50 protein-coding genes and 2 tRNA genes (2 of these 52 running past the window's edge) are annotated in these 57,671 nt (G+C 38.1%); 29 read left to right on the top strand and 23 right to left on the bottom strand.

Annotated features, from left to right (window positions below; translation table 11 throughout):
• Both sucA and znuC read right to left on the bottom strand, forming a co-directional pair.
• A protein-coding gene (sucA, locus tag ICJ55_RS08520; protein WP_188156416.1) for a 2-oxoglutarate dehydrogenase E1 component crosses the window boundary here: on the bottom strand, nt 1-2,081 show its 5' portion. Its footprint begins 730 nt before the window's first position; the window shows 2,081 of its 2,811 coding nt (coding positions 1-2,081); it begins with the start codon at nt 2,079-2,081; its stop codon lies beyond the left edge, outside the window.
• Nucleotides 2,082-2,238: 157 nt separating this feature from the next.
• Nucleotides 2,239-3,054, bottom strand: a complete 816-nt coding sequence (gene znuC / locus ICJ55_RS08515; RefSeq protein WP_188156415.1) for a zinc ABC transporter ATP-binding protein ZnuC — start codon at nt 3,052-3,054, stop codon at nt 2,239-2,241.
• A gap of 151 nt (nt 3,055-3,205) precedes the next feature.
• Here znuC and mepM point away from each other — a divergent pair, with 151 nt between their 5' ends.
• A complete protein-coding gene (gene mepM, locus ICJ55_RS08510; RefSeq protein WP_425168882.1) occupies nt 3,206-4,738 on the top strand; it encodes a murein DD-endopeptidase MepM in 1,533 nt (510 codons plus the stop codon).
• 8 nt (nt 4,739-4,746) lie between these two features.
• Nucleotides 4,747-5,430 carry a bifunctional protein-disulfide isomerase/oxidoreductase DsbC gene (gene dsbC / locus ICJ55_RS08505; protein ID WP_188156414.1) on the top strand — a complete coding sequence of 228 codons (684 nt, stop codon included), beginning with the start codon at nt 4,747-4,749 and terminating at the stop codon, nt 5,428-5,430.
• 69 nt (nt 5,431-5,499) lie between these two features.
• On the opposite strand, the gene ICJ55_RS08500 is transcribed toward dsbC, so the two are convergent.
• The gene (locus ICJ55_RS08500; RefSeq protein WP_188156413.1) at nt 5,500-6,516 is read right to left on the bottom strand and encodes a hypothetical protein; all 1,017 of its coding nucleotides are present in this window, start codon (nt 6,514-6,516) and stop codon (nt 5,500-5,502) included.
• Between the two features lie 234 nt (nt 6,517-6,750).
• On the opposite strand from ICJ55_RS08500, the gene recJ reads away from it, so the two are divergent.
• The 8 genes from recJ to ICJ55_RS08460 all read left to right on the top strand — a co-directional run bounded on the left by recJ (nt 6,751) and on the right by ICJ55_RS08460 (nt 14,112).
• Nucleotides 6,751-8,472 carry a single-stranded-DNA-specific exonuclease RecJ gene (recJ, locus tag ICJ55_RS08495; RefSeq protein ID WP_188156412.1) on the top strand — a complete coding sequence of 574 codons (1,722 nt, stop codon included), beginning with the start codon at nt 6,751-6,753 and terminating at the stop codon, nt 8,470-8,472.
• Between the two features lie 118 nt (nt 8,473-8,590).
• Complete coding sequence (locus ICJ55_RS08490; RefSeq protein WP_425168881.1) at nt 8,591-9,451, top strand: OmpA family protein; 861 nt, start codon at nt 8,591-8,593, stop codon at nt 9,449-9,451.
• A 93-nt stretch (nt 9,452-9,544) separates the two neighbouring features.
• Nucleotides 9,545-10,363 carry a pyridoxal phosphatase gene (locus ICJ55_RS08485; protein WP_188156411.1) on the top strand — a complete coding sequence of 273 codons (819 nt, stop codon included), beginning with the start codon at nt 9,545-9,547 and terminating at the stop codon, nt 10,361-10,363.
• A 3-nt stretch (nt 10,364-10,366) separates the two neighbouring features.
• On the top strand, nt 10,367-12,058 hold the full coding sequence (gene narQ / locus ICJ55_RS08480; RefSeq protein ID WP_188156410.1) for a nitrate/nitrite two-component system sensor histidine kinase NarQ: 1,692 nt from the start codon (nt 10,367-10,369) through the stop codon (nt 12,056-12,058).
• Between the two features lie 41 nt (nt 12,059-12,099).
• Nucleotides 12,100-12,618, top strand: coding sequence for a GNAT family N-acetyltransferase (locus ICJ55_RS08475; protein ID WP_188156409.1), 519 nt, complete (start codon nt 12,100-12,102; stop codon nt 12,616-12,618).
• A gap of 119 nt (nt 12,619-12,737) precedes the next feature.
• Nucleotides 12,738-13,337 (top strand): RdgB/HAM1 family non-canonical purine NTP pyrophosphatase, encoded by a 600-nt coding sequence (rdgB, locus tag ICJ55_RS08470; RefSeq protein WP_188156408.1) that lies wholly within the window; start codon nt 12,738-12,740, stop codon nt 13,335-13,337.
• A complete protein-coding gene (locus ICJ55_RS08465; RefSeq protein WP_188156407.1) occupies nt 13,334-13,654 on the top strand; it encodes a YbjQ family protein in 321 nt (106 codons plus the stop codon). The genes rdgB and ICJ55_RS08465 overlap by 4 nt, the downstream gene beginning before the upstream one ends.
• A gap of 2 nt (nt 13,655-13,656) precedes the next feature.
• Nucleotides 13,657-14,112 carry a YcgN family cysteine cluster protein gene (locus ICJ55_RS08460; RefSeq protein ID WP_188156406.1) on the top strand — a complete coding sequence of 152 codons (456 nt, stop codon included), beginning with the start codon at nt 13,657-13,659 and terminating at the stop codon, nt 14,110-14,112.
• Between the two features lie 37 nt (nt 14,113-14,149).
• Here the strand turns inward: ICJ55_RS08460 and lpcA are convergent, their stop codons facing one another.
• Complete coding sequence (gene lpcA, locus ICJ55_RS08455) at nt 14,150-14,734, bottom strand: D-sedoheptulose 7-phosphate isomerase (RefSeq protein ID WP_188156405.1); 585 nt, start codon at nt 14,732-14,734, stop codon at nt 14,150-14,152.
• Nucleotides 14,735-14,933: 199 nt separating this feature from the next.
• Between lpcA and ICJ55_RS08450 the strand changes: the two genes are divergently transcribed.
• The 5 genes from ICJ55_RS08450 to ICJ55_RS08430 are packed head-to-tail and all read left to right on the top strand — an operon-like array spanning nt 14,934 to nt 20,533.
• Nucleotides 14,934-15,890, top strand: a complete 957-nt coding sequence (locus ICJ55_RS08450; RefSeq protein WP_188156404.1) for a sigma 54-interacting transcriptional regulator — start codon at nt 14,934-14,936, stop codon at nt 15,888-15,890.
• Nucleotides 15,883-17,589 carry an ABC transporter substrate-binding protein gene (locus ICJ55_RS08445; RefSeq protein WP_188156403.1) on the top strand — a complete coding sequence of 569 codons (1,707 nt, stop codon included), beginning with the start codon at nt 15,883-15,885 and terminating at the stop codon, nt 17,587-17,589. The genes ICJ55_RS08450 and ICJ55_RS08445 overlap by 8 nt, the downstream gene beginning before the upstream one ends.
• Nucleotide 17,590: 1 nt before the next feature.
• Nucleotides 17,591-18,556: an ABC transporter permease gene (locus tag ICJ55_RS08440; RefSeq protein WP_188156402.1), complete on the top strand. Its 966-nt coding sequence runs from the start codon at nt 17,591-17,593 to the stop codon at nt 18,554-18,556.
• Complete coding sequence (locus tag ICJ55_RS08435) at nt 18,543-19,436, top strand: ABC transporter permease subunit (RefSeq protein WP_188156401.1); 894 nt, start codon at nt 18,543-18,545, stop codon at nt 19,434-19,436. Before ICJ55_RS08440 ends, ICJ55_RS08435 begins: the two co-directional genes overlap by 14 nt.
• Before the next feature lie 50 nt (nt 19,437-19,486).
• On the top strand, nt 19,487-20,533 hold the full coding sequence (locus ICJ55_RS08430) for a peptide ABC transporter ATP-binding protein (RefSeq protein WP_188156400.1): 1,047 nt from the start codon (nt 19,487-19,489) through the stop codon (nt 20,531-20,533).
• 42 nt (nt 20,534-20,575) lie between these two features.
• Here the strand turns inward: ICJ55_RS08430 and ICJ55_RS08425 are convergent, their stop codons facing one another.
• The gene (locus tag ICJ55_RS08425) at nt 20,576-20,806 is read right to left on the bottom strand and encodes a YceK/YidQ family lipoprotein (RefSeq protein ID WP_188157716.1); all 231 of its coding nucleotides are present in this window, start codon (nt 20,804-20,806) and stop codon (nt 20,576-20,578) included.
• A gap of 119 nt (nt 20,807-20,925) precedes the next feature.
• Between ICJ55_RS08425 and leuB the strand changes: the two genes are divergently transcribed.
• A complete protein-coding gene (gene leuB / locus ICJ55_RS08420; protein WP_188156399.1) occupies nt 20,926-22,008 on the top strand; it encodes a 3-isopropylmalate dehydrogenase in 1,083 nt (360 codons plus the stop codon).
• 75 nt (nt 22,009-22,083) lie between these two features.
• Here the strand turns inward: leuB and cls are convergent, their stop codons facing one another.
• From cls to msrB, 3 genes are all read right to left on the bottom strand, one after another.
• Nucleotides 22,084-23,565, bottom strand: a complete 1,482-nt coding sequence (cls, locus tag ICJ55_RS08415) for a cardiolipin synthase (protein WP_188156398.1) — start codon at nt 23,563-23,565, stop codon at nt 22,084-22,086.
• Nucleotides 23,566-23,594: 29 nt separating this feature from the next.
• Complete coding sequence (locus ICJ55_RS08410; RefSeq protein WP_188156397.1) at nt 23,595-24,449, bottom strand: endonuclease/exonuclease/phosphatase family protein; 855 nt, start codon at nt 24,447-24,449, stop codon at nt 23,595-23,597.
• An 85-nt stretch (nt 24,450-24,534) separates the two neighbouring features.
• Complete coding sequence (gene msrB, locus ICJ55_RS08405) at nt 24,535-24,930, bottom strand: peptide-methionine (R)-S-oxide reductase MsrB (RefSeq protein ID WP_188156396.1); 396 nt, start codon at nt 24,928-24,930, stop codon at nt 24,535-24,537.
• Between the two features lie 218 nt (nt 24,931-25,148).
• On the opposite strand from msrB, the gene gap reads away from it, so the two are divergent.
• Complete coding sequence (gene gap, locus ICJ55_RS08400; RefSeq protein ID WP_025235879.1) at nt 25,149-26,153, top strand: type I glyceraldehyde-3-phosphate dehydrogenase; 1,005 nt, start codon at nt 25,149-25,151, stop codon at nt 26,151-26,153.
• Between the two features lie 262 nt (nt 26,154-26,415).
• Here the strand turns inward: gap and ICJ55_RS08395 are convergent.
• The 8 genes from ICJ55_RS08395 to seqA form a co-directional block, all read right to left on the bottom strand.
• Nucleotides 26,416-26,501, bottom strand: a tRNA-Leu gene (locus ICJ55_RS08395).
• An 18-nt stretch (nt 26,502-26,519) separates the two neighbouring features.
• Nucleotides 26,520-26,846: a preprotein translocase subunit SecG gene (gene secG / locus ICJ55_RS08390; RefSeq protein WP_188156395.1), complete on the bottom strand. Its 327-nt coding sequence runs from the start codon at nt 26,844-26,846 to the stop codon at nt 26,520-26,522.
• A 107-nt stretch (nt 26,847-26,953) separates the two neighbouring features.
• A complete protein-coding gene (locus ICJ55_RS08385) occupies nt 26,954-28,873 on the bottom strand; it encodes a DNA topoisomerase III (RefSeq protein ID WP_188156394.1) in 1,920 nt (639 codons plus the stop codon).
• Between the two features lie 73 nt (nt 28,874-28,946).
• Nucleotides 28,947-29,774, bottom strand: coding sequence for a penicillin-insensitive murein endopeptidase (gene mepA / locus ICJ55_RS08380; protein WP_188156393.1), 828 nt, complete (start codon nt 29,772-29,774; stop codon nt 28,947-28,949).
• Nucleotides 29,775-29,869: 95 nt separating this feature from the next.
• Complete coding sequence (aroC, locus tag ICJ55_RS08375; protein ID WP_188156392.1) at nt 29,870-30,952, bottom strand: chorismate synthase; 1,083 nt, start codon at nt 30,950-30,952, stop codon at nt 29,870-29,872.
• A 2-nt stretch (nt 30,953-30,954) separates the two neighbouring features.
• Nucleotides 30,955-34,338 (bottom strand): mechanosensitive channel MscK, encoded by a 3,384-nt coding sequence (gene mscK, locus ICJ55_RS08370; protein WP_188156391.1) that lies wholly within the window; start codon nt 34,336-34,338, stop codon nt 30,955-30,957.
• Nucleotides 34,331-35,746: an o-succinylbenzoate--CoA ligase gene (menE, locus tag ICJ55_RS08365; protein ID WP_425168897.1), complete on the bottom strand. Its 1,416-nt coding sequence runs from the start codon at nt 35,744-35,746 to the stop codon at nt 34,331-34,333. The genes mscK and menE overlap by 8 nt, the downstream gene beginning before the upstream one ends.
• 9 nt (nt 35,747-35,755) lie before the next feature.
• The gene (seqA, locus tag ICJ55_RS08360; RefSeq protein ID WP_188156389.1) at nt 35,756-36,325 is read right to left on the bottom strand and encodes a replication initiation negative regulator SeqA; all 570 of its coding nucleotides are present in this window, start codon (nt 36,323-36,325) and stop codon (nt 35,756-35,758) included.
• A gap of 117 nt (nt 36,326-36,442) precedes the next feature.
• Between seqA and ICJ55_RS08355 the strand changes: the two genes are divergently transcribed.
• The 4 genes from ICJ55_RS08355 to ICJ55_RS08340 all read left to right on the top strand — a co-directional run bounded on the left by ICJ55_RS08355 (nt 36,443) and on the right by ICJ55_RS08340 (nt 39,789).
• On the top strand, nt 36,443-37,225 hold the full coding sequence (locus ICJ55_RS08355; RefSeq protein WP_188156388.1) for an alpha/beta fold hydrolase: 783 nt from the start codon (nt 36,443-36,445) through the stop codon (nt 37,223-37,225).
• A gap of 3 nt (nt 37,226-37,228) precedes the next feature.
• Nucleotides 37,229-37,957 carry a carboxy-S-adenosyl-L-methionine synthase CmoA gene (gene cmoA / locus ICJ55_RS08350; protein ID WP_188156387.1) on the top strand — a complete coding sequence of 243 codons (729 nt, stop codon included), beginning with the start codon at nt 37,229-37,231 and terminating at the stop codon, nt 37,955-37,957.
• Between the two features lie 208 nt (nt 37,958-38,165).
• Entirely contained in the window at nt 38,166-39,182 is a 1,017-nt protein-coding gene (gene purR / locus ICJ55_RS08345) for an HTH-type transcriptional repressor PurR (RefSeq protein WP_188156386.1), read from the top strand.
• A 1-nt stretch (nt 39,183) separates the two neighbouring features.
• Nucleotides 39,184-39,789 (top strand): DedA family protein, encoded by a 606-nt coding sequence (locus ICJ55_RS08340; RefSeq protein WP_188156385.1) that lies wholly within the window; start codon nt 39,184-39,186, stop codon nt 39,787-39,789.
• A gap of 56 nt (nt 39,790-39,845) precedes the next feature.
• Here the strand turns inward: ICJ55_RS08340 and ICJ55_RS08335 are convergent.
• The 5 genes from ICJ55_RS08335 to ICJ55_RS08315 all read right to left on the bottom strand — a co-directional run bounded on the left by ICJ55_RS08335 (nt 39,846) and on the right by ICJ55_RS08315 (nt 44,638).
• Nucleotides 39,846-39,922: transfer RNA gene (locus tag ICJ55_RS08335), tRNA-Val, on the bottom strand.
• Between the two features lie 63 nt (nt 39,923-39,985).
• On the bottom strand, nt 39,986-40,798 hold the full coding sequence (apaH, locus tag ICJ55_RS08330; RefSeq protein WP_188156384.1) for a bis(5'-nucleosyl)-tetraphosphatase (symmetrical) ApaH: 813 nt from the start codon (nt 40,796-40,798) through the stop codon (nt 39,986-39,988).
• A gap of 53 nt (nt 40,799-40,851) precedes the next feature.
• Nucleotides 40,852-42,828, bottom strand: coding sequence for an exoribonuclease II (locus ICJ55_RS08325; RefSeq protein WP_188156383.1), 1,977 nt, complete (start codon nt 42,826-42,828; stop codon nt 40,852-40,854).
• 102 nt (nt 42,829-42,930) lie between these two features.
• Nucleotides 42,931-43,722, bottom strand: coding sequence for an enoyl-ACP reductase FabI (locus ICJ55_RS08320; protein WP_188156382.1), 792 nt, complete (start codon nt 43,720-43,722; stop codon nt 42,931-42,933).
• A 142-nt stretch (nt 43,723-43,864) separates the two neighbouring features.
• On the bottom strand, nt 43,865-44,638 hold the full coding sequence (locus tag ICJ55_RS08315) for an FNR family transcription factor (RefSeq protein WP_188156381.1): 774 nt from the start codon (nt 44,636-44,638) through the stop codon (nt 43,865-43,867).
• 211 nt (nt 44,639-44,849) lie between these two features.
• Here ICJ55_RS08315 and ICJ55_RS08310 point away from each other — a divergent pair, with 211 nt between their 5' ends.
• From ICJ55_RS08310 to galU, 5 genes are all read left to right on the top strand, one after another.
• A complete protein-coding gene (locus ICJ55_RS08310; protein WP_188156380.1) occupies nt 44,850-45,275 on the top strand; it encodes a universal stress protein in 426 nt (141 codons plus the stop codon).
• 194 nt (nt 45,276-45,469) lie between these two features.
• On the top strand, nt 45,470-48,094 hold the full coding sequence (gene alaS / locus ICJ55_RS08305) for an alanine--tRNA ligase (protein ID WP_188156379.1): 2,625 nt from the start codon (nt 45,470-45,472) through the stop codon (nt 48,092-48,094).
• A gap of 84 nt (nt 48,095-48,178) precedes the next feature.
• Complete coding sequence (gene csrA / locus ICJ55_RS08300) at nt 48,179-48,361, top strand: carbon storage regulator CsrA (RefSeq protein WP_025235917.1); 183 nt, start codon at nt 48,179-48,181, stop codon at nt 48,359-48,361.
• A 29-nt stretch (nt 48,362-48,390) separates the two neighbouring features.
• Nucleotides 48,391-49,749, top strand: coding sequence for a phosphohexomutase domain-containing protein (locus ICJ55_RS08295; protein WP_188156378.1), 1,359 nt, complete (start codon nt 48,391-48,393; stop codon nt 49,747-49,749).
• Between the two features lie 99 nt (nt 49,750-49,848).
• Nucleotides 49,849-50,736 carry a UTP--glucose-1-phosphate uridylyltransferase GalU gene (gene galU / locus ICJ55_RS08290; protein WP_188156377.1) on the top strand — a complete coding sequence of 296 codons (888 nt, stop codon included), beginning with the start codon at nt 49,849-49,851 and terminating at the stop codon, nt 50,734-50,736.
• Between the two features lie 39 nt (nt 50,737-50,775).
• On the opposite strand, the gene priC is transcribed toward galU, so the two are convergent.
• On the bottom strand, nt 50,776-51,294 hold the full coding sequence (priC, locus tag ICJ55_RS08285; protein ID WP_188156376.1) for a primosomal replication protein PriC: 519 nt from the start codon (nt 51,292-51,294) through the stop codon (nt 50,776-50,778).
• Nucleotides 51,295-51,787: 493 nt separating this feature from the next.
• On the opposite strand from priC, the gene ICJ55_RS08280 reads away from it, so the two are divergent.
• Together ICJ55_RS08280 and serC are read left to right on the top strand one after the other, a co-directional pair.
• On the top strand, nt 51,788-52,831 hold the full coding sequence (locus ICJ55_RS08280; RefSeq protein WP_188156375.1) for a porin: 1,044 nt from the start codon (nt 51,788-51,790) through the stop codon (nt 52,829-52,831).
• Nucleotides 52,832-53,005: 174 nt separating this feature from the next.
• Entirely contained in the window at nt 53,006-54,088 is a 1,083-nt protein-coding gene (gene serC / locus ICJ55_RS08275) for a 3-phosphoserine/phosphohydroxythreonine transaminase (RefSeq protein ID WP_188156374.1), read from the top strand.
• Between the two features lie 54 nt (nt 54,089-54,142).
• On the opposite strand, the gene ICJ55_RS08270 is transcribed toward serC, so the two are convergent.
• Nucleotides 54,143-55,117: a calcium/sodium antiporter gene (locus ICJ55_RS08270; RefSeq protein WP_188156373.1), complete on the bottom strand. Its 975-nt coding sequence runs from the start codon at nt 55,115-55,117 to the stop codon at nt 54,143-54,145.
• A gap of 110 nt (nt 55,118-55,227) precedes the next feature.
• On the opposite strand from ICJ55_RS08270, the gene glnD reads away from it, so the two are divergent.
• Nucleotides 55,228-57,671 carry the 5' portion of a bifunctional uridylyltransferase/uridylyl-removing protein GlnD gene (gene glnD / locus ICJ55_RS08265; protein WP_188156372.1) on the top strand. The gene runs 124 nt beyond the window's last position, so only the first 2,444 of its 2,568 coding nucleotides appear in the window; the start codon lies at nt 55,228-55,230; the stop codon falls past the right edge of the window.

Below are 57,671 nucleotides of genomic sequence, written 5' to 3'. Positions count from 1 at the left end.
TTCGCGAAATCACCAAATTGGGCTTCCCAAATGGTTAAGGTTTTCGGATCGGTTGTCGCAAAGCCATATTCAAAGGCGAGAACCGCTTCTTCTGAAAGTACGGAATCCCATACTTGGAAACGACCTTGATTTGCGTGTAACTGTGTTAATGGAACATAGCCTGTACCATCATTTTGGTTATGAATAACGGCGTGGCGATGGAAGAATGTACCACGACCGGCATCTTCACCTGATAAACGAACGTGTGTGCCTTCATCAAGCAAGGTCGCATACGCCATTGTTTCTGCCATTCCCCAGTCGAATAATTTTTTACCTTCGTACATCTCTTTACGATCAGCGTAGATTTTCTCAACACGAGAGTGAGCTTTCAATGATTCCGGATATTCACAAACACGCTTAGCAATAGTTAAGAAGCGATCTTCCGGGAATTTGCTCTCATAAGGTGCAGTCCAGTCATAATTGAGATATTGCAACCAATCCACTGCCGCCATATCTAATTCACGCCATTCCGGCACAACACGCTCGCCATTATCTAAGGCATCACGATAAAGATTGAGCATTTCAATTTCTTGATCGCTGGTTAATACCCCTTCTTCAATTAAGCGGTCAGCATACACTTTACGTGGTGTAGGGTGTTTTTTGATGATGCTATACATCATCGGCTGGGTTGCTAATGGTTCATCGGCTTCATTATGACCGTGTCGACGATAAGAGATTAAATCAATGAAAATATCACGTTTAAATTTAGTGCGATATTCCACTGCCATTCTTGCTGCAAAAGCAACCGCTTCCGGGTCATCACCGTTTACGTGAATAATCGGTGCTTGGATCATTTTTGCAATATCAGTACAGAACTCGGTTGAGCGAGTGTCGTTCGGATTTGACGTTGTAAAGCCGATTTGGTTATTAATCACAATACGGATAGTACCGCCTACTTTATAACCACGAGCATTTGCCATATTTAATGTTTCTTGCACCACACCTTGCCCTGCAACTGCAGAGTCGCCGTGAACGGTTACTGCAAGCACTTTTTCGTGTGAGGTATCACGCATACGTTCTTGTCTTGCACGAACAGAGCCAATAACTACCGGGCTGACAATTTCTAAGTGAGACGGGTTAAACGCAAGGGTTAAATGGACGTTTTTATCATCTACTGCAAAGTTAGATGAGAAACCTTGATGGTATTTCACATCGCCCGTACGGCTTTCATCAGCGTGTTTACCGGCAAACTCATCAAAGAGTTCTGCAGGGCGTTTACCGAAAACGTTCACCAACATATTTAAACGACCACGATGAGCCATACCAAGCACAACATCTGTCATACCCTGACGAGAAGCGTGGCGAATAATCTCTTTCATCATCGGAATGAAGGCGTCACTTCCTTCTAAAGAGAAACGTTTTGCACCCGGGAATTTCGCTCCTAGATAACGTTCTAAACCATCAGCAGCCGTTAATTCAGTGAGTAAATTGAGTTTTTCTTCTTTGGTGAAAAGTGGTTTATTTAATACACTCTCCATTTTAGCTTGTAACCAGTTACGCTGTTCAATGTCTTGAACGTGCATAAATTCTAAGCCGATAGGACCTAAATAAGTTTCTTTTAATGCCTCATTGAGCTCACTGAGCTTCATTGTTTCTTTATTATAAACATAACGACCAACGGCAAAGGTTTCATTTAGATCTTCATCGGTAAAGCCGTGATATTTGTAATCTAGCTCAGGCACGCTGGAGGTTTTCCATCGATAATAGTTGATAGGGTCAAGTTTTGCTTCTAAATAGCCTCTGATACGGTGTGCGTTAATCCATTGAAGTAAACGAACCTGTTTTGCTCCTGCTTCTGGGTCAATAACAGTTACAGATTGTGGTTGCTGTTCGCGTGCTAATTTACGGAAATAATCACGCACTTTTGAATGAGGTTGTTCAATATGAGAGGTTTTAGGGAATGAATCAAAAATACCTCTCCAGCTTTCATCAACGCTTGCCGGATTTTCTAAGTACTGTTCATAAATTTCTTCGACATAAGATTGGTTTGAGCCGCCGAAAGGAGAGGAGGAAATCCAATCATCAAAATGTTTATATTGCATAAAGACCTGACCTATTTATGGTGTTGAATCATAATCGCATTATACTTCAAATAAAGTAAATAAAATGTGATATAAGTCTGATTTTTACATAATTGTTTACTTACAAGCGGTTATTTTTAGCAATTTTTTTACAAATTCTAAACAAGACAAGGAAATTTTAGTGCTTACATTCACATTTTTCTAAACAAACATCACCATGCAAATTGTGGTGATGGTTATGACGGTGTGAATAGAATGCTACATTACGAGCAAACTGATCGCCAAAGAAGTGAATAAAGCTAGGATCATTCGTAATTACTTCCGGTGTGCCGGCACAACAGATATGCTTATTTACACACAATACCTCATCAGTATTTGCCATTACAATGTTTAAGTCGTGCGAAACCATTAAAATAGCACAGTTCAACCAAGAACGGGTTTGATTTAACAGTTGATAGAGTTCTGTTTGCCCTGTAATATCTACCCCCTGCATTGGTTCATCTAGTACTAATAGTTGTGGCTTATTTAAAATAGCACGAGCAAGTAAAACACGCTGGAGTTCTCCACCGGACAGCTTATGCATACTATTATGTGCCAGATGGCGAATAGCAAATAGAGATAATGCTTCCTCAATCATAGCTTTGTTGGTATGAGGTTTGAGACCAAGAAAATGCGTAACTGTTATTGGCATAGATGCATCTAAATGTAGTTTTTGCGGTACATAGCCAATTTTTAAATTTTTATGATGAATGACTTGTCCTTTAGTAGGTGTAATTAATTTTAATAATACTTTCAGTAATGTCGATTTGCCTCCGCCATTTGGACCTACTATGGTAGTAATAGAATTAGGGTAAATTGATAGATTAATGTCTTGTAACGCTTTTTGACCATTAAAGATCACTTCAATATCTTTTAGCGAGACCAAAGGTTGGTTTTTTTTCATCAACGTAAATTGCGTTGTAGTTGGATTAGGAGTTAGTTGATTAATTTTCATTACTACAAAAAATTTAAGAGTATTGAAATAAAATTAGCGGATTTTTTATCTTCTGACAATAGAATAAATGAATTTTTTCTTGATAAAATAGACTATCAAGAGATTATGTAAATTTTAGTAAATAAATTAAAGAAAAATAACGGGATATAATTTGCAACATGTAATTTTAGCAAGAGATCGTAAACGGCATAAGAAACACTTGAAAGTAGTGGTTTTTTTATTGGCTGTTTTTAGTTTACTTGTCGGTATTGTTCTCGCATTAAAAGAGCAATCTTCAATAGGTACAATGGCTACACGAGAAAACGTCGTTGTTTTAGATAAACAAGATGAAGAATATCAAAATACTTCAAGTAGTAGAGTTGAGTTACAAGCAGATAACATTGAGAAAAATAAGGGGTTCATTGAGTATATTACAGATTTAATTACTCAATCCTCTCTTTCTATAGAAGATGAACAAATTGTTTTTGAAGATCATACAGCTACCTCTTATGAAGATGATTTAACCAATGAAGATGATGAAGTTGAAGAACCTATTGATACGGCAGATAATGTCAATACAGAAGAGCAACTTCCTGCAGAAGCAGAAAAAGTTTTAGAAGATATTCTCGATGTAGCAGAGCAGGCATTACGAATTCAGGATCAATTTAGTTATACTGTTGCAAGAGGAGATAAGCTGAGAGATGTACTAGAGCAGTCAGGCTTAAGTGCTTCAGTTGCTACTAATTTAATTAAACAACATTCATCATTAGCACAATTAGAAGCCGGACAACAATTTTATTGGGTGCTAGATAATGAAGGTGAATTAGAATATTTAAACTGGCTAGTTTCAGAGAAAGAAGAACGTGTTTATGAACGCCAAGCCGATGGTAAATTTACCTATCAAAAATTTGAGAAAAAAGGTGAATGGAAACTCGACGTTGTGCGTGGTACGATTCAAAACAGCTTTGCTGCGAGTTTAAAAACGGTTGGATTGTCTGATCGCCAAATTAACCAACTAGCGGTAGGATTACAATCACAAATTGCAACGAATAAGCTGAAAAAAGGTGATAAATTTGCCATTTTAATTAAGCGTGAATATGTAAATGACAAAGTAACAGACTTAGGAAATGTAGAAGGTATTCACGTTATTAGCAGTAAAAAAAGTTATTATGCTATTCAAGCAGCAAATGGGCGATATTATAGCAAACACGGTGAAACATTAAGCGGTGGTTTTGCTCGACACCCATTATTATATGCTGCAAGAGTTACGTCTTCTTTCAATCCTAAACGTAGACACCCAATTACGGGTCGCATTAGCCCTCATAAAGGTGTGGATTATGGATTGCCGGTAGGTACACCGATTATTGCACCCGGAGATGGGGTAGTGGAACACGTTGCTTACCAAGCTGGGGGAGCAGGGCGTTATATCAAAGTAAAACATGGTCATATCACTACTGTTTATATGCACTTGAGTAAAAGTTTAGTAAAACCGGGACAAAGAGTGAGAAAGGGAGAGCGAATTGCTCTGTCCGGCAACACAGGTGGCTCAACTGGACCTCATTTACACTATGAATTCCATATCAATGGTCGCCCTGTTAATCCAATGACTGTAAAATTACCGGGCTCAAGTTCGGGTATGAATAATAAAGAACGCCAAGCATTCTTAAATAAAGCGAAGAGTGTAGAAGCAAAATTAAAAATGTAAGGAATCCAATGAAAACAAATATTATTGCGTTAAGTTTGATCGGTTTATCAACCTTTACCTTTGCATCTGATGCAAAACTGAAGAATCAGCTTGAAAAAATTGGGGCAACAGAGGTTAAAATTTCTGAATCGCCATTATCAGGTTTTAAAATGGCAGCCTCAAATGAAGGTATTGTCTATATTAGTGAAGATGGACGATATATCATTCAAGGCAAAATTTTTGAGCTAAAAAACGGCAAAGCAGTCGATATAACCAATCAAGGTTTAATGGCAGAGTTAAATTCTTATGCGAATGAAATGATTATTTATCCTGCCAAAAATGAAAAGCACGTTGTAACGGTTTTTATGGATATTACTTGCCATTATTGCCATCTTTTACATCAAAAGATTAAAGAATATAATGATTTAGGTATTACCATTCGTTATTTGGCGTTTCCTCGTGGTGGAATGAATACACAAACCGCAAAACAAATGGAAGCGATTTGGACTGCTCAAGATAAAATGAAAGCCTTAAATGATACGGAAAATGGCAAGTTACCAACCCAATTAAAAACACCTGAGATTGTGAAAAAACACTACCAACTAGGCATTAAGTTTGGCGTAACAGGTACTCCTAATATTGTTACCTCAGAAGGCGAATTAATCGGTGGTTATGTTGAGCCGAAAGAGCTTGCCCAAATGCTTTTGGAGTAACAGCATAAAAAGCACAAGCGGTCTGATTTGGTAATTTTTTACTAAATCAGACCGCTTGTTGTTCAAGTATTATTGGGCTTTTGCTTCCAATACACCTTTCCAACTACTTTTTTCTATTGTATGATCCTCATACTCTAGTGTTCCAGCCACAATTTCACCATTTTTACCGTAAATACCACCGTCAAAGGTTGCGTTTGGTTTCCTTTTATCATCATAAAGTTGCCCAAAGATTTCGCCATTTTCTTTCACTTCTACTCCTCTTTTGAGACCATTCTCTTTCAGCTCCCAAGATTCGTTATACTGTCCAAATAGATTCAAAAACAGGCGTTTTTCTTTAGCACTGTAATTCCCACTCACCCTACCTGTTAATGCAATAACTGCTTCGTTATCATAGACATAGTAGAATGAACCTACGTAATTAATGTTATTGAGTGGACGCATCATTTGTGCTTTATCCATTTCTAACATTGGTAGGCTGTAATGTGTTACACTCTCATCGCCTGGATTATTGATATTCGGCTCAATATGGCTGAATGATGTATAGCCGAAATAACCTAGTAATTGTCCTGAGTTATCTAATAGTGCTTTCACTTCTTGATCTTCGCTAAATGCTATTTTTTCGTATAAAGGAAGCACTTGAATGTTCTTGTTCTCATCATCAAATTTCAACGAAATCCATTTTTTTGATGATGTGAATTTGCCACCATCGCGGTTGAATGAATCGAAAATCTCCGCATTTGTTTTTGGTTGTTCAGTTTTTGGTGTTACATCAGTTTTTGGTGTTACATCAGTTTTTGGTGTTACATCAGTTTTTGGTGTTACATCAGTTTTTGGTGTTACATCAGTTTTTGGTGTTACATCAGTTTTTGGTGTTACATCAGTTTTTGGTGTTACATCAGTTTTTGGTGTTACATCAGTTTTTGGTGTTACATCAGTTTTTGGTGTTACGTCAGTTTTTGGTAGCGACTTAGCCAGACCATCATTTGGTGAGTGCTTCTCTTGTGGAGTGTTACTAGAACCACCACTGCTACCGCAGGCGGTTAAAACTATTGTAGATAAAAGTGTTAGGGTAAATTTATTTAACATCTTATAGTATCTATTTAAATGATTTGTATAAAAAACAATCGAAGTAAATCATATTGTTATATGATATAAAAAAATAAAATTAATCATTTTGGAATAAGATATATCTAAAAGTTATAAAAATCAATAAATAGTTTGCTTTTTATCAGGTTGAATAGACTTTTATCTTGAAAAGTTTGAGTTATCGCAAAATTTATGCAAAATTAGACCGCTTGTTATTATAAAAAGAAAATTATCGTGGAAAAACTAATTAAAAAACGTCCTTTATTAACAACGGCAACCTTATCTGAAAATCCTTTATTGAATCGAATTTATCAAAGTCGGGGCATAAAAACGACGAAAGAGCTAGAGCATAATCTCCAACATTTACATAGACCACAACAACTGGCTAATATTGAACAAGCAGTTGATTTATTAACCAACGCGTTTGATACACAAAGTCGTATTGTAATTGTGGGCGATTTTGATGCTGATGGAGCAACCAGCACGGCACTTGCCATAATTGCGTTAAAACAGTTGGGCTTCGAGCAAGTTGATTATTTGATTCCGGATCGTTTCTCACAGGGTTATGGTTTAAGTGTTGCAGTGGCAGAAATGGTATTAGCAAAAGGGGCTGATTTAGTTTTAACGGTAGATAATGGTATTTCTTCGTTTGAAGGTATTGAGCTACTTAAACAACACGGTATTCAAGTTTTGGTTACCGATCATCATTTACCACCTGAAACATTGCCTAATGCTGATGCAATGGTAAACCCTAATTTACCGTTTTGTACTTTTCCTTCCAAATCATTGGCGGGGGTTGGGGTCATTTTTTATGTGATGATGGCTCTCCGAACACGAATGCGTGAGCAACAATATTTCCAGAACAAAATAGAGCCAAATTTTGCCGAGCTTTTGGATTTAGTGGCATTAGGTACAGTAGCTGATGTTGTGCCACTCGATCAAAACAATCGCATTTTAGTTCATCAAGGATTACAGCGAATGCGTTCAGGGCATTGCCGTTTGGGGATAAAAGCCTTAGCGGAAGTAAGCAAAAGAGACCTCCTAACGCTGCAAGCTGCTGATTTAGGTTTTGCTGTTGCACCAAGATTGAACGCCGCAGGCAGGATGGAAAATATGTCGTTAGGGGTTGAGTTACTGATTTGTGAAAATATGGAACTTGCTCGTCAACTAGCTCTTGAACTAGATTCTTTGAACCAAACTCGAAAAGAATTTGAGCAGGAGATGAAAACAGAAGCTCTGGCGATTTGTGCAAAATTACCGTTACTTGCTCAATCAGAACAAGCTCACGGTATCGTGTTATACCAAGCGGATTGGCACCAAGGTGTAATTGGGATTTTAGCGTCTCGGATTAAAGATCAGTTTAATCGACCGGTAATAGCCTTTGCACAGGAAAGCGAAGAAAGCGAATATTTAAAAGGATCGGCTCGATCTATTTCAGGTGTGCATATGCGAGATTTACTTGAATATATTGATATGCAATATCCTGAATTAATTGAAAGATTTGGTGGGCACGCAATGGCTGCAGGTTTAACTATTCATCACTCTCAGTTAGACAACTTTAAACAAGTTTTCGACCAAACGATTAATGAAATATTAGAACCGGAACAATTACAAGGCATCATTTATACTGATGGTGAACTTGCAACAGATGAATTGAGCATTACTAGTGCAGAAATACTTCATCGTGCAGGACCTTGGGGGCAAAATTTCCCTGAGCCTAGTTTTGAGGGGGAGTTTAGCATTTTGCAACAAAAACTACTGGCAGGTAAACATTTAAAGCTAATACTACAATCGGATAGCGGGCAATTATTAGATGCAATTTATTTTAATGTTGATGTAAGAATGTTTCCAGACTTATCAGTTAAAAAAGTAAAAATGGTGTATAAATTAGATATCAATGAATTCAGAGATAACAAAACTTTACAATTGAAAGTCGAATATATGGATTATCTTTAAGATTACTTTACATAAATTTAATGAATTAATCATCTTTGTATTGTAGAATTATACTGAATTTTCTTCTAATCGGCGATTAGACAATTTTTAAACAGAGCAAATCAATAAGGAACTTAATATGAAAATGGAAAAAAGAGATCTTTTCCGTACATTTTTATTCTCTAGCGTAGCACTATCAGTTGTTGCGTGCGGTAACTTAAGTAAAGTGAGTGATGAGGGGACAACTGAAAATCCGGTATTCCCAAAAATTTCAGAGTCTGAATTCAACCACGATGGTTCACAATTTGGTTCTTGGCCAAACTGGGAAAACGTTCGTCAAATTGAAAAAGGAATGAACAAAGATCAATTATATAATCTAATTGGTCGTCCACATTTTGAAGAAGGTTTATATGGTGTTCGTGAATGGGATTATGCGTTCAACTACCGTGAAAACGGCGTTCACAAAATCTGTCAATATAAAATCTTATTTGATAAAAATATGAATGCACAAAGCTTCTTCTGGTATCCAAATGGCTGTAATGGCAACTCATCATTTACTTTAACAGGAGATTTCTTATTCGACTTCGATAAAGATACATTAACTACCAAAGGTAAAGAAGTAGTGAATAACGTAGCTGAGCAATTAAAATCAACTAAAGCACAGCAAGTTAAAGTAGCAGGTTACACGGACCGTTTAGGTTCTGTTGAATACAACCTAGATTTATCACAACGCCGTGCTAACGCAGTTAAAGCACGTTTAATCCAACAAGGTGTGAATGCTCAAATTGAAGCAGTTGGTTACGGTAAAGCGAACCAAGTTAAACCTTGTGAAGGTTATGCTCACGCAAGTCAAGCTGAGAAAGATTGTTTACGTCCTAACCGTCGTGTAGAAATTTCTTCAAACGGTGGGGTGATGAAACAGCAAGAGGGCGGTAATGTAGCAGGTCCTAACGGTCCGGCTCCACTTTACCAAACTCCTGCATACAACAGTGGTAAATAATTTCTGGTTTTAATTAACTTAGAGTAGAATAGCAAGGCAATCTTATTGATAAGATTGCCTTTTCTTTTATCTTTTATTTCTTAGGAGAATATTATGATTTACCAAGCGGTTGCTTTTGATTTAGATGGAACACTACTTTCATCAAATGCTACGATTTTAGAATCCAGTAAACAGGCAATTCAGAAGATAAGAGAAAAGGGGATAAAGGTTTATTTTGTTACTGGCAGACACCATACAGCGGTTCGCCCTTATTATAAAGAGCTAGATTTAGATACACCTGTTGTGTGCTGTAACGGTACTTATGTATATGATTTTAAAAATGAAAAAGCCCTTGTCGGCAATCCGCTATCGTCTCAAGTTGCGTCTCACTTAATTGCTGAAGCACAAGCTCAAGGCATTCACACCGCTGTTTATTTTGAAGATGCAATGACTTACGAAACTCTTAATATCCATTTTGAGAAATTCCAAAAATGGGTGCAATCTTGCCCTGAAGCGGTTCGCCCAAATGTTTATCAGGTGGAAAGTTTCCAACAAGAAATTGAAAAAGGCACGACTATTTGGAAGGTGCTGATCAGCGATCAAGATCTAGTGAAATTGCAAAGTTTTGTGGAAAAACTACCGCTTGATCAAGTAAGCCCTGAATGGTCTTGGGTCGATCGTGTTGATATTACCAGTGTCGGCAATAGTAAAGGAGCAAGGCTGGCGGAGTTATTAAAAACAGAAGGCATTGAATTAGAACAAGTTATCGCATTTGGTGATAATTTTAACGATATCTCTATGTTAGAAGCAGTTGGACTTGGTATTGCAATGGGGGGCTCGGAAGAAGAAGTACAGCAAAAAGCAAAGAAAACAATCGGTTCAAATAACGAAGACAGCATCGCCAATGAATTAAAAGCACAATTTAATCTTTAACCTATGATTAAACCTAAATATTCCATCGCAAGGCGTATCGGACTTTATTTCTTAATTATGATCGTTTTTGCCTCTATAATTAGTGGCATTTCACTTGGGATTATGTGGAGCAATAAATCTGATGCCAGTTTGATTAATGTATCGGGTTCGTTGCGTATGCAAAGCTATCGCCTTTTGTCGGAAATGGATTCGAGGAAAGAAATTTTAGCCGAGCGTTTGCTGGAATATCATCGTACTTTGCATTCAACAGAGCTGAGCTCCCTTAAGCAAAGCTGGCTGCTACCTGATAATGTAATACATAGCTACCAACAATTACTGAAGGATTGGTATGCGATGCAGTCTTATGTCAATCAAGGCGATAAAGCCAGCTATGCAACACACATTGAAGATTATGTGCAAAAAGTGGATAACTTTGTCTTTCGTTTACAAGAGTTTGCGGAGTTAAAACTAAAAATTGCCACAGGTGTAATTGCTGTTTCAATGTTATTGATTATTCTACTTGCGTACATTGGTGTGTGGTATACACGGAAAAAAATTATCAGCCCATTAAAGCAATTAGTTAAAGCCAGTTGGCAAATTCAGAATAAAGATTTCGATCACATAAAATTAGCGGTTGATGAACCGAATGAATTAGGTTTGCTTTCCTCTACTTTTACTGAAATGTCGAACGAATTATTAAAACTTTATACATCATTGGAAGATAAAGTACAGGATAAAACCCGCCGCTTATTAGCGGTTAATCGCTCTTTGCTTGTATTGTATCAATGCTCTCAATTATTAACCGCTAAACCGATTAATAAAGATGTGCTAAACCAAGTGCTGAAGACCGTATTTGATAATGAACATTTGCTTGGTATTAAGTTACAAGTCTATGGTGCAGAACATTGGAATGTCTCTATAGATAATGCCTTGCAAGCAGAGTGGATTTCGACTGAAATTGCGATAGAAAATGAAAAATTGGGAATATTAAGCTGGAAGCCCTCTTTACTTTGCCCGGATGAAAGGTTGTTGCAAAATGTATCAGAAATGATTGGACGAAGCATTTATGTCGTTCAAGTGCAAAAGCAGCAACAGCAATTAGTGTTAATGGAAGAGAGGGCGATTATTGCTCGTGAGTTGCACGATTCTTTAGCTCAATCGCTAACCTTTTTCAAAATTCAAGTAAGTCTGCTCAAACTGGCAAAAAGTGATGAGAAACGCAACGAAATTTTATCGGTATTTGAAAAAGCATTAAATGATGCCTATAGCCAATTAAGAGAGCTACTAACAACGTTTAGATTAACCATTCAAGAGGCAAATCTACAACAGGCATTAGAGAAAATTTTAGAAAGTTTACGTCCGAAAACGTCTGCACAGCTTTGCTTAAGTTGTAAATTGCCTTCACATATGTTCAATGCACAGCAGCAGGTACATATGTTGCAAATTGTACGGGAAGCAGTAATTAATGCCATCAAACATTCGCAAGCAACTGAAATTAAGGTTATTGCTGAAACGAATGATGATGGCGAGCATTGCTTAATCGTTCAAGATAACGGCATTGGCTTAGCCAGCCATACCGAACCGGAAGGGCATTATGGCTTAACCATTATGCAAGAGCGAGCAGCAGAACTAAAAGCTGATTTCTCCATTGAGAATGTGGAAAGCGGTGGTGTAAGGGTTAAAGTTGTTTTACCGAGTATGCTCAGCAAGCGGTAGTTTTTTGTTAATTATTTGCAAATGATTTATAAGGGATAAAAATGCAGATCCGAAAAGCAGTCGAAGCGGATTTTGAAACCATACTAGCGATATACAATCAAGCTATTCCAACTCATCAAATTACGGCTGATTTGGAATTAGCAACCACAGAAAACCGCCGAAAGTGGTTTGATTTTCATCTTCAAAGCATCCAGTATCCGATCTGGGTGGTAGAAGACGAAACGGGCATTGTCGGTTGGTTTAGTTTCTCGCCATTTTATGAAAGACCAGCTTTTGTGCATACTTCTGAGATTAGTATCTATTTAGATGGTAATGCCAAAGGAAAAGGTTACGGCTCGAAAATTATTGAGTTTATGCAAGCGGAAATGTTACATCATAATATTCACACTTTAATGGCGTATGTCTTTGAACTTAATACCGTTAGTCAAAATCTAATGAAAAAACACGGCTTCGAACAATGGGGGCGTTTTCCGTATATTGCAAATATGGGAAAAGATGAGAAGGGAAATGATAAATGGCGAACGTTACTGATGATGTCTTACCAAAAAGGCATTGAGTAACAAGCGGTTACAAAAAGCATTGCTTTTTGAACGTTGGCTTTGCCAACGGCAGCAAAGCTGTGAACAATCCTTCAAGGGATTGTGAATAATTTTTGAGTGATTTTTTACAAAAGGAAAATATGGAAAAAACAAAAATCGTACTTGCAACGAGCAATGCAGGTAAAGTGAAAGAAATGGCGGATGTCTTAGCTGAATTTGGGTTTGAGGTTATCGCCCAAAGTGAATTTGGTATTGAATCTCCGGAAGAAACAGGCTTAACCTTTGTTGAAAATGCGTTAATTAAAGCTCGATTTGCGTCTAAAATAACAGGGCTTCCGGCTATTGCAGATGATTCAGGCTTAGCCGTTGAAGCATTGGGTGGTGAGCCGGGTTTATATTCTTCTCGTTATGCCGGCGAGCAAGCAACAGATGCAGATAACCGCAAAAAATTGTTAGCTGCGATGAAAGATCAAGAAAATCGTTTAGCGAAGTTTGTTAGTTGTATTGTATTGTTAAAACACGAAACAGACCCTACACCGTATATTGCATTAGGGGAATGTTTTGGCGAAATTTTAACAGAAGAAAGAGGCGAAAATGGCTTTGGTTATGACTCCCTCTTTTTCTATCTGCCTAAAAATCTGAGCTTTGCAGAGCTAGAAACCAAAGAGAAAAAAGCGATTTCACACCGAGCTATCGCATTAGCACACTTAAAAGAACAATTAAGAGGAAATAAAGAATGATTATTACCACAACACCAATCATTGAAGGCAAACAAATCGTTGAATATAAAGGCTTAGTATTTGGCGAAGTTGTATCTGGTGCAAACTTTGTGCGTGATTTTTTAGCGGGGATTACAGATGTAATCGGTGGGCGTTCAGGTGCATACGAAAGCAAATTAAATTCTGCAAGGAAAGAAGCCTTATCAGAGTTAGAAAAAGAAGCGAAAAAAGTAGGGGCAAATGCCGTAGTTGGGGTTTCAATGGAATATCAATCTATGGGTGGCGATAAAGGAATGTTTATTGTGGTTGCAACAGGTACGGCGGTTGTTCTTCGCTAATTATGTTTTCACATCAACAAGAATTAACCCCTTATTTCTGGCAAGAAAAATCACTACTGGAAATGAATGAAGCAGAATGGGAAGCACTTTGTGATGGTTGCGGTAAATGTTGTTACCGAAAATATATTCAAGGACGAGGTAAGCGAGAACGGCTTTACTACACTTCTGTTGCTTGTAATTTGTTAGATGTAAATACGGGGCGTTGTACTAATTACCCTGAACGCTTCAAAATCGAGAAAGATTGTACCAAGCTAACCAAAAAGAATTTACCTGATTTTGGTTGGCTGCCGAAAACCTGTGCTTACCGCTTGTTATATGAAGGAAAGCCTTTATATGACTGGCACCCTTTGATCTCAAAAGATCCTAATTCAGTAAAAAATGCAGGTATTTTAATTGCAAACGGTATTCACGAAAAAGATGTGATTGATTGGTTTGAATTCGTCATTGACGAAGTTTAGTAAAAAAGGCGTTATCAAAACGCCTTTTGTTTTATCATTATTCAGATTTTGCCATTTCAAATTCAATGAGCATCATCAAAATATGAATAACTTTAATGTGGATTTCTTGAATGCGATCTGCATAACGGAAATGTGGTACACGAATTTCTATATCAGCAAGCCCAGCCATTTCTCCACCATCTTTACCAGTCATTGCAATGACTTTCATTCCTTTCTCTTTTGCAACTTTAATTGCATTTAATACATTTTTAGAGTTGCCTGAGGTCGATAATCCAAACAATACATCGCCTTTTTTCCCAACTGCCTCTAAATAGCGGGAGAAAACAAACTCATAACCAAAATCATTACTTACACAGCTTAAATGACTTACGTCAGAAATCGCAATTGCAGGGTAGCCTGGGCGATTTTCACGATAGCGACCTGTCAATTCTTCAGCAAAGTGCATTGCATCACAATGAGAACCTCCATTGCCGCAAGAAATCACTTTCCCGCCTTGTTTAAAGCTATTCGCAATAAGTAATGCTGCTTCTTGAATGAGTTTAATATTATTTTCATCAGACATAAATTTGTCTAATACATCGGCAGCTTCTTGAAGTTCAGCTTTAATTTGTTGTAAATACATTGTTTGCTCCTTTTTGCAAAAAAATCTGTTATTAAGACCGCTTGCTCAGCCAAAAGTGCGATAAGTTTAGAAGAATCAGCTGATATTGTAAATCGGCTTAGATCAAATAACTCTCTTTTTATTGTAAACAAAAGTTTCCAAAAAGTAAAAATAGCGGTATGATCAGCAAAATTTTGCCATTGCGACGAAAGGAAAATATATGACTGCACAGCCAGAATGCTTCGAGAAGATTATTGGAAAATCTGCGAAAATCCAAGAAGTCATTATTCAAGCAAAAAAATTTGCCAATCTTAATGCACCTTTGCTGATTCAAGGCGAAACAGGCACAGGCAAAGATTTATTTGCAAAAGCTTGCCATAATTTTAGTACGCGTAAAATGCAAAAATTCATTGCGGTAAATTGTGCCGGATTACCTCAAGAAGAAGCCGAAACAGAAATGTTTGGGCATCGTGGTAATGGTCGTGAAGCGGTTGGTTTTTTTGAATATGCGAATGGTGGTACGGTGTTGTTAGACTCCATTTCCGAATTATCACTTGAAATGCAAGCAAAATTACTCCGTTTTTTAAATGATGGTTCTTTTCGCCGAGTGGGGGAAGATAAAGAAATTCAAGTTGATGTTAGAGTGATTTGTACCTCGCAAAAGCCATTATCTCAGCTCGTTGCTGAAGGTAAAGTGCGGGAAGATCTTTACCACAGATTGAATGTACTAACCCTAGATTTACCTCCATTGCGTGAGCGAAAAGAAGATATTCCATTGCTGGCAGATTATTTTATTGCTCAAGTGAGTGAACAGCTTGGCGTGAGTAAATTAGAATATGATGAAGCCTTCCTGCAAGCCTTGCAAAATTATCGCTGGTCGGGCAATTTGCGAGAGCTTTACAATGTGATTTATCGGGCTTGTTCCCTTTCTCCAAGCTATCGTTTGGCGGTTAAAGATTTGAACTTACCTGATGAGGTAGATCAGACCAATGTTGAGTCGGAAAATGCAACGTTGGAAGAGATGATGAACCAATACGAAGCACAGCTACTGAGAAAATTTTATGCACAATATCCAAGCACAAGGAAATTAGCCCAAAGGCTTGGGCTTTCGCATACGGCGGTGGCGAACAAATTGCGTCAATATGGTTTAACTAAAAACGGGCATAAAGATGAATAAACTAGCGGTCATTTTCTCTGCGGTTTTTGCAAATTTTTGGCTAAATTCGACCGCTTGTGCTGCACCAAGTATTCCTAAACCGCTATTGGAAAATAGCTTGGTGTATTGTACTACATCATCGGGCTTCTCGTTTAATCCACAAAAGGCGGACGTAAGTTCCAATATGAATGTGGTAACAGAGCAAATTTACGATAAGTTATTTGAATTTAACCCAAAGAAAAATCGCCTTGAGCCAGCCTTAGCCGAAAGTTATTCCATCAGTGATGATGGATTAGTGATTACGCTACGTTTAAGAAAAAATGTGGCTTTTCACACCACGAGCTGGTTTACGCCGACCCGTAAATTAAATGCGGAAGATGTGGTTTTCTCGCTTAAGCGAATGATTGATAAAGAAAGTGATTTACCCGAAGTTGAGACGGCAGCTGAACGTGCTTTGCACCATCAACGCCAGAACTATATTTATCAAAAAGCAACAAGCCAGATTTATTTCCCTTATTTTGAGAGTGTGGGGTTAGCCGGTAAAATTGCCAATGTTAGCTCGCCTTCAAATCATATTGTGAAAATTGAATTAACCAAGCCAGATTCTTCGTTATTGGCTCATTTAGCCAGCCAATATGCGGTCATTCTTTCCAAAGAATACGCTCTGCAACTTAATGCTGATGAAAATTTGGTGCAGCTCGATCTTCTCCCTATTGGCACAGGCGTTTATCAGCTTGAAAGCTATGAAAACAATAACTATGTGAGATTAAAACCGAACAGCGATTACTGGGGGAAAAAGGCTCATATTCAAAATATGATTGTTGATTTTTCAACTGAGGCAACAGGCAGAATGGCGAAATTTTTGAATAATGAATGCAATGTAGTTGCCTTTCCTGAGCCGAGCCAACTCTCGGTTTTAACTGATGAACAATTAATTGAAAGCAAAGGGGCAAATTTAGTTTATTTAGCTTTTAATATGCAAAAAGAAATAGGACAAAATTTACCCTTACGCCAACAAATTGCGAGTAGTATTAATCGAAAACGTATAGCCGAAAAGTTATTTTATGGCACAGGCGAAGTGGCGGATAATGTGTTACCTACCGCATTATGGGCAGAAAAAAACAGCGAGAGTTACCCTTACACCTTTCCAAAACCAAGAGAACAAGCGGTCGAAAATGGTAAAAAATTTGCAAAAGATAACCGCTTGATCCTATGGGTGATTGATGAAAAACGGGTTTATAATCCACACCCAATTAAAATGGCAGAGATGATCCGTTCAGACCTGGCGGCTCAAGCGTTAGAGGTGGAAATTCGTCAAGTAAGCCGAGCCTATTTAGTGCAACAACTTGAAAGCAAAACCGCAGATTATGACTTGATTTTAGGCGGTTGGCTGGCGTCAGATCTTGATCCAAACAGTTTTCTGTCTGCCTTATTAAGTTGTAAAACCGCAGATACCGTAACTAATTTATCCAATTGGTGCAATGAAGATTTCGATTTTTGGCTGGAAACCGCTCGTTTAAGTGATGATTCGGCATCGACTAACTTATTGTATGCCTTTTCACAAAAATTGCTGGAAGAGCAGTTACCGATTTTACCTTTGATTAATGCCAATCGGGTATTAGTGATCAAAAAAGGCATTCAACAGGCAGAAATTTCACCTTTCGGGCAGGTGAAATTATCGGAACTGCGTTTGAGTTCGGATAATAAAAAAGGGAATTAATATGCTAACAGCTTTTATCCGAAAAGTATTTCTTACTTTGATTACGCTGATTTGTCTATCTATTATCAGCTTTCATATTTTGTTACGGGATCCGCTAAATCATCTTACTGATGTAAATTGGTTCGGGGCATATTTTAACTATCTGAAATCCTTATTAAAAGGTGATTTCGGCATTAGTTTTAGCAACGGGCAGCCATTAACCGAGCAGATTTTACAAGTATTCCCAGCGACTATTACACTTTGCTCATCGGCGTTAATACTCTCGCTTATTGTAGGTGTGCCACTCGGCTTTTTTGCGGCTACTCAGCAGAAAAATATGATTGGGAAAATGCTAAATATTTTAGGCTCACTCAGTTTAGCCGTGCCGGTATTTTGGCTGGCATTAGTGTTAATGTATTATGCTTCACTCAATCAATGGGCGATTTCTGCGATTGGAGAGATACATCCACTTTATCCTAAACAGAGTGTAACAGGTTTTTTGTTATTGGATATTTGGTTGTCAGACAGTCCGTATAAATTAAAAATGTTACAAAGTGCGTTGCACCATTTAGCTTTACCAACCTTAGTGTTAGCGATTCCTGCAACGCTTGAAATTATGCACGTTACTCAAGCGAGAGCTGCTTATGTAATGAAGCAAAATTACATCAAAATTGCGAAAACAAGAGGCTGGACACAGTTTAGAATTTGGACAACGCATATTATTCGTAACACCTTGCCTTCACTTGTACCGATGATTGCCCGAACCTTTATTCTGATTTTTGCTTTCGGTATGTTGATTGAAAATATTTTCAGCTGGAGTGGCATTGGGCGTTGGTTGATTAATGCACTTGCTATTCAAGATTACAATGCGATTTCAGCAGGCGTTGTAGCGATTGGCGTTTTTGTCTTGTTTGTGGATATGTTTACAGGCTTTATTCGGGTAGTGTTAGACCCTTCAGAGAAAAAGGATTGGTATGGCTCTTATTAAAGAACCCGAACAGTTTAGAGAAACTGAAACGCTTAAAAAATTTTGGCGATATTTTCGACAAGATAAAATCGCTCTCGGGAGTTTTTATCTGTTTTTATTGCTCCTTACCTTAGTTTTTCTCGGCAGTTTACTCGCCCCGTATAACTACAATGAACAGTTTGTTGGCTTAGAACTAATGCCTCCGTCTTGGGACGATAATGGGCAAATTCGTTACTTTCTCGGCACAGATGATTTAGGACGGGATATTCTCAGCCGAATTATGTACGGATTTTATTATACCGTTGGTTCAGCCTTGATTATTACTGTGTTGATTGCTCTCATCGGCGGTGTTATCGGCATTTTTGCAGGCTTGAAAAAAGGAAAATCGGTTTGGTTTATCAGCCATTTGTTTGATACTTTTTTATTTATGCCGATTTTGCTGATTGCGATTATTATCGCAACACTAATGGATGCCAGTTTGATGAATGCGATGTTAGCTATTTTCTTGGCAATGTTGCCGCATTTTATCCATAAAATTTATCAAGCTACCGAAAAACAATTGAAAAAAGAGTACATTGTTACTCTTAGGTTAGATGGGGCAACCCGCTGGTATTTAATCAAAGAAGTGATTATTCCTAATTTAACAGGTGTGGCAATTAAAGAACTTTCACATATTTTTGTGATTGCAGTGCTAGATATTAGTGCATTGAGTTTTATTATGTTAGGGGCACAAAATCCAACGCCGGAATGGGGAGCGATGATCCGAGAATCAATCGAACTTATTTACATCGCCCCTTGGACGGTTATTCTGCCCGGCTTGGCTATCATATTCAGCATTTTTACCATCACGATGCTTGGCTCTCGATTAACCGACGTTTTTGAAAAATACCGCAATGCGTAACTGATACAAGCGGGCATTTTTAAGAAAACTTTTACACATTAAGGAACATTATGGCATTACTGGATATTCGCCATTTAAGCATTGAAATCAACACGCCAAAAGGGCGGGTGAAAATGGTGGATAACATTAACCTAACTGTTGATGAAGGCGAAATTTGCGGATTGGTTGGAGAGTCAGGCTCAGGAAAAAGTCTGATTGCAAAAGTGATTTGTGGCATTGTAAAAGATGAATGGATTGTTACCGCAGACCGTTTTCGCTTTGATGACATTGAATTGCTTAAACTAACCCCGAATGAACGCCGAAAACTGGTGGGCGATCATATCTCAATGGTATTCCAAGATCCGTTAGCCAGCCTTGACCCGAGCCAACGTATCGGCAAACAACTAATGCAGGCGATTAATTTTAAAGGTGAGTGGTGGCAGAGGTTCGGCTGGAAAAAGAAAAAAGCAATTGAGCTACTGCATCGTGTAGGGATTCGGGATCATCAAGATATTATGAACAGTTACCCTGTTGATATTACCGAAGGTGAAGCACAGAAAGTGATGATAGCGATGGCGGTGGCTAATCAACCACGTTTATTAGTGGCTGATGAGCCAACTAACATTATGGAATCCACCACGCAACTGCAAATTTATCGCCTACTTTCCAGTATGAACCAAAATCTTGGGACATCGATTTTGCTGGTGAGTAATGATATGAAAAGTATCCAAAACTGGGTGGATTCTTATAATGTGCTTTACTGTGGGCAAACGGTAGAAATTGCGGATAAAGAGAGCATTTTAGAATCTTCTTACCACCCCTACACCAGAGTGTTGCTCAACAGCTCGCCCGATTTTTCTCAACCTCTGGCGTTTAAAAGCAGTTTAAATACGCTACGGGGCTCTGTTCCAATGTTAAACGAAATGCCGATTGGCTGCCGTTTAGGACCACGTTGTCCTTTTGCTCAGAAAAAGTGTATAAACAAACCACCGTTAGTGAAAGTGAAACAACACGAATTTGCCTGCCATTTCCCGATTAACTTTAGAGAACAGAATTTGTTGAAGAATAAAGTCGAAAATACGCCATTTGTGGTGGCAGAATTGAGTGAGAAGGAGTAAAAACAAGCGATTTGCAAAAATAACTTGAAATATGACCGCTTGTTATTGACTGAGGGTTACGGGCAACATTAACGTATCCAATACAAAGCTCAACGGTAAATCAATCACCGCCAGCACGGCTAAAATGCCACCTTGTTGCATTGCTTGGAAATCTCTGGTTACGCCTGCATACACGCTATAGTCTTGTTCGACTAAGCTAATCATTGTGCCACAGGCACTTAAATGAATCACCAAATAGAGCAGTGACAGTGTTTTACAAGCGGTTAATTTCATCAAAAAATCTCCAAATAGGTGGTTATTTTACGCTATTTCACTAAAATTGCATTTAAAAAAAGATTGTTTTCAGGCAGAATGTAACGGAATTTTATACTAATAATTTTAAGAGGAACTATATGCAAACTTATAATATTGCGGTGTTAGCCGGTGATGGTATCGGACCTGAAGTGATGGCTCAAGCCATCAAAGTGCTTGAAGCAACCCAGCAAAAATTCGGGTTTAAATTAAATTTCAATGAATACAACATTGGCGGAGCAGCAATTGATGCACAAGGTAAAGCTCTTCCGGAAAATACGTTAAAAGGTTGTGAAGAAGCTGATGCGATTTTGTTTGGTTCAGTAGGCGGACCCAAATGGACGCATCTACCGCCCGATGAACAGCCAGAGCGTGGTTCATTATTGCCACTGCGTAAACATTTTTCGTTATTTTGTAACTTACGACCGGCAGCACTTTATAAAGGTTTAGAGAAGTTTTGCCCATTGCGTGCAGATATTGCCGCAAAAGGTTTTGATATGGTCGTCGTTCGTGAATTAACGGGTGGAATTTACTTCGGTCAGCCAAAAGGCAGAGATGGCGAAGGTTCACAAACCCGTGCGTTTGATACCGAAGTCTATTACAAATATGAAATTGAGCGTATCGCCCGTGTTGCCTTTGAATCTGCAATGAAACGCAAAAAACACGTTACTTCTGTGGATAAAGCGAACGTATTACAGAGCTCTATTTTATGGCGTGAAACTGTAACGGAAATTGCGAAAGAGTACCCGGAAGTTACGCTTGAGCATATGTATATTGACAATGCGACAATGCAACTTATTAAAGCCCCTGAATCGTTCGATATTCTGTTATGTTCAAACATCTTTGGCGATATTATTTCAGATGAAGCGGCAATGATCACCGGCTCAATGGGAATGTTACCTTCTGCAAGTTTGAACGAACAGGGTTTTGGTTTATATGAACCGGCAGGCGGTTCAGCCCCGGATATCTCTGGTAAAAACATCGCTAACCCGATTGCACAAATTCTATCAGCCGCAATGATGTTACGTTATAGCTTCAACCTGGGAGAAGCTGCAGATGCAATTGAAGCCGCAATTCAAAAAGCATTAGCAGATGGCTACCGTACTGCTGATTTAGCCGATGAGAGCAAACCACTTTCAACTTCAGAAATGGGTGATATTATTGCAAAAAATATTTTAGCGTAATCTGACAATCAAATAACAAGCGGTCAAAATCAGGTAAAATTTTGCAAAAAATTTCCTGATTTTGACCGCTTGTATTTAGAGTAGTGGGCTCATCAATCTGACAATGTTTTCCACTAACCCCCACAATTTGATGCGATAACGCCAGCCTTTTGGCGTAATCAATTCACTTTGTGCTAAGTATTTTTGCTGAAGTTGAGCAATCTCTTTAGTCATTTCTTTATCATAAATCGCAAGGCTGATTTCTAAATTCAAGAAGAAACTTCGCATATCCATATTCACTGTACCAAACAGGCTGAACTCATCATCAATCACTAGTGTTTTAGTATGAAGCATACCTTCATCAAAACGAGCGATTTTGACATTGTTTTTAAGTAACATCGGGAAGTAAGCTCTTGAAGCATAATGCACCATTTTAGAATCATTTTTTCTTGGCAAAATTAGAGTAACATCAATTCCTCTACGTGCAGCCGTTGTTAGAGCTAGCAGTAAAGGTTCATTTGGCACAAAATAAGGGGTAGTAATTACTATGCGTTTGGTTGCAAGGTGAATTGCACATAAGATGGTTTCATAAATAATACTTTCTTCTTGTTCAGGTGCTGACGGTATAACTTGTGCAATAACGTTACCGGCGGTAGGTGGTGTTAAGCCATTGTGTTTCTTTGCCTGTTGATTTAAGAAATCTTTTACTTTTTGCAGGTTTTCATCATCTTCTACGGCAATATCGGCGTAGAGAACTGCTGCCATTTCAAGCACAACAGGACCGGTACAACGCATCATCACATCAAACCATCTGCCAATACCAATCTCTTTTCTAAATAATACAGGGTCGATTAAGTTAAAACTGCCTGTGTAACCAATTTGGTAGTCAATAACTAAAATTTTACGATGGTTACGTAAGTCGTTACGCCCATAAATAGTTTGCATAATACCAACAGGCAGAGAAGTTTGAATAAACACACCGGCTTGCTCTAGTTTTATTCGCCATTCACTTTTGAAGAAAGGACCACTTCCTACATCATCAGCTAAAATCACACAATGCACACCACGTTCTGCCGCCGCTTTGATTGCCTCTAGTAGCTTATTAATTTTGCCCTCAGGTTCTACAATATAAAAGGCGAGTAGGCAGCTGTATTGTGCTTGCTCAATATCCTCAATCATAGAATGCAAAATATCATCGGTGGTACTGAGTAACTTCATACTATTATTCGCACTTGCACCCAAACGAGTGGTTTTCTCTGCCATTCGTTCAATACCACGAAAGGCTGAAGGAATTTGATCATCAGGGTTGAAATGTTCACTAGGTAAATATTCTTCTGCAAATTCATCATAGAACTTGATCATTTTTTGGGTTCGAGCAAGGCGGCGTTTGCTGACACGAGGTTCGCCGATCAACAGGTAAAGAACAATTCCTCCTATGGGTAAAACGAAGAGAATGATGATCCACGCAATCGCTGCACCGATATTACGCTGGGTATATAACACTCTGGTGGCAAACACTAGCACAATCAGAAAGTTAATCAGGAGTAAAACGCCACTCCAAGTAAAAGAAAACGGCATAAGATAGTCCTTATCAAAATGGTTTAATGCTATTTTAGTGAAAAATCAAGCACAAGTGGATTGTGGTCAGAGCTTTTCACTGCATAGCTTGTTGCAGAATGCACAATAATATCTCGAGTAAAAATATAATCTAGCGGATAGCCAAATACAGTAGTTCGACTATCGGGTGTAATTTGCACTTCAGTTAGTTGTAGTTCATTAGTTAGCTCAAATAGCTTCTTTTTACGTTTTCCACTCCAAGTATTGAAATCGCCCGCTAAAATAACAGCACCTTGATGTTGTTGGATAAGTTCTTTCAAGCCATCTAATTGTTTCTGATAGCTATGGTTCGTCCAATCAAAATTAATCAAATGTACATTAATCATAAGTAAGGATTTCCCATTCTCAAACGGAAAATACATTGCAGACATCAATTTAGGTAATCTAAGCAAGGGCTCTTGAGAACCATTCAAGCAATAGCGATCGGTATTTAAAGGGCTTAAATGGAGGATACCTGATTTTTGCTCTTGATACTGGAATGCAAAAATGTGCAAAGAACTCTCAAATTGTGGAAGTAAGTCTGAAATCTGTTGCCCTGAAGTTGCCTCTTGTAATAGCACAAAATCCGTTGTCTCGGTGAATTTTTTTAGATCTTCTTGCCAGTTAGGATCTTTTCCTTTATGAATATTCCAATTGAGTAACTGAAAACGTTTATTCGGGGAAGGTATAACTCCACTGTTTTGATAGCATTGCCAATAAGAAGAAAACTCCATTTCTTTAAAGATACTTTTATGAGAATCTTGAAAGACAACTTTGGGAGGGGTGTAAACGGTTAGACTTCTGTAATTCAAAAATAAAGCACTCCCGAATAAAACAAAAAATAATAGCAGTAAGCGTTTTTTCATATTTTTATCGCCGGTTAAACAAGCGGTTAAATTTAGATAATTTTTTGCAAATTGCTATCCAAATTTAACCGCTTGTATCTCGAGGTTAGCCGTCAATTTCTTCTCCGGTTTCAGCCCATTTAAAATTTAATGCGACAGAATTTAGGCAAAAACGTAACCCTGTAGGTGGTGGACCATCATTAAAAACGTGTCCCATATGTGAATCACAATTTCCGCAACGGATTTCGGTTCGTTGCATTCCGAAGCTGTAATCAGCTAGATAGCGTAATGATGTTTCTGAAATTGCTTGATAAAAACTTGGCCAGCCGCAACCTGCATCAAATTTAGTATCAGAATGGAAGAGATCTTGATGACATCTTGCACAACGGTAAATGCCGACACGGTTTTCATTCAAAAATTTGCCTGTAAAAGGACGTTCTGTACCGTGATTTATTAAAATATCAATTTGCTGTTCGGTTAAGTCTTTAATATCTTTAATCATTATTTTCTCCTGAAATCATCAAAAATATTGTAACTTCTTTTTCATTATAAATCGTTATAAATTTCAAAATTTGACATAGATCACAAAAAATTTATCTGTTATATTGTCAGCGTTCTTTGAGCTTGTCAGGAAGTGGAAAAGATGTGTTATAATCTATACATCTTTAGTAGTACATAAAGAACAAATTTTGTTTAACTTTAATATAGGTAGAAAAATCTATGGCAATTAAAATTGGTATTAACGGCTTTGGTCGTATCGGTCGTATCGTTTTCCGTGCAGCACAACATCGTGATGACATCGAAGTAGTAGGTATTAATGACTTAATCGATGTTGATTATATGGCTTATATGCTGAAATACGATTCAACTCACGGTCGTTTTGACGGTACTGTAGAAGTTAAAGATGGTCAATTGGTAGTAAACGGTAAAGCAATCCGTGTAACTGCTGAGCGTGATCCTGCTAACTTAAAATGGGACGAGATCGGTGTTGATATCGCAGTTGAAGCAACAGGTTTATTCTTAGATGATGAAACTGCTCGTAAACACATCACTGCTGGTGCGAAAAAAGTTGTTTTAACAGGTCCATCTAAAGATGCAACTCCTATGTTCGTAAACGGTGTAAACTTTGATGCGTATGCAGGTCAAGATATCGTTTCTAACGCTTCTTGTACTACAAACTGCTTAGCACCATTAGCGAAAGTAATTCACAATAAATTCGGTATCAAAGAAGGTTTAATGACTACAGTTCACGCAACAACTGCGACACAAAAAACTGTAGATGGTCCATCAGCTAAAGACTGGCGTGGTGGTCGTGGTGCTTCACAAAACATCATTCCTTCATCAACAGGTGCAGCGAAAGCAGTAGGTAAAGTATTACCTGCATTAAACGGCAAATTAACCGGTATGGCTTTCCGTGTTCCTACAACTAACGTTTCTGTAGTTGATTTAACTGTAAATTTAGAAAAACCGGCAACTTATGCTGAAATCTGTGCGGAAATCAAACGTGCTTCAGAAAACGAGATGAAAGGCGTATTAGGTTACACAGAAGATGCAGTAGTTTCAACAGACTTCAACGGTGCAACTGAAACTTCTGTATTTGATGCAGCAGCAGGTATCGCATTAACAGATACTTTCGTTAAATTAGTATCTTGGTACGATAACGAAGTTGGCTACTCAAACAAAGTATTAGACTTAGTTGCTCACGTATATAACTACAAAGGCTAATTACATAAGCTATAGCTAAATTTAAGGACCAAATTCTGAAAAGAGTTTGGTTTTTTTTATTAGCTGTAATTAAAATACAAGCGGTTATATTTGATGAATTTTCTGCAACTTCTAACTAAGTTAAATATAGCTATGGTTATCCAGAGGGTAGAGTAGGTGTCGAGTAATATAAAAGATCGATTTGTTATTTTAGCCTACAAGACTTTTCCTTTATATTAATTATAAAAATAAAAAAGACTGCAATTAATGCAGTCTTTAATTTTGGTGCTCTGAGCGAGACTCGAACTCGCACATCCTATGGACACTACCCCCTCAAGATAGCGTGTCTACCAATTCCACCACCAGAGCTTTTATTCTTTTATGCGATTATTGAGGGATATCGCTATTTTCTGTCTTAACAGGCTCTACTTGCTTTTGTTCAACTTGGCTTAAATCTTCAAATTGGCTTGTTGGTGCTTTAGTATGTGAACTTAAGTTACCGATTACTAAGCTAATTGCGAAGAAGATTGTTGCTAATAGTGCAGTTGTTCTTGATAAGAAGTTCGCTGAACCTGCTGAGCCAAACACAGTTGCTGAAGCACCTGCACCGAAAGATGCACCAGCATCAGCCCCTTTACCTTGTTGCATTAATACGAATGCGATAAGCAATACTGCCACAACAAGATAAGCAATTGTTAAAACATTGATTAACATTAATTTGTTCTCTATATAATTCTTTATGCGAAATTTGCAATGGCGTGAATAATATAGAATTTATCCCTTTTTGACAAGAGGCAAACGCTGATTTTTAAACGCTTGATTTAATTTTCAGCAGTTTGCGTTGTCTTTTTTGAATAACGAGCTTTCGGCTTGTTTGCAAGCGGTGAAATTTTCGCTAAATTTTGCAAAATCTGCCGATTAGGGCTTTGCAACAGATGCGGCAGTTGGCTACTCAGTTCAAACATAAATTGCTGATAGCTGGTTTCTTTTTTGCTGATTTGATTTAGCTGCATTTCCCAATGTGCGGTCATATCAGGCTGTGTTGCAGAATCAGGTAAGGAGTGAATGAGTGTTCTTCCTGCTTCTGTGCTGTGAATATTTTTACCTTTGCGGATTAAGAAGCCACGCTTAAACAGTAATTCGATGATGCCCGCTCGAGTAGCTTCTGTGCCTAAACCATCAGTTTCTCGTAAGATTTTTTTCAATTCTTTATCTTGTACAAATCGGGCAATACCAGTCATCGCAGAAAGTAGGCTGCGATCAGTAAAATGGCGAGGTGGTTGTGTTTTTTTACTCACAATTTCGCCATTTTCACAGTGTAAAAGCTGTCCTTTTTTTACAATAGGCAATAATGGTTCAGCATCATCAAAATTATCTTCTTTACCTAGTAAGGCTTTCCAGCCAGCAACCGATAAATTCCGAGCCTGTGCAGTAAACTTTCCCCCCGCAATTTCAAGATCAATTTTGCTTTTACGATATTCGGCATCAGGGCAAAATTGCATTAAATACTGACGAGCAATAAGCTGATAAATCCGCTTTTCATTTTCTGTTAAATGTACAGTACCTTGCCTAGCAGTTGGGATTATTGCGTGGTGAGCTTCTACCTCTTTATCATTCCAGCAACGATTACGGCGATTAGGATCAACCACTTCAGGCTTTTCTTGATATTCAGGCAAATGATGAGCGATAGCAGCCATTACTTTAAATCTATCGTTAAAATGTTCTGTGGGCAAATAGCGATTATCAGAACGAGGGTAAGTAATCAGCTTATGTGTTTCATAGAGTTTCTGACAAATATCAAGTACAGCTTGAGCAGAAAGCCCATATTTCCCGGCAGCTTCCATCTGTAAAACAGAAAGCGAGTAGGGAAGTGGAGCTGTTTCTTTTTCAATTTTGTCTTGATAGTCGGTAACATTCGCCGGTTGATTAGCAATGCGTTTTAACACATTCTCTGCAAGTGGACGAGATAACACTCGACCATCTTCATCTTGATAATCTTCACAGGCTTTACTCGGTTGCCATTGAGCCTTGAATTTTTCTTGGGTTTCAGGTACAAGGATATGAGCGAACACTTCAAAATAATCTTTCGGAATAAAGTTTTCGATCTCCAGATCACGGCGGACGATCAACCCCAATACAGGTGTTTGTACTCGACCAACAGATAATACGCCATTGTAGCCAGCCCAACGTCCTTGTAGTGTATAAGCTCTTGTCATATTAATGCCGTAAAGCCAATCCGCTCTGGCACGAGCAAGAGCAGAGGTTGCAAGCGGTATAAAATCACTATTTTTTTGCAATTTTTCAATCGCACGGCTTACCGCAGTTGGATTGAGGTCGCTGACTAAACAACGTTGAATTTGGCTTTTACGTTCAGGTGGTAAATTGAGATAACCAAAAACTTCATCTACCAAAAGTTGCCCTTCACGATCCGGGTCGCCGGCATTCACTAAAATATCGGCTTTTTTTATGAGCCTTTCGACCACTTTGAATTGTTTTAAAGTCTCTTTTTTTGGAATAAGTTTCCATTGTTCAGGCACAATAGGGAGATGTTCCATTCGCCACATTTTAAAACGTTCGTCATAGGCATCAGGTTCGGCTTGTTCTAATAAATGACCAATACACCAAGTTACGGTATCGTGTTCTCCGCATTGAATGAAGCCGTCGCCTTTTGTATGTGGTTTTGGCAATACATCGGCAATGGCTCTGGCAAGACTGGGTTTTTCGGCTACAAATAAACGCATAATAGTAAAACTTTCAAGAAATTTAACCGCTTGTGGTGCTTACAAGCGGTTAAAAAGAGATGTTGTTTTGCAATTAATTCAAACCTTGTTCAGATAAAAGCATCTGACACTGAACAGGTGGTGTGGGTAATACTTTTGTAGTTGGTGTGCCTGTGTCTGGCTTAGGCTCAAACCAAGAGTAAAGTTCTTCGCCACAACCATCACCCGCCGGAACGGGAGCTTGATTCTCACAACTTGCCGCATCAGCCGGGCAAGTTAAGCGAATATGGAAATGTGAGTCGTGTCCATACCAAGGGCGGATTTTACGTAACCAACCACGATCACTTCCTGCTGTTTGACAAAGTTTCACTTTAATTGCAGGGTTTACGAAAATGCGATCTACTCGATTGTCTGAGGCGGCTAATTTAATTAAATGAGTATGGTGCTGATTCCATAAATTGTCATCAACTCGCTGTGTATTGTGATTAACCATAATGGTAGCAAGCCCAGCCGGATTTCGTGCTGTGGCATCGTCCATTGGTCCAAATCTCAGCCAGATATCTGCATCAAGCCCTGTTTGGTGAGAAGCGTGCCCTGATGAAAAACGACCGCCTGCAGGCATTCCCATATCGCCGATTAAGATTGTCGGGACACCGGCAGCTTTCGTTTTTTTACCTAAGTTGGTGAGATAATCGAGCAGTTGTGGATGTCCGTAGTAGCGGTTTCTTGCTGAACGGATTACTTGATAGCCCTCGCCTTTTAAAGCTAATGGCTGTGCTCCAATAATGCAACCATTGCTATATCCACCAATCGATTGAGCTTTACCTTGCACCGGAGTTTTAATTTTTTCCCATTGAGTTGCATTGGCAGTGGTTGCGAGAATTGCCAAGCCTGATATAAAGAGCGTTCTAACTAAATGCATTATTTTTCCGAGTATAAGTAATTCAAGCGGTTAAATTCTTTAATTTTTTTGCAAAAAAGAACACAAAATCAACCGCTTGATTTGTTAGTTTTCGTTTAACGGCATTGAGCCTTAAATCTGAGTAAGTGATCTAACAAGACGATAGCCATCATCGCCTCTGCAATTGGCACAGCACGGATACCGACACAAGGGTCGTGTCTGCCTTTAGTAACCACTTCAACAGGCTCGTTGTTTTTGTTTACACTTTTGCCCGGAATAGTAATGCTTGATGTGGGTTTGAGTGCAATGTTTGCAATAATCGGCTGACCAGAGCTGATTCCGCCTAGAATACCACCTGCGTGGTTAGATAAAAAGCCTTCCGGCGTCATTTCATCACGGTGCTCGCTGCCACGTTGTTCAACTACTGCAAAACCATCGCCAATTTCGACTGCTTTCACGGCGTTGATAGACATTAAGGCGTGAGCGAGATCAGCATCTAAGCGGTCAAAAACAGGCTCACCTAATCCAACAGGTACATTTTCTGCAATTACAGTTAGTTTTGCACCTATGGAATCTCCCTCTTTTTTCAATTCACGAATTAAAGCATCAAAGCCTTCAATTGCAACGGGATCAGGGCAGAAGAACGGATTACTATTGATAGCTTGCCAATCAATCTGTTCAATATTTTCAACCGTTTTCGGGTCAATTTTTACATTGCCGATTTGCGATAAATAGCCACGCACTTCAATGCCAAATTGCTCACGCAAATATTTTTTAGCAATAGCACCTGCTGCTACACGCATTGCCGTTTCACGAGCAGATGAACGACCACCACCACGATAATCACGAATGCCATACTTTTGTTGGTAAGTATAATCAGCGTGCCCCGGTCTGAATTTTTCGGCAATATCGCCATAATCTTGCGAGCGTTGATCGCCGTTTTTAATGATTAAGCCAATGCTCGTGCCGGTTGTTTTACCTTCAAATACGCCGGAGAGAATTTGTACTTCATCATCTTCACGGCGAGGGGTAGTGTAGCGTGATGTACCGGGCTTGCGGCGGTCTAAATCAGGCTGTAAATCGGCTTCGCTTAATTCCATATTCGGTGGCACGCCATCAACGATGCAACCTAATGCAATACCATGTGATTCGCCAAAGGTGGTTACTTTAAATAATTGTCCGATGCTATTGCCTGCCATTTTTAGTCCTTTTCTTTTGTTGTTGTGTTATTGGAAAGTTCAAAATCAAAGCGTTTTGAACCTACTTTAATTTCATCTTGTGTATCATTGTTTTTGATATAAACGTCTAATTGGTTAAACGCAATATCAATATTATGCTCATTAAATAGCTGATGGATACGTGTATTGAGAGCATCAATAGTTGGGTTACGATCAGATAAATCGTTCACATAAGCTCTTAATTCGTGATCCAATGTGCTTGCACCAAATGTGAGGAAGTAAGCTCTTGGTTGTGGATCTTTAAGTACTTTCGGATTTTCTTCCGCTACTTGTAGTAATAAGCGTTTAACTAACTCTACGTCAGAACCGTAAGCAACACCAACTTGCACAATAATACGGGTTGCCGTGCTGCTTAATGCCCAGTTTACCAATCTTTCGGTTACAAATGCTTTATTTGGTACGATAACTTCTTTACCATCAAAATCAACTAGGGTTGTTGCACGAATACGAATTTTTGAGACTGTACCGCTATATGTGCCGATTGTAATGGTATCACCAATACGCATTGGGCGTTCAAATAAGATAATAATGCCTGAGACAAAGTTTGCAAAGATCTCTTGCATACCAAAACCTAAACCAACAGAAAGTGCGGTTAGTAACCATTGGAGCTTACTCCAAGATACGCCTAATGTACCGAAGGCAAATATTGCTCCTAACGCAATAATTAAATAGGTTAAGAGTGTTGTGATTGTATATGGTGTACCTTGCGATAACTTAAAGTGCGAGAAAATAAGGGCTTCGAGTAAACCGCTTAAGTTTCGGATTAATACCACCATCACCACAATAATTAGAAGAGCAGTAAGCAAATTCAGCAGTGTGATAGATTCCATCACAATGCCTGCTTCTGTCGTTACACTTTGCTGCCACAAAGTTACGCCATCTAAGTAGAGAGCAACAGTAATTAAATCAGACCATACCCAGTAAAGTAGTACAAATAAGCCAATCCAAAGTACAAAATCGGTTAATTTCAACATTTGGTTTTTGACTTCGCTTACGGCAATGGAATCCTCTTTTAACTCAAACGGAATTTCAACACCATCCGGGTTTTCATTATTTTGTTCCGCCTTGGCACGAGCTTTAGCTTCAGCCGCTTCTCTTTTTTCTTGTAGACGTCTGTAAGCAAGACGACGTGCGGAAATAGAAAATGCACGGTAGAGAACATTGCGGACAATAATCCAAGTAATAATTGCAAAATAGGAGGCAATTAAATGTTCAATAATCACTAATGCCGTATAGTAATAGCCTAGCACAATGAGAATAATCAGAACAACCGGAGCAATGAGCAAGACTAATTTAACAATCGTTAGAAGAATACTTTTTGATTCTTGGGTTTCTTGATGTGTTACATTTTCATAAGTAGAAATAGCTTGCCTGAAGGCTGGAGCAATCATCCAGATCATTAAAATTAAGACGAGGATTGTCATTGTTTGCCCAAGCACATCGTAAGAAATACCGGTTTCTAATTTTGTGAAAATAGAGGTATTAAGCAATAATGCAATTAGCCAAACAGAGCGTCTTAAAATGTTTCGGAAAATTTCATTACTTTTTTGTGGCATATTAAAATGGATATGCCCAATGCCGTGAGGACGTAACATCGCCACTAAGAAAGCAAAGTAAAGCCAATAAGTAGCCATTTTTAATCCCCAAGCCCAAACTTCTTGTGGATTTTCTAATGAAATATAAGTAACGGCGATAAACCCGGCTAAGAAAATAAAGGTACTTGGTAAGCACAGCACCACAGTCCAAAAAATAGCAAGTGGTGTATTCCATTGGCTATCAGTTGCCACAATTTTTAAGCGATTATTAATATGGTGTAGTTTTTGCTTAATTTTGTCTTTTTGACGATTAATAAAAGCTGCAAGTAATAATAAAATAGTAACTAAAATACCTGCGGGTACAATGTTATCACGCCAATTTGAAAAATTGAGTTTTTTACCAATATCAAGAATTTGATAGTGAGAGACATCAATAAACTTGCTGAACCATTCTAAGTCCATTGGGCTATTACTTTTTACCCAGAAGCTTTGTTGTTGCAGTTTTTGCTGTAACGTATCACTAATGGTTTGAACCTGTTGTTGGTTCAATTCAATATTAATTAATAAATTAAGCTGATTGTTTAACGACTTAATCATTTCAGATAAAGTTGTTAAACGCTCTTGCAAAATAGTGGTTAGTTGTTGCTTCTCTTGAGTTGTAAAGGTGGCTTTTCCCTCTTGTTCCAATTTACTAATATAGGCATTGATGTCTGAGAAAGAATCACGAAACTCCGTCATATCAAAAACACGTACACGCAGATCAGTAATTTGTTTAGAAATGCCTGAAATCATTTCATCTTGCGGTAATGATTGTTTTTGTTTGTTGATGATGCGAGAAAGTACCAACGTACCTTGTAATGAGCTAATTTGCTCTTCAATATTACGTTGGGTTTGTTGTAAGTTATCAAGCACGCTTTTAATACGCAAATTATCTTGTGATAATTGCGTCATATCTTTTGTTTGTTTTAGTAACTCTTGCGTAACTTTTGTGTTCACATCCAATTCACGCAAAATAATAGGATTTGCTGTTGCATTATTTTGCTGATTTTGAACCGCTTGTGCCTGCTCTAATTTATTTTGTGATTCTTCTACAATCTGATTATTGATTGCAGTTTGTAAATTAGCAATTTCAGCTTGTAGATTTTGCTGTTCTTGTCTTTTTTCCTCCAGTTGAGAAGAGTAAACCGCTGCTAAATTTTCACTCCCATTCAGCAGAGTTTGGTTATAAGTATTTTTTAATTCAATGAGTTCTAGCTCTGTTTCTAACTTGGCTTTAAGTTCACTTTGAATATTGGTTGCAGAAAGCTGGGTGTTAATTTCCTGCTTACGTTTTACCATTTCAGTTAATACAGTTTGAGCTTTGTCAGGTGCAGTATTTTGAGCGACTAAATTATTATTGATTAGGCTTAAATCGTGCTGTACCGTTTCAAGTTTAGCCTGTGCTGCGGTGAGTTCTTTTTGCAAATCGGTCGTTGATTTTTGCGTTAAAGTATCCACAGTAGGTACAACAATTGCTTTTAATTTTTCCAGATTGTTTTGACTAGTGGTTAATGCTTTCTGAGAACCTTGAATAGATTTATTCAACGCTTCGTTATCTGCTTTTTGCTTCTCAATTTGAGAGAGGAGTAATAGAGTATCTTCAAGCGTTTGAACTAAGGCTTTATTGTTTGCATCAGCTTGATCTAATTTTTTAGCACTATCAAGCTGGCTTTGGATTGCTTTTTGAAGTGGAATTTCAGCTAAAGCATAGTTAGTTGTAGTAAATATCAGCCCTAAACTGAGTAAAAGATTTTTTAATATTGGTTTAAACATAGATTTCCTTTATTTTTTTATTCTGTATATCTTGTTGTAATTGTGTGCGTGAAATTTTGATTGCTCCTTGCGTTTGGTATTGTTCAATATCCAGCAAGTAATAAGCAACAGGTTGTTTAAATTTTTCTAACTTATCAGACAACCAAATTTTTAATTTATTAACTTCCTGCTCTAAATTAGGTTGTCTAAATTGCACAATTGCAATCGGGCGTTGCCCAAATTCCTTGTCGCCAATAGGTAAAACAAACACTTGTTCTACAAGGTTAGATCGAAAAATTATCTGTTCGATCTCTTCGGGTTGAATGTTCTCTCCGCCTGAAATAAACATATTATCTAATCGCCCTTTTATTACAAGTTGTTTTTTACTGTTCCACTCGCCCCTGTCTTTAGTAGCAAACCAGCCCTGTTCATTGACAAGCGGTCGAATTTTGCCATTTTTTTGCCAATAACCTAATGCAAGTGGTTTACCTTTTATCCAAACTTCATCGTTTTCCAGTTTGACTTCTCGGTGGCTTAATGGAAAGCCGACATTATCCAACTTATTTTCTACGGCACAAATAGTTGATGCCATTTCTGTCATACCGTAACCAGAGAAGGTAGTAATGCCTTGTTGTTGGGCTTGAGCTACTAGTTCCGATGGAATAGCCGTACCGCCCAATAAACATTTTTGACTTACCGGATAGTCTAATTGAGCTAGATAACGTTGTAATTGAGTTGGTACGAGCGAGGCGTGGCTGACTTGTTTGAGCAAAGTAAAAAAGGCTTCTTTACTTTCATTCACATATAGCACTGCCCCTTTAAGTAACCAACGCCATATAATGCCTTGCCCTGAAACGTGGAATAATGGCAAGCTCAATAGCCAAGAATGGGTTTGTTCAAATTTCATTAATTCACACACGCCTTCAGCACTATATAAATGGGCAGAAATTGAATGCACCACTGCTTTAGGCATACCGGTTGAGCCGGAGGTTAAGGTGAGCGTGGCAGGTTGTTCAAAATCAAGCTTAGGTAAAGGGTTACAAGCGGTTGTTTCTGCCGAAAAATTTGCAAAAGTGTCATCGGTAATAAAAACATCAACGCTTGTTTCTTCTAATATAGTTTGTTGTTGTGCTTGAGTTTGTGCCGGGTTGAGCATTAAGATTTTTGCTCCTAGCGAGAGCGTGGCACAATAAGCAAGTAATCCGCAAAAACGATTAACACCACAATAAGCTACTAAACATTCATCTTTAACGTTTTGAGCTTTTAAGATAGAGCAAACTTGTTGCAGTAAATATTGAAATTCTGCCCAATTAAGTTGAGCAGGAAGATGAGGGAAATAATCGTTTTTTTCTTTTTCCCGAATAATGGCAATATTTTGGGCTGTATTTTCAGCCCAAAATTGAGTAGGAAATAGGGGAGAATGAAGCACCATTACTTGTTATTTGAAAAGTGCTTGAATACGCTCAATCAGTTTAACAGGCACTTGCATCGATTCCATCACGCCTTTTAGAATAAGCCCTTTACGAGCTGTATTATTATTTGTAATCACCCAAAATGGGGAATCAGGAATCTGTTTTGCTTTCACGCCACTGCCTGTTGCTAGAATTTCTTCTTCGCTTTGAGAGAAATAAATACGTTCGTTGCCACGCACATTTTCGGTTGCTTTAGCAAAAGCTGCGGGGTTAGAGCGATACAATGCCGCTAATAACATCATAAAACGCACAACATTTTTATTTTCGTTCATAAAATGTTCTGAGTCTAAAATGTCTTCTAATTTAGCTACGGTTTTCTCCGCATTTGAATCGTCTTTTTTGCTTGTTGCACGAGATGGTGTTTTAACCAGCTCTTTTAGTTCGTTAATCATATGTTCTTGTACTAACACAAAAGGTTGCGGCGATTGAGGTAATCTTAGCAATCGACGCAAGATATCTGATGCCGTTTCACCAATAGATTGTGTACGACTGGCAATATATTGATATAATTCATCATCAATTTCGATTCTTTTCATCGGGATCCTCATTATCTTTAAACATAAATAGCGTTAGTTATGTGTGCTATTATACGTATTTCTTTGCGTTTTTATAGAGGATCTTGTTTGAAAATTTATGCTAAAAAAGATAATGATATGACAAAAAAATCAGGTTTAAATTTTCTTTATCAACCGTCTGCAAATAAACCAAACGCCCAAACAATGGTGTTTTTACACGGGTTATTTGGCGATATGAATAACTTAGGTGTTATTGCCAAATCGTTTGCAGAAAATTACGCTGTGTTAAGGGTGGATCTTAGAAATCACGGGGGATCTTTTCATTCCCTAGAAATGAATTATTCGCTAATTGCTCAAGATTTAGAAGAGTTATTCATTGAACAAAATATTCAAAATGCAATTGTTGTTGGACATTCAATGGGGGGTAAAAGTGCGATGGCATTAGCTGACTTAGCCCCGAAATTAGTAGATAAATTAATTGTGATTGATATAGCCCCGGTAGCCTATACACAAAATCGCCATAAACAAATTATTGAAGGTTTATTTGCCGTAAAAGCAGCGAAGCCTCAAACTCGTCAACAAGCAAAAGTGATAATGGCAGAACATATTCCAGATGAAGGTATTCAGCAATTTATGCTGAAATCTTTTGATGCACAAAGCGAACAATCATTCCGATTTAATTTAACCGCATTAGCACAGAACTATCAGAATTTGATGGATTGGCGTGATGTTAAAGTTGATAAACCAACGCTTTTTATTAAAGGAGCGTTGTCGGATTATATTCAGGCAGAGCATACGGAAACAATATTAAAACAATTTCCTCAAGCAAAATCCTTTATTGTCGCAAATTCCGATCACTGGGTTCATGCTGAAAAGCCGGAAGCCGTTGTGCGAGCTATTAACAAATTTTTAGAGAAATAGAAAATGCAAAAAGATACGTTATTTTCCGCACCTATTGAAAAATTGGGTGATTTTACCTTTGATGAATCGGTTGCGGAAGTTTTCCCCGATATGATCCAACGTTCTGTGCCGGGTTATTCCAATATTATTACTGCAATTGGTATGTTGGCGGAACGCTTTGTAACAGATAATTCAACGGTTTATGATTTAGGCTGCTCAAGAGGGGCTGGGATTTTATCTATCCGCCGAAATATAAAAGCACAAGATGTAAAAATTATCGGGGTGGATAACTCACAACCGATGGTTGAACGTTGCAAAACGCATTTAAATGCTTACCAGTCTGATATTCCTGTTGAGATTTTACTTGATGATATTCGCCAAGTTGAAATCAAGAATGCCTCAATGGTAGTGTTAAACTTCACGCTACAATTTCTGCCGAGAGAAGATCGTCTCACGTTATTACAAAAAATCTATCAAGGATTAAATTCCAAGGGCATTTTGGTGTTATCCGAAAAATTTACTTTTGAAAGCGAAGAGATGAATGAATTATTGATCGATCTTCATCATACTTTCAAACGAGCGAACGGCTACAGTGAATTAGAAGTAAGCCAAAAGCGTAATGCGTTGGAAAATGTGATGCGGACAGACAGTATTGAAACCCACAAAAAACGTTTAAAAGAAGCTGGTTTTGAACAAGTAGAACTTTGGTTTCAATGTTTTAACTTTGGTTCAATGATTGCAGTTAAATCTTAACAAGTGGGCTCAAAAAGCATCGCTTTTTGAACATAGGCTTTGCTAACGGCAGCTGTGAACAATCCTTGCAAGGATTATTGAATAATTTTTAATTATTTTTTGCAAATTTTTGATAAATAACAACCGCTTGTACTTCATTTTTTTCTTTATAACAAAAGTTAGGTAGAATCGGTTATAATGTACCCTTACTTAATTTGAGGAAAAGAGAATGGCAACTATAAAAGATGTCGCCAAACAGGCAGGGGTTTCAACCACAACGGTTTCACACGTTATTAATAAAACTCGTTTTGTGGCAGAGGACACCACTAAAGCTGTTTGGGAGGCAATTAAAACATTAAATTATTCTCCTAGTGCGGTGGCTCGTAGTTTAAAAATTAATACTACTAAATCGATCGGTATGATCATCACAACCAGTGAATCACCGTTTTTTGCGGAAATTGTGTTGGCAGTAGAGGAATTCTGCTACAGTAAAGGTTATTCGCTATTTTTATGTAACACCCAAAATAAACTCGAAAAAATCGAAAATCATTTAGATATGCTTATTAAAAAACGAGTGGATGGAATTTTAGTAATGTGTTCTGAATATACCGATAATTCTTTCGATATTTTTGAAACGACTAATATACCAATGGTTATTATGGATTGGGGGATGAGTGATTCTCGAGCTGATATGATTTTAGATCACGGTTGTGACGGCGGTTATTTAGCTACCCAACATTTAATTGAAAGCGGACATAAAGATATTGCAGTTATCACAGGTAGTTTGGGTAAAGAAATTGCACGAACTCGTTTCGAAGGGGTAAAAAAGGCATTATCTGATGCGGGTTTATCTCTGAGAGATGAATGGGTTCAAGAAGGCGACTTCGAGCCGGAAGGTGGCTATGAGTGTATGAATAATCTCCTTAAAAATAAGGAATTACCGACAGCGGTATTTTGCTTTAACGATGTGATGGCATTGGGGGCAATTTCAGCTATTACCGAAAAAGGATTAAATGTACCGCAAGATATTTCTGTGATCGGGTATGATAATGTGCATAGCTCACGCTTTTATGCACCACCGCTCACTACAGTACATCAATCAAAATCACGTTTGGGGGCAGCAGCGTTAGAATTATTATTAGAGCGAATTGAGAATAATGAAAAAGCAAAAGAGCCTAAAGTTTTAGAGTTCTTCCCGGAATTGGTAAAACGCAAATCAGTTAGAAATTTAACAATTAAGGAGTAATATGGAAACGTTAATTGAATTTTTTAGTAGCTATGGATATTGGGCGGTATTTCTAGTTTTACTTGCTTGCGGATTTGGTTTACCTATCCCGGAAGATATAACTTTAGTTTCAGGTGGTGTGATTTCAGGGCTGGGTTATACCAATGTGCATTGGATGCTTGTTGTCAGTATGCTTGGCGTACTGATTGGAGATAGCACGATGTACTGGTTAGGCAGAATCTATGGCGAAAAAATTCTACAATTTCCATTTATTCGAAAGATTGCCACGCCTGAGCGTTTTGCTATGGTGCAAGAGCGTTTTGAAACACAAGGTTTGAAATTACTGTTTATGGCACGTTTCTTGCCTGGTCTGCGAGCTGTAGTTTACCTAGTATCTGGTATTACTCGAAAAGTGAGCTTTGTGAAGTTCTTACTCGTTGATTTCTTTGCCGCAATTATTTCTGTGCCAATTTGGGTTTATTTAGGTGATTATGGTGCATCTAACTTAGATTGGTTAAAAGAGCAGGTTAGCAACGGTCAACACGCTATTTTTGCGGTTCTTGGCATTGTTATTTTGTTTTTGGGCTGGAAATGGTATAGAAAGAAAAAGGCAAAATCAGCAAAATAAACACAGATTAAAACGACAAAAGGCTATCAAATTTGATAGCCTTTTGCTTTGGAATATGGTGCGACTAGCTGGACTCGAACCAGTGACCCCCACCATGTCAAGGTGGTGCTCTAACCAACTGAGCTATAGTCGCGTTAACGGAAAGCATTCTATTGGAAAAAATAGTACTGTGCAATATGCTTTTTCTTGAATGCTTTTATTTTAAACGCTTTTGTGTGAAAATCTGTTTATCTTCCCAGCAGAGCATTGTTAAATGGCTTCCCCACGCACACCCTGTATCTAAAGCATAAATATTGGGATAAGGACATTTCCCCATTAAACTTGCCCAATGCCCAAAAATAATTTCCTGCTCTTTATAGAGCGGATTATCTAATTCAAACCAAGCTACAAGCTCTTTAGGGGCTTCTTCAATAGGTAATTTACACTCAAAATCTAACCGCTTGTCTGTGTGGCAAAAACGCATACGCGTAAACACATTAATGATATAACGCCAGCGTTCAATGCCTTGTAATTCATCAGACCAGCGTTGAGGATTATTTTCATACATTTGGGCGATATAATTGGCGTATTGTGAACTTTGCAGCAAAGTTTCGGCTTCTTTAGCACAATTTAATGTGGTTGCTAAATCCCATTCCGGGCTAATACCGGCGTGAACGAGCAGAAATTTATGGGTTGGATGATAGATTGCAAGCGGTTGATTTCTCAGCCAATTTTGCAATTCAAGGCGATCTTCTGCTTGAAAAATAGGATCGACTTTATCGTTCGGCTTTACTCGTTTTATACCGAGTAACGTAGCAAGTAAATGTAAATCGTGATTGCCTAAAACAGTTTTAGCATTATTGGCAGGATCTTTTACAAAACGAAGGCAAGCGAGAGAATCTTCGCCACGGGCAACTAAATCGCCCGTTAAAAAAAGTTCGTCTTGCTTAGGGTCATAATTCACTTTTTCTAATAAAAGTTGGAATTCGTTAAAGCAGCCGTGTAAGTCGCCAACGATATAGGTTGCCATTAGTGATTTCCCCAAAATAGGGTAAGGGCTAATTGCAATTAGCCTTTACAAGTTTAGATGATATTCCCCACAATCGAACGTGTTTCTAAGCGAACTTCAGTGAGTTTCACTTTAACCTCTTGCCCGATTTGATAGGCTTTTTCGCCTTTGATGTAAATAGCTAATTCTTCTTGGCGGTATTCCATTTCATCTTTATTATCGTGTAGTGTTGAGAATGGAACGAAAATTTGTGCTCCGTTTTTAATCACTTTAGCACGCAAACCACCACGAGAGACATCTGCAATTTCACACTCAAATTCGACCGCTTGTTCCACCATTGGGTACAAGTAGCGGGCATAGAGCCAATCGGCAATATCACGTTCTACGAGTCGATTTTGGCGGCGGGCTTCTTGTAATCGGGTTAAAACAGATTCTTCAACTGTTTTTGTTTGTTTGCCTAATAGTACTTGCTTGATTAAACGATGATTTACCATATCGCCATATTTACGGATTGGTGATGTCCAAGTGGCATAGTGGCTGATGCCTAAGCCAAAATGTGGTGCAACCTCTGATTTAAACTCCGCAAAGGTGAGATAGCGGCGTAAGCGAAGTTCTAAGAATTTCTCCGGGAAATCTTGAATATCACGTTGCATTTCACAATAGCCTTCTAGCGTGGCTAAACGTTCTGCCGAGTAGCGTTCTGCCAGTCCATCACGATTTTCATCTGTCGCTAAGGTTTGTAGTAAAAATGATTTCACTAATTCATAGTTTTTTGAATCAAAACCCGAATGGGTATTAAATACGCCGGTTTGTGCGTGTTGGCTTAGGAATTTGGCACAACTGATGTTGGCGATAATCATTGATTCTTCAATCATCTGATTTGCAATGCGACGATATTCAATGTGAATGTCTTTTACTGAGCCGTCTTCATTTAATTCAAAGGTGTAATCGCCTTGCTCTTTAAATAAGAGAGCATTTTTTGCACGCCATTGAATACGAGCTTGCGTAAATTGATGTAATAAGTTGATTTGTTGCTTAGTCTCTTCTGATTCAGGCAGCCACGCATTTTCTATACCTTCAAGATAGTCAGAGACATTGTCGTAAGCAAGGCGATCTTTAGATTCAACCCAAGCTAAAGTGAAATTTGCTTCTTTAGTAAAGTTACCCTCTAAATCGGTTTCAATAAAAGAGACTAACGCTGGGCGTTTTTCGTTTGGCACAAGCGAGCAGAGATCATCAGACAACTCACGCGGTAACATTGGAATGTTAAAGCCCGGTAAATAGTTCGTGAAACAGCGTTGGCGTGCGGCTTTCTCAATATTAGAATTTTCAGGAATATAAGCGGTAGGATCAGCAATCGCCACTGCTAAACGCCAGCCTGTTTGCACATCGTTTTCTTTGATTGGCTCAATGTATAAGGCATCGTCCATATCTTTCGTGCTTGGGCTATCGATAGTGGTAAAGTAAAGGTGAGTTAAATCTTCACGTTCTAATTCATCGTGCAATTCGTAGCTTTTTTCATTGGCAACCGGTTCACGAGGTTGCTCGTGACGAGCTAATGTTACCCACCAAGGAGCAAAATTATCGTCCTCTTTACAAATAAATTGAGTTACTTGAGCAAAGAAAAAGCGGTCATCACGCAGTGGGTGCGTTTTGAGTTGAGCAACTACCCAATCGCCATTTTCTAATTTTTCGGTTACTTTTTTGTGTGTATTCGCAGGAATATTTTGCTTAATGCTTGGGTGATCTACCGCTAATTGCAATTTTCCTTCTTTATTTAAACGCACTTGAGCAATAAAGCGATCAAGCATTGGCTCAATTAGGGAGTCAATTTCGACTTGTTCTTTATCGCCATCACGTTTAACTACCGCTTTAACGGTGTCACCGTGAATCACTTTTTTCATTTCTGTTGGAGGAATGAAATAGCTTTTTTTATCGCATTCTAAAAAACCGAATGCCTTATCAGAGGCTTTAACTGTGCCTTCTACATATTCTTTGCTTGCTTCAATTTGTTGTTTGAGTTGAGCTAAAAGAGGGTTGTCTTGAAACATATAATGATATCTTTAAAAATAAATAAACCCTCTTTCGGGAATCGTCCAGAAAGAGGGACAAGCGGTTAAATTTTATAGAAATTTTGCAACTGGTTCTGCAAATTATTCATCGTCGCCTAGTTCGCCCATTGCCATTACGCTGAAGCCTGCATCAACGTGTAATACTTCACCTGTTACACCTGATGATAAATCTGAGCATAAGAACGCAGCTGAATTACCCACATCATCGATAGTAACGGTACGGCGTAAAGCGGCAGTTTTCTCAAAGGCAGCAAGCATTTTCTTAAAGTTTTTGATACCTGATGCCGCTAATGTGCGGATCGGACCTGCTGAAATTGCATTTACACGAATGCCATCTTTACCTAAATCCGCTGCCATTACTCGGGTTGCCGCTTCTAATGATGCTTTTGCCAAACACATTACGTTGTAGTTCGGAATTGCACGCTCTGCACCTAAGTAGGTTAAAGTTAATAATGCAGCGTTTTCATTTAAGAATGGGCGTGCGGCTTGAGCCATTGCCACAAAGCTGTATGCACTGATGTCGTGAGCAATCCGGTAGCCTTCACGGGTGGCAGCGTTTACATAATCACCGTCTAATTGATCACCCGGTGCAAATGCGATGGCGTGAACGAAACCATCAAATTTTTCCCAATGTTTGCTTAAGTCAGCAAAGCATTCTGTGATGCTTTCATCGGTTGCTACATCTAATGGAAGTACGATGTCTGAACCAAATTCTTTGGCAAATTCTTCAACACGTGGTTTTAATTTATCGTTTAAGTAGGTGAACGCTAATTCTGCACCCTGTTGTTTCATTGCATTTGCAATACCGTAAGCGATTGAACGGTTACTTGCTAAACCTGTTACTAAAATGCGTTTGCCAGTTAAGATACCCATAAAAATTCCTCTATTTGTATTAATCGGGGTCAAAATTGTGTCGATTATAGCGGATATAGTGAAGGCGGGCAAATGGAGTTAGTGGCTCATCGGATCAGAAATCCCTTCTTGATTACTCATCGAAGAAGGGATTTTAGAGAAGTTATGCGGTTGTTTGGGCAATAATACTTTGTTGTGGCTTAATTGCTCCGGCTAATTCAGCTAATTCTTCCATACGATTAATGTGAATATATTTTCCTTGTACGGAAATCATACCACTTTTTTGGAAGCGTCCAAGTAAACGGCTAATGGTTTCAATGGTAAGCCCTAAATAGTTACCGATGTCACCACGTGTCATCGTTAGGCGGAATTCTTTTGCTGAAAAACCACGAGCAGAATAACGTTGGGAAAGGTTATATAAGAAAGCGGCTAATTTTTCTTCCGCATTCATTTTAGAGAGCAATAAAATCATTTCTTGATCGCTTTTAATTTCATTACTCATTAAACGCATAATTTGATGACGGATTTTAGGCATTTTGCCCGCAAGATCGTCTAAAATCTCAAAAGGGATTTCACAAATCATCGAAGTTTCTAACGCTTGTGCATAACCTTCGTGCTGCATATTAGTAATTGCATCAAAGCCGATTAAATCACCAGGGAGATGAAAACCTGTAATTTGCTCTTCACCGCTTTCGCTCAATGTATAGGCTTTTAATGTACCGGAACGAATGGCATAAAGTGAACGAAGCTCATCGCCGGATTTGAAAATCACCTGCGATTTTTGAACGGGTTTTTTACGCTCAATAATATTATCTAATTGTGTTAATTCAGATTCATTAAGCGTGAAAGGTAAACACAACTGGCTGATACTACAATTTTGGCAATGAATTGTGCAAGCGTGGCGTCCAGCGGGTTTTAGTTCTGAGACAATTTTCATCCATTCAACCTTAAATGTTCTTAAAATTTGATTTAGAGCAAAGTTTACCACTAAAGCTAAGTGGAATCAAAGAGCAAAAAAACAAGTATTACAAATATAAAATTAATTTTTAACGAATATTGATTTTTGCGATCTACTTCAAGTTTTTATTTTTTAGAGTATGTTAGTATGCTCTAAAATCATTAAGATAAGTCTAAATAAGGAGATTATTATGTATAAACATATTTTAGTGGCAGTTGATCTTTCAGAAGAAAGTTTGGTGCTAGTGCGTAAAGGTGCAGGATTAGCGGAAAAATGTGGAGCTAAACTTTCACTTATTCATGTTGATGTTAATTTCTCTGACTTATATACAGGATTAATTGATATTAATATGTCTTCCGTACAAGATAGTGCAGCTGCGGAAACCAATACTGCATTGGCAGAATTAGCAGCGAAGGTAGATTATCCTGTTTCTGATTGTTTAAATGGTACGGGTGATTTTACTCAAGTACTAGAAGAAGCTGTGGATAAACATAGTGTCGATTTATTGATTACAGGGCACCATCAAGACTTCTGGAGTAAATTTATGTCTTCAACTCGTCAAGTAATGAATAATATTACAATTGATATGCTTGTTGTGCCACTATCAGAAGAATAGTTGTAAATTTTTAAAGAAAATGAACCGCTTGCGGGGGAGGTTGCTCTACAAGCGGTTATTTTTTAGCAAAATTTTGCAAAAATATTTTCATTATCTAAAAAATAAGCCGAACTAGACTAACAAAATGGCATAAAAAATGTGTAAAATAGACGATAAATCAAAGTTTAACTTCTATTTTCAAAAGAGTATTTTTAATGAAAACAACTTCAGAAATCAGACAATCGTTTTTAGAGTTCTTCCAAACTAAAGGTCATACCATTGTTCCAAGCAGTTCACTTGTGCCTGAAAATGACCCGACACTATTATTTACCAATGCGGGTATGAACCAATTCAAAGATGTTTTTCTTGGTTTGGAAAAACGTCCTTACACTCGTGCAACCACCGCTCAACGTTGTGTGCGTGCTGGTGGTAAACACAATGACTTAGAAAATGTAGGTTACACAGCTCGCCACCATACTTTCTTTGAAATGATGGGAAATTTCAGCTTTGGCGATTATTTCAAACAAGATGCGATTAAATTTGGCTGGGAATATTTAACATCGCCACAATGGCTAGGTTTACCAAAAGAAAAATTATACGTTACCGTTTATGAAACCGATGATGAAGCCTATGAGATTTGGAATAAAGAAGTAGGTGTTCCAACAGATCATATTATTCGTATTGGTGATAACAAAGGTGCTCCTTATGCGTCAGACAACTTCTGGGCAATGGGGGATACTGGTCCTTGTGGTCCGTGTACTGAGATTTTCTACGATCACGGACCTGATCATTGGGGGGGCTTACCGGGTTCACCTGAAGAAGATGGCGACCGTTATATTGAAGTGTGGAATATCGTCTTTATGCAGTTCAATCGCTTAGCAGATGGCACAATGGAAAAATTACCTAAACCGTCTGTGGATACCGGTATGGGCTTAGAGCGTATGACTGCGGTAATGCAGCACGTGAATTCCAACTACGAAATTGATATTTTCCAAACTTTAATTAAAGAAGTAGCATCGCTTCTCAATGTGTCTGATTTAGATAATAAATCTTTACGTGTGGTGGCTGATCACATTCGTGCTTGTTCTTATTTAATTGCTGATGGCGTTATGCCATCTAACGAAGGACGTGGCTATGTATTACGCCGTATTATCCGCAGAGCAGTTCGCCACGGCAATATTTTAGGGGCAAAAGAAGCCTTCTTCTACAAACTTGTACCGACCCTTGCAAAAGTAATGGGGCAAGCAGGAGAAGTGGTGGCTCAGAAACAAGCTCATATTCAAAAAGCATTAAAAGCAGAAGAAGAGCAGTTCGCTCGCACATTAGAGCGTGGCTTAAATTTATTAGAAGAAGCATTAGCAAAAGTGGAAAATAACACACTTTCTGGCGATGTAGCATTTAAACTTTACGATACTTACGGTTTTCCACTTGATTTAACCGCTGATGTTTGCCGTGAACGAAATATTGTGATTGATGAAAAAGGCTTTGAAGCAGCAATGACGGCTCAGCGTGAGCGAGCGAAAGCCAGCAGTAATTTCGGTGTAGATTACAATAATGTGATTAAAGTAGAGGGGCAAACCAAGTTTTTAGGTTATGAACAAACTGCGTATAACGCAAAAGTAGTGGGCTTATTCTGTAATGGTATTGCAGTTGAAAAAATCGAATCAGGTGATAATGCTGTGGTGATTTTGGACCAAACGCCGTTTTATGCTGAATCAGGTGGTCAAGTAGGTGATAGAGGTGAAATTAGTTCGCCGTTAGGTTTGTTTCAAGTGAATGATACCCAAAAATATGGTCAAGTTTGGGGGCATATTGGGCAATTAAATGGTGGCGTTTTAGCGATTGGTGATGTAGTTTCAGCACTCGTAAATGTGGAACGTCGCCAAGCAATCACTTCAAATCACAGTGCAACGCATTTACTGCACGCAGCACTCCGTGAAGTATTAGGCGACCACGTTGCACAAAAAGGCTCTTTAGTGTCTGAAGATAGTTTACGTTTTGATTTCTCTCAACCGGAAGCAATTGCAAAAGCGGATTTAGAAGAAATTGAGCGTATTGTTAATGCGAAGATTCGTGAAAATATCCAAGTTCAAATTGGTACAATGGGTATTGAACAAGCAAAAGAAAAAGGGGCAATGGCACTATTTGGCGAGAAATACGGTGATGTAGTACGCGTAGTTGAAATGGGAGCATTCTCAATTGAGTTATGTGGTGGTATTCACGTCAGACAAACAGGTGATATTGGCTTATTTAAATTTGTATCTGAAGGTGCAGTAGCTGCTGGTATTCGTCGTGTAGAAGCAGTAACCGGAGAAAAGGCAATTGCGTTATTACACAGCCAACAACAGGTACTAAACCAAATTGCTGACCTTCTGAAAGCAGATCAAGCCTCAATTGTGGAGAAAATTCAGCAATTACAAGATAAAGCGAAAAAAGCAGAGAAAGAGCTACAAAACCTGAAAGAAAAGCAAGCTGCACAAGCGGGTGGAGAATTAGCAAAATCAGCGAAACAGATTAATGGTGTGAATGTCATCATTGAAAAACTGGATAATGTAGATAGCAAAGCACTCCGTACAATGGTAGACGATCTGAAAAATCAACTTGGTTCAGGTGTAATTGCCTTTGCTACTGAAATCGAAGGTAAAGTAAGCCTTATTGTGGGTGTAACTAAAGATTTAACGGCAAAAGTAAATGCAGGTGAATTAGTTGGTGTAATGGCAGCTGCAGTTGGAGGAAAAGGCGGTGGTCGTCCGGATATGGCAATGGCGGGTGGTTCTGAACCTCAAAATATTCCACAAGCATTAAGTCTTGCTCAGGAATGGATTGTTCAAAAAATTTAACAAAATAATAACACGGCGAGATAAACTCGCCTTCAAAAATTTACTCTTGTCATAAAGAGTTTTTAACCCAGTAAGGAGACAATTATGCTTATTCTAACTCGTAAGATTGGGGAGGTTTTACTCGTAGGAGACAATGTTGAGATTACGGTACTCAACATTCGAGGAAACCAAGTGAAATTAGGTGTGAATGCACCAAAAGAAATCTCAGTTCACCGTCAAGAGATCTATGAAAGGATTAAAGCCTCAGCAGAAGAGGATAAATTCTGATTATTCATTAACCTCACAAGGAATATACTATGGGAAAACTCACTTGTTTTAAAGCGTATGATATTCGCGGTCAATTAGGCACTGAATTGAATACGGATATTGCATATCGTATCGGACGTGCTTTTGGGCAATATCTAAAGCCAAAATCAATCGTAGTAGGTGGAGATGTTCGTTTAACCAGCAACGAATTGAAAAGTGCAGTTACAAACGGATTATTGGATTCAGGTGTTGATGTTATCGACTTAGGTTTAACCGGTACAGAAGAGGTTTATTTTGCTACCTCTTTCTTACAAGCAGATGGTGGTATCCAAGTAACAGCAAGTCATAATCCGATGGATTATAACGGTATGAAATTGGTGCGTGAAGGTTCTCGCCCGATTAGTGCCGATACAGGCTTAGCCGATATTCAACGTTTGGCAGAGGAGAATAATTTCCCAGCTGTTGAAAAACGAGGTAAATACAAACAAAAATCAGTACAAGGTGATTATGTTGAACATTTATTGTCTTACATTGATTTAACTAAGCTTACGCCTAAAAAATTAATGATTAATTCTGGTAACGGAGCAGCAGGACAAATCATTGATGCGATTGAAGCACAATTCAAAGCCCAACAAGTGCCGGTTGAGTTTATTAAAGTTCATAATAACCCAGATGGCAATTTCCCAAATGGTATTCCTAACCCAATTCTACACGAAAACCGTGAAGATTCTATTAAAGCCGTTTTAGAAAACAACGCTGACATCGGTATTGCTTTTGATGGCGATTTTGACCGATGTTTCTTCTTTGATGAAAAAGGTGGCTTTATCGAAGGTTATTATGTGGTAGGTTTACTATCACAAGCCTTCTTAGCTAAAAATAAAGGGGCGAAGATCATCTACGATCCACGTTTGATTTGGAATACGGAAGAGCTTGTTCGTGAGGCAGGCGGTGAGCCGGTAATGTCTAAATCAGGGCATTCATTCATTAAAGAAAAAATGCGTGAAGTAGATGCGATTTATGGTGGTGAAATGTCAGCACACCACTATTTCCGTGATTTCTTCTACTGCGACAGTGGTATGATCCCGTGGCTATTAACCTTAGAGTTATTATGCACCACAGGTAAATCATTGAGTGAGTTAGTGGGTGAACGTTTGGATAAATTTCCATCGCCGGGCGAAATTAACAGTAAATTAACTGATGCACAAGCCTCAATTGCTCGAGTAAAAGAAGCCTACAAAGACGGAAAGGTAGAAACTTTAGACGGTATTAGCGTTGAATTTGACAACTGGCGTTTTAACTTACGCAGTTCTAATACTGAACCAGTGGTTCGTTTAAATTTAGAAACGCGTGGCGATAAAACCCTAATGCAACAAAAAACCGATGAAATTTTAGCCTTATTACGCCAGTAATGCTTAAACTTTTGTAAAAAAATGAAAAAAGATGACCGCTTGCGATATACTACAAGCGGTCTATTTTCAATAAAACTTCACATATCATAAGGATTTCAAATGAAAGTGATTATCCCCGTTGCAGGTCTTGGTACTCGTATGTTACCTGCAACAAAAGCTATTCCTAAAGAAATGCTTACTCTTGCAGATAAACCTTTAATTCAATATATCATTAATGAATGTGTATCAGCAGGTTTCAAAGAAATTGTACTGGTAACACATTCTTCAAAAAATGCTATCGAAAACCACTTTGATACTTCTTTTGAGCTCGAAACAATGCTTGAAAAGCGTGTTAAACGCCAATTATTAGATGAAGTTCGTTCTATTATTCCAAAAGATGTTCGTTTGATTCACGTCCGTCAAGGTCAAGCAAAAGGTTTAGGGCACGCGGTTTTATGTGGCAGAGCAGTAGTGGGCAATGAGCCATTTGCGGTAGTATTACCTGACGTATTATTAGGCGAATTTACAGCAGACCAAAAAACAGAAAACTTAGCTGCAATGGTTAAACGCTTTAAGGAAACAGGTTATAGTCAAATTATGGTTGCACCTGTACCGATGGAAAATGTGAGTAGCTACGGTGTGGCTGATTGCAATGGGGTTGATATCCCGTTAGGTGGCTCTGCACCTATTGTAAAAATGGTGGAAAAGCCGAGTATAGAAGAAGCCCCTTCTAATCTTGCAGTTGTCGGACGTTATGTATTTTCAGCAAACATTTGGGAATTACTGGAGAAAACCCCGGTCGGTGTGGGTGATGAAATTCAGCTTACCGATGCAATTGATATGCTTATTCACCAAGAAATGGTTGAAGCCTTTAATATGACTGGTCGCTCATTCGACTGCGGTGATAAAGTCGGTTATATGAAGGCTTTCGTTGAATATAGCTTAAATCACGATAAATGCGGAAAAGAATTTAAAGTATTTATTAAAGATTTAGCGAAATCTCTATAACGTTATCTTACTGGAGATAGGCACTATTCAAGTGCCTATTTATTTAAATAACAATTCCTGTTCTAAATCCTCAATCGCCTGAGTACACTTCTTTTTGCGGTATTCTGTTTCTATAATTTGATTTTGCAGTTCTTGCTTTAATATCTCATTTTCCTGATTATAATTCTTTTCCATTAACCAACTCATCTTTTCATTCAGTGCTCTTAATGCCTTACGGTATTCCTGTAAGCGTTTATTCGGCGAAAGAGTGTGAATATTTGATGCAAATTGAAAAGAAGATTGAAATTGGGCTACGTTCTTTTTCTCTTGAATTTTATTAATAGCACTATTAAGTGCATCAAATTGCTTAATCAGCTTTTCAGCGTAAAATTCACTATATTCAATATCTTTTTGATTGAGTAACTGCTCCGCAGTTTTTTCGATTTCATTAATAAAAAAACTTACTAGACCGGATTGCTTAGGAAAAAAGCTAGAATTAATCGTGATTTTTTGTTCAGAAAAAGAGGATGATTCAGTTAAATTCTGCTTTATTTGAGCAAGAAAAATGTATTTTTGCATATTAAAATTTATAGGCAGTAAAGTTAGAAACAGTACCATTGTATATAAAATTATAATGAAAGCAAAAAGTTATCTAAAAGCGGTTCATATAAACTATTTTTTGTAAAGCAAGATAAAAAACAGCTTAAAATTTACCTGATTAAATAATAATCAAATAAATGAGATGAGTAAACCTTTTTAAAATTGTATAACTTAATAAGATAAAATATAAAAAAGCCTTATTTTTCAAAGAGCTATAAATTTTCCAAAGTTGGAGTGGAATGAGTAAAATTCTCCAAATGAAATTAAAATTATCTAACTTTTTGATTTAAAAAGATTATTTTGATATGTAAAAAAGAGCTTAAGCTATTGACATTAACTTGTCTTTTTGCAATTATGCTTATGAAAACAATGTGAAGCTATATTGCCTACCATTGTGATTTGGAGTGTTGCTCTTACACCTTAACGAGAGCAATAGCTATTATACAACATATAAAAATCTAAGGTGAAAATTATGAAAAAAACATTAGTTGCATTAGCACTAACTGCATTCGCAGCTTCAGCATCAGCAACTGTAGTATATGATGCAGAAGGTACAAAAGTAGATTTCTGGGGTTCTGTTCGTGTAATCGCAGATAACCAAACAACAAAAACAGCTGGCAAAAAAGATGCTACTGAAGATAACGGAGATACCAAATTACGTAACGCAGGTACTCGTTTTGGCGTGAAAGTAAACCACGCATTAAATGACAACGGTTTCTACGCTTTAGGTCAAGTACAAGTGCGTTTTAAAGGTGACCAAAACTCTGACTTTGGTAGCTTATATGCTCACAGTGCATTCGTTGGTTTAGGTCAAAAAGAGTATGGTCAAATTACTTTCGGTAAACAAGCTGTAATTGCAGACGATGTTGGTTTAGCAAATGACTATGAATATGGTTTATTAGGTGACTATGTAAAAACAACTAGTACAAGTGCAATTCGTTATGATTATAATGGTATTGAAGGTTTAACATTAAGCGGTAACTATAACTTTAGCCAAGATGAAAAAAATAATGGTGATGCATTAAATAAAGCAATCAAAAATGGCTACGGGTTTGGTGCAATCTATGAAGTAAACAACTGGATCTTACAAGGTGCTTACGGTCGTACACACTATAAAACAGATTCAGCAGATAAAATCCGTGCAAACGCATTTGATGCAGCAATTGGTTATAACCTAAGCGATGCAGCTGTAATTGGTGTTGATGGTGGTTACGAAGTTGAGAAAAAAGGCTCAGCAAAACAGAAAAAATACTACGTAGGTCCGATGGTTAAAGTTCAATTAACAGATAAATCATCTGTTTATGCTAACTATAGCTACGGTCATACTGAACGCTACAATGGTAATAAAAACAAATCACACGGCTTCTTAGCTGGTACTGATTATAAATTCCACAAAAACGTAGTTGCTTTCGTTGAAGGTAAATATGTAACAGCAAGAGACCACAATGTAGATGGTTCTCGTTCTGCGAAAAAAGCAGAACAAGCAATCGGTGTTGGTTTACGCGTAAACTGGTAATTACTGATTTGCTAATCTAGTTTAACCCCTAACAAATTTTTGTTAGGGGTTTTATTTTGGTAAATTTTTTAGAAAATATGACCGCTTGTTAGGAAAATAATTTCCCAATCACTCTACCATTTCCCTATTTTTCGGATAGAATATAATCATTATTTTTAATACAAGAGGTGAAAAATGACAGAGGTTTATAACTTCAGTGCAGGTCCGGCAATGATGCCTAAAAAAGTGTTAGAAAAAGCACAACACGAATTATTAAATTGGTTAGATCAAGGCACTTCGGTAATGGAAGTAAGCCATCGTGGTAAATTGTTTATGGAGTTAGCGGCTCAATCTGAGGCAGATTTACGCCAGCTTTATAATGTGCCGGATAACTATCGTATTCTATTTTTACAAGGTGGAGCAAGAGGGCAGTTTGCCGCTATTCCAATGAACTTAATCGGTAAAAAAGGCAAAGCTCTTTATTTAAATTCAGGGCATTGGTCTGCAACTGCGGCAAAAGAAGCGCGTAACTTCACCGAAATTGATGAAATTAATATTTTAGAGACCGATCCGCAACTAAAAATAAACCGCTTAGATTTTAGCGATATTGCTGATCAGTATGATTATGTGCATTACTGTACCAATGAAACTATTAGCGGTGTTGAAATTGTTGATATTCCGAATGTAGGTAACACGCCGCTAGTTGCGGATATGTCATCAAATATTTTGGCTCGTGGCATTGATATTAGCAAATTTGGCGTGATTTATGCAGGTGCCCAGAAAAATCTAGGACCAGCAGGTATTACGATTGTGATTATTCGTGATGATTTAATCGGCAATGCCCGCAAAGATACTCCATCTATTTGGAATTATGCGGTTCAGCGTGATGCAGATTCAATGATTAACACACCGCCAACATTTGCGTGGTATCTTTGTTCATTAGTATTCAAACATTTATTGGCAGAAGGTGGTTTAAAAGCGACGGAAGAGCATAATTTAGCAAAAGCCGGCTTGTTATATGATTATTTAGATAATTCTAAATTCTATTACAACGTGGTAGCGAAAGAGAATCGCTCGTTGATGAATGTTACCTTCACCACAGGTAATGACGAGTTAAATGCAAAATTTGTAAGTGAGGCGACCGCTTGTGGTTTACACGCATTAAAAGGACATAAAGTACTAGGCGGTATGCGTGCCTCAATTTATAACGCAATGCCAATTGAGGGAGTGAAAGCGTTGATTGAGTTTATGAAAGAATTTGAACAGCGTAATGCCTAAAAACTAAGTAATGAGTAATTAAAAGAGCCACTTAAAGTGGCTCTTTTAGTTTATTTAGATAGCGGTTTTAAACAGATAGAAGTTATAAGCGACAAAAGATAAAAGCAATACAATCCCTTCTAAACGATTAATTCTTCCACCTTCCGGTCTGCGATATATATTCAAGCCAAACACAAAAAGTAAGAAAGTTAAGGCAGACATAATAACAATATCACGAGAGAATACTTCTGCCGCTGCTTGCATTGGTTCGATTGCACCTGCAATACCTACCACCGCAAGAGTATTAAATAAGTTAGAACCGATGATATTGCCTAATGCTAAATCCACTTCACCTTTACGAGCAGCAGCAATAGATGAAGCTAATTCAGGTAAAGATGTACCAACCGCTACAATAGTTAAACCGATAACTAAATCGCTCACACCAAAGAATTTTGCAACTTCAACTGCTCCCCATACCAAGAATTGAGAACTGATTACTAAGAGAACTAATCCGAGAACAACCCATAAAATAGCTTTTCCCAGCGGCATTTGATTGCTTGCTAGTTCGGCATCAACGTCTGTACCTAAGGCATCATTTTTACTTTTCATTGCGGTAATGACTGTCCAAACCATATAAGCAGCAAATACAGAAAGTAAAATGATTGCATCAAGTGTAGTTATATTGGCATCGTAAACTAAATAGGCAGAAAGTAGCGTAACTGCCATTAAAATCGGCAATTCCTTTTTCAATACATCAGAGTGTACTAACAGAGGTTTAATGATGGCAGTTAAACCTAAAATAAGAGCGATATTGGTAATGTTTGAGCCGTAAGCGTTACCGAGTGCAATGCCGGGAGAACCGCTTAATGCAGATGAAGCTGAAACGATCATCTCTGGGGCTGATGTACCAAAGCCAATAATGACAATACCGATTAAAAGTGGTGTCATACCAAAATGGCGAGCGGCAGAAGCAGCTCCATCAACAAAGCGGTCAGCACTCCAAACTAACACAATTAAGCCACCGATAATGGCAGCAAGAGCAAGAGTCATAAATTATCCTTCTATTACAAAATGAGATTGCATTATAGCTTGTTGTATAAAAATAAATATAGGCAAAGCAAAATAAATCGCCTATTATTTTGATAATTTTAGACGGAGTAATGATGAAAAATAGTAGCGAATTAAAAACGCTTTTAGCTGAATTTACGGAAAAGCAAAAACAGGTATTTCCAACTACAGATGTAATGGCTCTAATCAATCAGCGTAGCCGTTTTTACGATGAAATTTTGCTCACACTTTGGCAAAAATACGGGCTGGAGAAGCGTGAAGATCTCGCATTATTAGCCGTTGGAGGTTATGGGCGAGAAGAGATGTTCCCGCTCTCTGATCTTGATATTTTAGTACTATCCGACAAGCCGTTAGATGATCCAACGCAACAAGTGTTGAATGAATTATTTAATTTGCTGTGGGACAGTAAATTACAGTTAGGAACAAGTGTTCGAACCCTTGATGAATGTATTGCGATCGGAAAAGCAGAAATTTCAGTTGCCACCAATATGTTGGAAGGGCGTTTTCTATTTGGCAATCATCAGCTCTGGATTAGATTAAAAGAGGCAATATATCAGCCGGATTTTTGGGAAATTAAGGCGTTTTTTGCAGCAAAAATGGACGAAAAGAATGCTCGTTACGCCCGTTATCATAATACCAGTTACAATCTTGAGCCTGATTTAAAACACAGCCCGGGAGGGTTGCGAGATCTGAATTTGATCTCTTGGATTATGTTACGCCAATACGGTGTTTATTCATTCATTGATTTACTCAATAAAGGTTTGCTTTATTCCGAAGAATATAAAGAGTTAATGGCGGCACAAGCGGTGCTTTTTCGTATGCGTTTTGCACTTCATTTGCAGCTCAAACGTTACGATAACCGTTTGAGATTTGATAGACAGCTACAACTCAGCGAATTTCTAGGTTATCAAGGTGAAGGCAATCAAGCAGTTGAAATGATGATGCGAGATTACTTCCAAGCCACAAAATCTATTTCTCAACTAAGCCAGCTCATACTTAATGGTTTTGAGCAAACCCACTTATTGAATTTGCAAAAAATTGGTGAAAAGCAACCGCTTGATGCTTATTTTTACCAACAAAATCAGATGGTATTTATTGAAGATCGTCGCATTTTCAAAAATCAACCTACTACAATGTTGGATTTATTCTTCCATCTTACGCATTTTCCGCAGTTAGTTGCGAGTGCAGATACGTTAAGGCAACTTCGGTTATCTCTCCAGCAACAAGAGCAATCGCTTTGTGAAGCTCAGGATATGCGAGAAAAATTTGTGCAGCTTTTTTCTCAGCCTAAAGTGGTATCCCGAGCGATTTTACCAATGCACCAATTGGGTTTCTTGAAAGCCTACTTACCACAATGGAAAGGTATTGAAGGATTAATGCAGTTTGATCTTTTCCATATTTATACGGTAGATGAACACAGTATCCGAGTAATGTTGAATTTAGAAAACTTTGCTGAGAATACTCAACATTCTATTTTTCCTCTTGCCAATACCTTATTTTCACAGCTATCGGATAAGTACGACTTAATTTATCTTGCTGCACTTTTTCACGATATTGCGAAGGGCAGAGAAGGCGACCACGCTAAAGTTGGGGCGGAGGATATACGTGAGTTTGCCAAATTACACGGCTTTAACCAAGAACAAACAGATTATATGGTGTGGCTTGTGGAGGAGCATTTGACGATGTCGATTACGGCTCAACGGCGTGATATCCACGACCCTGAAGTGGTACGTACATTTGCAAAAAAAGTGAAAAATTCGACCGCTTTATCTTCACTACTTTGTTTAACGGTTGCCGATATTTGTGCAACCAGCGAGAGTTTATGGAACGATTGGAAAGCCTCACTTTTTACCCAACTTTACCAATTTACTTTGCAACAATTAGCCGAAAACTTGGATTACGAGGCAGTAGCTAAAGAGCATCGTCTACAGGCATTAGAATTGATGAAATTTGTGCTTTCTGCTGATGAACGAAAGCTCTTAACAACCTTTTGGCAACCTTGTCCGCAGAGCTATTTTTTACGTCATAAACCCACTCAATTGGTGTGGCACGCATTGAGTTATATTAAAAATCGCCAATTGCCGATGGTGTTAATCAGTAACGAGTACGCAAGAGGCGGAACAGAAATTTTTGTTTGTTGCCAAGACCAGCCTCAACTTTTTGCTCGTATTGCACATTTATTAAGCCAAAAGAAAATCAGTATTCACGATGCTCAAATTATTACTAGCGAAAACGGCTTGGTGTTAGATAGTTTTATCGTAACCGAACGTAATGGAGACGATTTGACCGACGAAAGAAGCCTGCAAATTCAGCAATCTTTAACAAATATGTTAGCAATGCCGAACAATCAGGTAAGGTTTATTAAAAAGCCTGTTAAGCACGCTTCATTTAAACGCAAAACAAGGTTACGCTTTCTTCCACAATCATCAAAACAGCAAACGGAGTTTGAGCTATTTACTCTTGATCGAGATGGATTATTGGCTCAAATCGGCTATATTTTTAATCGCCTTGAGTTGAATTTACTCAATGCCAAAAT

This window comes from Mannheimia bovis (assembly GCF_014541205.1).
Lineage (GTDB): Bacteria > Pseudomonadota > Gammaproteobacteria > Enterobacterales > Pasteurellaceae > Mannheimia > Mannheimia bovis.
This window is presented reverse-complemented; position numbering and strand designations above follow the sequence as displayed.

Coding starts and splice junctions, on each gene's coding strand:
- mscK (WP_188156391.1), bottom strand. CDS start 34,338: ATGTTTAAACCAATATTAAAAAATCTTTTACTCAGTTTAGGGCTGATA.
- rdgB (WP_188156408.1), top strand. CDS start 12,738: ATGGAAAAAACAAAAATCGTACTTGCAACGAGCAATGCAGGTAAAGTG.
- apaH (WP_188156384.1), bottom strand. CDS start 40,798: ATGGCAACCTATATCGTTGGCGACTTACACGGCTGCTTTAACGAATTC.
- ICJ55_RS08340 (WP_188156385.1), top strand. CDS start 39,184: ATGGAAACGTTAATTGAATTTTTTAGTAGCTATGGATATTGGGCGGTA.
- ICJ55_RS08385 (WP_188156394.1), bottom strand. CDS start 28,873: ATGCGTTTATTTGTAGCCGAAAAACCCAGTCTTGCCAGAGCCATTGCC.
- ICJ55_RS08310 (WP_188156380.1), top strand. CDS start 44,850: ATGTATAAACATATTTTAGTGGCAGTTGATCTTTCAGAAGAAAGTTTG.
- ICJ55_RS08465 (WP_188156407.1), top strand. CDS start 13,334: ATGATTATTACCACAACACCAATCATTGAAGGCAAACAAATCGTTGAA.
- ICJ55_RS08315 (WP_188156381.1), bottom strand. CDS start 44,638: ATGAAAATTGTCTCAGAACTAAAACCCGCTGGACGCCACGCTTGCACA.
- narQ (WP_188156410.1), top strand. CDS start 10,367: ATGATTAAACCTAAATATTCCATCGCAAGGCGTATCGGACTTTATTTC.
- csrA (WP_025235917.1), top strand. CDS start 48,179: ATGCTTATTCTAACTCGTAAGATTGGGGAGGTTTTACTCGTAGGAGAC.
- ICJ55_RS08460 (WP_188156406.1), top strand. CDS start 13,657: ATGTTTTCACATCAACAAGAATTAACCCCTTATTTCTGGCAAGAAAAA.
- priC (WP_188156376.1), bottom strand. CDS start 51,294: ATGCAAAAATACATTTTTCTTGCTCAAATAAAGCAGAATTTAACTGAA.
- cmoA (WP_188156387.1), top strand. CDS start 37,229: ATGCAAAAAGATACGTTATTTTCCGCACCTATTGAAAAATTGGGTGAT.
- mepA (WP_188156393.1), bottom strand. CDS start 29,774: ATGCATTTAGTTAGAACGCTCTTTATATCAGGCTTGGCAATTCTCGCA.
- ICJ55_RS08485 (WP_188156411.1), top strand. CDS start 9,545: ATGATTTACCAAGCGGTTGCTTTTGATTTAGATGGAACACTACTTTCA.
- ICJ55_RS08440 (WP_188156402.1), top strand. CDS start 17,591: ATGCTAACAGCTTTTATCCGAAAAGTATTTCTTACTTTGATTACGCTG.
- ICJ55_RS08270 (WP_188156373.1), bottom strand. CDS start 55,117: ATGACTCTTGCTCTTGCTGCCATTATCGGTGGCTTAATTGTGTTAGTT.
- secG (WP_188156395.1), bottom strand. CDS start 26,846: ATGTTAATCAATGTTTTAACAATTGCTTATCTTGTTGTGGCAGTATTG.
- ICJ55_RS08435 (WP_188156401.1), top strand. CDS start 18,543: ATGGCTCTTATTAAAGAACCCGAACAGTTTAGAGAAACTGAAACGCTT.
- ICJ55_RS08320 (WP_188156382.1), bottom strand. CDS start 43,722: ATGGGTATCTTAACTGGCAAACGCATTTTAGTAACAGGTTTAGCAAGT.
- ICJ55_RS08450 (WP_188156404.1), top strand. CDS start 14,934: ATGACTGCACAGCCAGAATGCTTCGAGAAGATTATTGGAAAATCTGCG.
- galU (WP_188156377.1), top strand. CDS start 49,849: ATGAAAGTGATTATCCCCGTTGCAGGTCTTGGTACTCGTATGTTACCT.
- ICJ55_RS08500 (WP_188156413.1), bottom strand. CDS start 6,516: ATGTTAAATAAATTTACCCTAACACTTTTATCTACAATAGTTTTAACC.
- cls (WP_188156398.1), bottom strand. CDS start 23,565: ATGCCGTTTTCTTTTACTTGGAGTGGCGTTTTACTCCTGATTAACTTT.
- leuB (WP_188156399.1), top strand. CDS start 20,926: ATGCAAACTTATAATATTGCGGTGTTAGCCGGTGATGGTATCGGACCT.
- ICJ55_RS08490 (WP_425168881.1), top strand. CDS start 8,591: ATGAAAATGGAAAAAAGAGATCTTTTCCGTACATTTTTATTCTCTAGC.
- aroC (WP_188156392.1), bottom strand. CDS start 30,952: ATGGCAGGCAATAGCATCGGACAATTATTTAAAGTAACCACCTTTGGC.
- ICJ55_RS08430 (WP_188156400.1), top strand. CDS start 19,487: ATGGCATTACTGGATATTCGCCATTTAAGCATTGAAATCAACACGCCA.
- alaS (WP_188156379.1), top strand. CDS start 45,470: ATGAAAACAACTTCAGAAATCAGACAATCGTTTTTAGAGTTCTTCCAA.
- serC (WP_188156374.1), top strand. CDS start 53,006: ATGACAGAGGTTTATAACTTCAGTGCAGGTCCGGCAATGATGCCTAAA.
- ICJ55_RS08475 (WP_188156409.1), top strand. CDS start 12,100: ATGCAGATCCGAAAAGCAGTCGAAGCGGATTTTGAAACCATACTAGCG.
- znuC (WP_188156415.1), bottom strand. CDS start 3,054: ATGAAAATTAATCAACTAACTCCTAATCCAACTACAACGCAATTTACG.
- ICJ55_RS08295 (WP_188156378.1), top strand. CDS start 48,391: ATGGGAAAACTCACTTGTTTTAAAGCGTATGATATTCGCGGTCAATTA.
- ICJ55_RS08445 (WP_188156403.1), top strand. CDS start 15,883: ATGAATAAACTAGCGGTCATTTTCTCTGCGGTTTTTGCAAATTTTTGG.
- ICJ55_RS08280 (WP_188156375.1), top strand. CDS start 51,788: ATGAAAAAAACATTAGTTGCATTAGCACTAACTGCATTCGCAGCTTCA.
- ICJ55_RS08325 (WP_188156383.1), bottom strand. CDS start 42,828: ATGTTTCAAGACAACCCTCTTTTAGCTCAACTCAAACAACAAATTGAA.
- ICJ55_RS08410 (WP_188156397.1), bottom strand. CDS start 24,449: ATGAAAAAACGCTTACTGCTATTATTTTTTGTTTTATTCGGGAGTGCT.
- ICJ55_RS08425 (WP_188157716.1), bottom strand. CDS start 20,806: ATGAAATTAACCGCTTGTAAAACACTGTCACTGCTCTATTTGGTGATT.
- msrB (WP_188156396.1), bottom strand. CDS start 24,930: ATGATTAAAGATATTAAAGACTTAACCGAACAGCAAATTGATATTTTA.
- ICJ55_RS08355 (WP_188156388.1), top strand. CDS start 36,443: ATGACAAAAAAATCAGGTTTAAATTTTCTTTATCAACCGTCTGCAAAT.
- purR (WP_188156386.1), top strand. CDS start 38,166: ATGGCAACTATAAAAGATGTCGCCAAACAGGCAGGGGTTTCAACCACA.
- dsbC (WP_188156414.1), top strand. CDS start 4,747: ATGAAAACAAATATTATTGCGTTAAGTTTGATCGGTTTATCAACCTTT.
- seqA (WP_188156389.1), bottom strand. CDS start 36,325: ATGAAAAGAATCGAAATTGATGATGAATTATATCAATATATTGCCAGT.
- lpcA (WP_188156405.1), bottom strand. CDS start 14,734: ATGTATTTACAACAAATTAAAGCTGAACTTCAAGAAGCTGCCGATGTA.
- gap (WP_025235879.1), top strand. CDS start 25,149: ATGGCAATTAAAATTGGTATTAACGGCTTTGGTCGTATCGGTCGTATC.